Here is a 57,671-nt window from a genome sequence, read left to right as displayed (position 1 = left end):
CGTAGAAATCGAAGAAGGCGTTGAAGGTCTGGTACACGTTTCTGAAATGGATTGGACCAACAAAAACATCCACCCATCTAAAGTTGTAAACGTAGGTGATGTGGTTGAAGTCATGGTTCTGGACATTGACGAAGAGCGTCGTCGTATCTCCTTGGGTCTGAAGCAATGTAAATCTAACCCATGGCAGCACTTCGCAGAAACTCACAACAAAGGCGATCGCGTTGAAGGTAAAATCAAGTCAATCACTGACTTCGGTATCTTCATCGGTCTTGACGGCGGAATCGATGGTCTGGTTCACCTGTCTGACATTTCTTGGAACGCAACTGGCGAAGAAGCCGTTCGTGAATACAAGAAAGGCGACGAAATTGCTGCAGTAGTTCTGCAAGTTGATGCTGAGCGTGAGCGTATCTCTTTAGGCGTGAAACAACTGGCTGAAGATCCATTCAACAACTACGTTGCGCTGAACAAGAAAGGCGTTATCGTTAACGGTAAAGTGACTGCAGTCGACGCTAAAGGCGCAACTGTTGAACTGGCTGACGGTGTTGAAGGTTACTTACGTGCTTCAGAAGCTTCACGTGACCGCGTTGAAGATGCAACTCTGGTACTTAATGTTGGTGATGACGTTGAAGCGAAATTCACCGGTGTTGACCGTAAAAACCGTGTTGTAACCTTGTCTGTACGTGCTAAAGACGAAGCTGATGAGAAAGATGCTGTTGCTGCTGTGAATAACAAGCAACAAGATGAAAGCACCTTCTCTAACGCAATGGCTGAAGCATTTAAAGCAGCTAAAGGCGAGTAATTGCCAATAGAGGGATGGTGACATCCCTCCAACTAGCCAAGGGTGTCCGCACTCTTGGCTTTTTTTAAAACTGTCTTTCTTTACAGGATATTTCCGGAGGATTAATGACTAAATCTGAACTGATTGAACGCCTCGCAGCCCAGCAGACACAAATCCCTGCAAAAGCTGTTGAAGATGCTGTTAAAGAGATGCTGGAATATATGGCTTCCACCCTAGCGCAGGGAGACCGTATTGAAATACGTGGCTTTGGTAGCTTCTCTTTGCATTACCGTGCCCCACGTGTTGGTCGAAATCCTAAAACGGGTGAGAAAGTGGAGCTGGAAGGAAAATATGTGCCACATTTCAAACCGGGTAAAGAGCTTCGCGACAGAGCTAATCTTCCAAGCTAGAAAAGTGCAGTTTTAAAAAGACGGTATCGTAAGATATCGTTTTTGTTTTATCACTTCTCACAACTTTTTGTCCTCGTTTCTTTTCTGATTGATTACCTTCCCAAGACGCTCACAGTAAATTGTATAGCGAGTTCTCGCAAAATATCATTGGTGTAATCTGCCCACTTTTAGGCAGAGAGACTATGCAATTACTTGCTTATGCACGACTGCTAATACTGGCTTGTCAGCCATTGATATTTATGGCTCAGATCATTGAAGTTCCCTTAATGTTAGGGATAGTAATGATGGGATTACTATTCGGCCGAAGCCGGTCACGTTATTGGCACTACTTGGGAATTACCTTACTCTTTTTTGTCTATGGCCAATGGGTGGCACACTCGATGGTGACGAAAATTAATGCATGGGGTGAACAGCGACTCAGTGCAGAAGTGGTCATCTCTGAACACCATACTTTGACCGGCAGAACGAAAGTGAGCCTGAAAAAGGTCGCGGGGCAATTACAGTTTCCTGCGTATGACGTGTGGATCAACCAAACTGTGGCAAGTGACTATTGTGTCGGTCAACGTTGGCGAATGATCTTACGTATACGACCCGTGCATAGCTTGCTTAACGAAGGGGGGTACGATAGTCAGCGCAATGCACTGGCCAAAGATGCCCCGTTTACTGGAAAGATCATCGACCAACAGCTAATAGATGCTACGTGTTCCCTTCGGCATAAACTTGATACGGTCTTCATGCAACAGAGTGCTAGCTCCCCTTGGCAAGGTATCTCGCGTGCCTTAGTCTTTGGTTTGCGAGATCATATTCCTGCAGAGGCAAGTCGACTATTTCGTGAAACAGGAATCGGCCATTTAATGGCGATTTCAGGTATGCATATTGGTTTAATTTTTTTATTGACTCGCCGAAGCTTAACGCTTGTCTTAGCGGTGCTACCGTTACGGTTAATGCAGATAAGGGTGGCTGAAGCGGGAGGATGGCTAGCGAGCGGTTTCTACTGTTATCTTTCTGGCGCGCAACCCTCGGCAATGCGCGCGATGTTTGCGTTAACGTTTTGGCTCATTGCAAAAAGTTTTTCGATCAATCTTTCAAGCTTCCATATTCTTTCACTCTGTGTTGCCTGTTTATTAACGCTCAACCCAATTATGATTTTATCGGATAGCTTATGGCTGTCGGTATTAGCTGTTTTTGCCCTATTAATTTGGTATCAATGGTTTCCTTTACCGCCTACTTATCGTCAAGGTAAAAGATACGCTATTGTGCGCTTACTGCATTTACAGTTGGGCATTATGCTCTTATTACTTCCTGTACAGATATTTTTCTTTCATGGGGCAAGTTTTACCTCGTTGGGCGCAAACATCGTCGCCATCCCCCTTGTAAGTGTAGCAATATTACCGCTCTCCTTTTTGTTGACCATTCCTTGGCCAACATTTCTCATCATTGGATTACTGCTTATACATGACAGTCTGTATAGCATGTTATTCCGAGTGTTAAGGATGCAAGGAGAGGGGTGGCATTATCTTGCTGCTGCCCCCTTAATGGCGATTAGCGTGTGGGGAGGTCTTATCATATGGCGTATTAAAGGATGGCGATATTATCCACTGAGTATTAGTGCCTTAGCCCTAAGTGTAGCCAGTTGGCGTCTACACCCCTCAGAGATAGTGTGGCGAGTTGATATGCTGGATGTAGGGCATGGATTAGCGGTGATCGTTAGCCAACAAGGGGAAGGGATCATTTATGATACCGGTAATCGCTGGCAAACCGCAGATGCAGGGGAGCGGGTTATCGTCCCCTGGCTGATTGACCAGCAGATCACACCCATTGCGGCGATTATTAGCCACCGTCACAGCGATCATGTAGGAGGGTTAGACAGTATCAAAAAGGTATGGCCCAGCCTCTCGGTGAGAACCGCTTATCCTTATGCGGGTCGCTTAACGTGTAAGCGTGGCGAAAGTTGGCAGTGGCGGCGCTTGACAATCCGGGTGCTCTGGCCAGAAAACGACCAGACATCGGGTCAAAATAATGACTCTTGTGTCGTGTATATTAGCGATGGTCAACACCATCTGTTATTAACCGGAGATCTTGAGAAAAAAGCAGAGCAGCAGTTAGTCATCTTAGAGAGAGCAGGGTTAGCGGTTACCTGGTTGCAAGTCCCGCATCATGGGAGCCGTACCTCTTCAAGTTCGTTATTATTAAGAAAGTTCAAGCCTGATTTAGCAATGGCCGCAGTGGCGAGATACAACGCGTGGCGTTTACCCGCGAAAACCGTGGTAAAACGCTATCAAGATCAAGGGGTACAGTGGCTTGATACCGCGCAATCAGGACAACTCTCGTTACGTGTGAAAGCAGACACTTTTGAAATTTTACAATTTCGTGATCAAATTTCACCCCGATGGTACCATCAATGGTTTGGTGTAAAACCCGATTACCGGTAAACTACCCGTCAATGTTAAAAAACGTGAAGAAATAATGCACTTAGACAAAGATCTCTCAACGTGGCAGACGTTTCGTCGTCTCTGGCCAATGATAGCCCCCCATAAAGCAGGACTGTTTATTGCTGCTGTTGCCCTTATTCTTAATGCGGTAGGGGATACTTTGATGTTATGGCTACTTAAACCTCTGCTTGATGATGGGTTTGGTAAAGCGGATAAATCAGTCTTGCTTTGGATGCCATTAGCGGTCGTTGGCTTAATGTTAATGCGCGGTATCACCAGTTATGTTTCCAGTTACTGTATCTCTTGGGTATCAGGTAATGTGGTGATGCGCATGCGTCGCAGTTTATTCGGCCATATGATGAGTATGCCAGTCTCCTTTTTTGACCAGCAATCCACGGGAACCCTCCTCTCCAGAATAACCTATGATTCTGAGCAAGTGGCCTCTTCATCATCCAGTGCGCTCGTTACGGTGGTGAGAGAAGGTGCATCGATTATCGGTTTATTCGTTTTGATGTTCTATTATAGCTGGCAACTTTCACTCATATTGATTTTGCTCGCGCCGATTGTCTCCTTCACGATTCGCTTAGTCTCCAAGCGTTTTCGTAATATCAGTAAAACCATGCAAAACACCATGGGTGAAGTGACGACCAGTGCAGAGCAGATGCTCAAGGGCCATAAAGAAGTGCTGATTTTCGGCGGCCAAGAGATTGAAACGCAACGCTTCGCTGTGGTCAGTAATCGGATGCGTCAGCAAGGCATGAAATTAGTGAGTGCTTCATCGATCTCCGATCCTATTATTCAATTAATTGCATCGTTAGCGCTAGCGTTTATCCTGTATGCAGCCAGCTTCCCCGCAGTGATGGATACCTTAACCGCTGGAACCATTACCTTAGTCTTCACTTCGATGGTTTCGTTAATGCGCCCACTTAAATCATTAACTAACGTTAATGCTCAGTTCCAACGAGGCATGGCAGCGTGTCAGACGCTATTCAGTATCCTTGATGCTGAGCAGGAAGTGGATAATGGACAACGCACCACACAGCGTGCTCAGGGTGATATCGAATTCCGTAATGTAACCTTCACCTATCCGGACCGTGAAACACCAGCGCTCAAAAATATCAATCTGACATTGCCTGCGGGTAAAACTGTGGCATTGGTTGGGCGTTCAGGCTCAGGTAAATCGACCTTGGCCAGTTTATTAACGCGTTTTTATGACATTCAATCGGGACAAATTTTATTGGATGGCCATGAAATCACTGACTATAAGCTGCAGTCACTACGTAACCAGGTAGCGTTAGTTTCACAGCATGTACATCTCTTTAACGATACCATTGCTAACAACATTGCGTATGCACGATCTGACCAATACAGCCGTGAAGATATCGAAAACGTCGCAAAAATGGCACATGCCATGGACTTTATTTCTCGTATGGATAATGGATTAGATACCGTGATTGGTGAGAATGGGGTGCTGCTATCGGGTGGTCAGCGTCAGCGTATCGCGATTGCACGTGCACTGCTTCGCGATTGCCCAATCTTAATCTTGGACGAAGCGACCTCTGCCTTGGATACTGAATCTGAACGAGCGATCCAATCGGCCCTAGATGAATTACAACGTAATCGCACTTCATTGGTTATTGCGCACCGTTTATCAACCATTGAGAAGGCCGATATGATTGTGGTGGTAGAGGATGGTCAAATCATTGAGCGCGGCACGCACCAAGAACTTCTCGCACAGGCGGGTGCTTATGCGCAACTCCATCGTATCCAGTTCGGACAATGATTGCGCGCTTATGGAGTGGTGAATCGGCAGGGTGGAGACTCCTTTTACCACTCTCCTGGCTCTATGGCGCTATCACTGCTGGCATCCGTTTTGTCTATCGGTCTGGGCTAAAGAAAAGCTGGAAAGCACCCGTTCCGGTTGTGGTCGTGGGTAACCTCACTGTAGGGGGAAATGGTAAAACGCCTGTCGTGATCTGGTTAGTCGAACAGCTTCAACAACGCGGCTACACGCCTGCGGTAGTATCTCGGGGCTATGGCGGCAAAGCGCAGCATTATCCTTTACTCCTGAGCAAGGATACACCTGTCGCCCAAGCGGGTGATGAGCCGGTGCTCATTCATCAACGGACAGGTGCTCCGGTTGCCGTCGCGCCGAAACGTAGCGAGGCGATTCAAGCCCTGCTGCAGGCACATAAAGATATTTCGATCATTATCACCGATGATGGTTTACAGCATTATGCCTTACAGCGCGATATTGAGATCGTGGTGGTGGACGGTGAAAGACGTTTTGGTAATGGCTGGTGGCTTCCTGCGGGGCCGATGCGTGAACGGGCTTCACGCTTAGCAAGCGTCGATGCGGTCATCACAAATGGGGGCGAAGCGAAAGCGGGAGAGATCCCCATGCGTCTTGTCCCACGGCAGTGGATCAATTTGGCTACGGGGCGCGCGCAACCGCTAGCAGCTTTGGCAGATAAACCCTCAGTGGCCTTGGCGGGTATTGGCTATCCACCACGTTTTTTCTCAACCCTACGCGCGAAAGGTATTGTGCCCGAGAGAGAGCATGCTTTTAACGATCACTATGCTTACACCTTTGAAGACATCTCGGGATTAGCGGGCCCCGGCTACGCTCTGCTGATGACGGAGAAGGACGCGGTTAAATGCCGAGGTTTTGCTTTAGATAACTGGTGGTATTTGCCCGTTGAGGCACAATTTCCTCAACCTGACGCTGAGGTTTTACTCAATAAAATATTGGCACTGCTACCCACTGCTAACTGTGGAAATACCCGTTAGCAGCTTACTTCATTTATTCATTTGGAGGTTGTATGGATCATCGTTTAGCGGGCATCGTCGCATGCCCTGTGTGTCACGGTAAGCTTGACTACCATCCTCAAGAACAAGAGTTAATTTGTAAACCCGATAGGTTAGCCTTTTCGATCCATGAGGGAATACCGGTATTATTGGAAAATGAAGCCCGTAGCTTAACTGCGGATGAGAGCTAACAATGAGCTTTGTGGTAATCATTCCGGCACGTTATGCCTCATCGCGGTTACCGGGTAAACCTTTAGCCGACATTCACGGTCAACCGATGATTGTTCATGTGTTGAATCAAGCACGGGCTGCGGGTGCTGACCGAGTCATCGTCGCAACCGATCACGCTGACGTAGCGGCAGCGGTTGAAGCTGCAGGCGGTGAAGTCTGTATGACCCGTGTCGATCATCAATCGGGCACTGAACGTTTGGCAGAGGTGATTGAAAAATACAAATTTGATGATTCGACAATTATTGTCAATGTGCAAGGTGATGAGCCGTTGATACCGCCTGTTATCATCAAACAAGTGGCAACTAACTTAGCCAGTGCCGAATGTGGCATGGCAACGCTATCGGCACCGATTACTGACGCGCATGAGGCCTTTAATCCTAATGCGGTCAAAGTCGTTACCGATAAACAGGGCTACGCACTGTATTTTTCGAGAGCCACTATCCCATGGGATCGTGAGCGTTTTGCGCAGTCTCAGGCCACTATTGGTGATCAGTTCCAACGTCATCTCGGGATTTATGCTTACCGCGCAGGATTTATTCGACGATATATTACTTGGGAACCTTGCCCGCTCGAGCAGTGCGAATTACTTGAACAACTACGAGTATTGTGGAACGGTGAAAAAATCCACGTCGCACTAGCACAAGTGATACCCACTGTAGGGGTTGATACGGCTGAAGATCTTGAAAGAGTGCGAGAAGTCTTAGCGTAATGCCTTGGTTAGCCCTCAGGGGCTAACCTTGAGTCATCCACTGCCAAGCCCTTCCTAAACCCTCATACCAAGCCCGTTCACTATGGCTCAGCCAATAAGACGAAGGTATAACTCGCTCCCAACTATTTAGTGGTGAGTGAATGGCTAACTGATTGGCAGGTGCCGGAATGGGTGATAAATGTTGCTCAGCGAAAAATTGCAGGGCTCTTGGTAGATGATTGGCGGAGGTCACCAAAATAAAAGGTTTATCTCCGAGTAATTGTTTCACGGCAATCGCCTCTTGGCGAGTATCACGAGGGGCATCCAAGGTTACCATTTTATCTTTGGGGATCCCGAGTGTTTCCGCGACCTGTTCAGCCACGCTTGCATTGCTGCGTGGATTATCACCCGCGGCGGCCCCGGTAAAAATAAGTTTAGCCGAGGGGTTCATTCGCCATTGTCTGATCCCTTCTGTGATCCTTGGTAAACTGTTTCCTAATAAGTTGGAACTGGGCGCCCACTGTGGGTTATAAGTGTATCCGCCACCGAGTACGACAATTGCTGCAACGTCTGTGGGATGGTTTAGGGTTGGGTAGTGGTTCTCAATCGGTGTTAATAAGCGGTCGGCAACTGGCTGTAAACTTAATAATAGCAGCAGAAGCCAAGCAGTCGTAAGGCAGATTTTAGCAAGGCGTTGACGTTGACTACACCACAATAAAAACAGTCCAACACCAAGCATTACTAATAAAAATGGAAGCGGTAGCAATAAGCCACCTATTATTTTTTTTAGTGTAAACAGCATAGATAGCACCGAATTGAACGAAAAAACAGCACCCAACACAGGATTCTGCAGGCAATAGCTCCATTCATATTAGAGCTGTGACAAAATAGCATATTTCCTCTGTCGTTTATGCGGAGTATCACTATGATGGATCGGAATTTTGATGATTTGGCAGAACGTTTTGCCCAAAACATCTATGGCACCCTTAAGGGGCGTATACGACAGATTATACTCTGGGAAGAGTTAGATCAGATTTTGGCGACTTTTCCCAATGCTGCTTTATCGATTCTTGATGCGGGAGGGGGGATAGGTCAAATCTCTGCCGGCTTAGCGCAGCGTGGTCATCACATTACGTTATGTGACGTCTCTGAGCAGATGTTGATCCGTGCGAAACAGCACGCAAAAGAGCAGGGTGTTGATTCGCAGATGACGTTCATCCAAACCAGTGCTCAACAAATCGGTGAGCAGCTGGAAAATCCTGTCGACATCGTCTTATTCCATGCGGTGCTTGAGTGGATCGCCGAGCCTGAAAAAACACTCGCTGCTTTATTCGACACCTTATCACCGGGTGGCGTGTTATCATTGATGTTTTATAACGTTCATGGCTTAACGCTGCAGAATTTAACCTTAGGCAATTTCGGTTATCTTAACGCTCATATGAAGAAGCGAAAGAAAAAGACACTTTCGCCTGATCATCCAAGAGATCCGGCGGATGTAGAGCAATGGTTACAAAACGTTGGTTTTGACATTGAAAGCAAAGCAGGAATTCGAGTGTTCAGTGACTTCATCCGCGATCTGCCTCCTTCAGCAAACGGTGAAGAGGGGATTATAGAAATGGAACGGCGTTACAGTCGTCAGGAACCTTTTATGAGTTTAGGGCGTTATATCCACGTCACGGCACGTAAGCCCGCAATAAAGGACGAGCTATGAGTGATTTTACCCAGACCATACCTGAGCTAGTGTCGTGGGCCCGTAAAAGTGATTTTGCTATCTCTCTTCCCGTTGAGCGATTAGCCTTTCTACTCGCCATCGCAACGCTTAATGGCGAACGTATTGAGGGCGAGTTAACGGAAACTGAATTATTAGATGCTTTTAAGCATGTCAGTAATGTCTTCGAACAGAGTCCAGAAACGGTTGAGCTTCGCGGTAACAATGCAATTAACGATATGGTTAAGCAGCGCATTCTTAACCGATTCACCTCCGAGCAAGCCGAAGGCTATGCAATTTATCGCTTAACACCTTTGGCGATCGGCATAACAGACTATTATGTGCGGCAAAAAGAGTTCTCAACCTTACGCTTGTCGATGCAGTTATCCATAGTAGGTCAGGAACTGAAACGCGCTGCGGATGACGCTCATCAGGATGGTGATCAATTCCACTGGCACCGCAACGTGTTTGCACCGCTTAAGTATTCGGTCGCAGAAATCTTTGACAGCATTGATTTAACTCAGCGTCAAATGGACGAGCAACAACAGCAAATCAAGCAAGAGATTGCAGACTTATTAAATAAAGATTGGCGAGCCGCTATCTCCAGCTGTGAAATCTTGCTTTCGGAAACGTCGGGAACCTTGCGTGAACTGCAAGATACCTTAGAAGCGGCGGGCGATAAACTCCAAACCCATCTCTTGGTTATTCAAGAGTCGATCTATGGCATCCCTGACCTGTCCTATATCGATAAATTAATTTTCGAATTGCAAAATAAATTAGACAGAATTATCAGTTGGGGCCAACAAGCCATCGATTTATGGATTGGTTATGATCGCCATGTGCACAAGTTTATTCGGACAGCGATCGACTTAGATAAAAACCGTGTCTTCGCACAGCGGTTAAGGCAATCAGTACAGGGCTATCTCGATGCGCCTTGGGCATTAACCTACAGCAGCGCTGAACGGTTATATGATACGCGTGACGACGAAATGACGTTACGCAACGATGATGTGATGGGGGAACTTCCGCCAGAACTAGAATTTGAAGAATTTAATGAAATTCGCGAGCAACTGGCGGCGATGATCGAACAAGCGCTTCAGGTCTATCGACGTGAAGGCAAACCGCTAAATCTTGCAGAGGTAATGAAGCTTTATCTCGCACAATACCCTCGAGCCCGACATTTTGACCTAGCACGCATTGTGGTTGACCAAGCGGTGCAGTTGGGGGTTTCTGAAGCCGATTTAGCAGGATTGCCTGCTGAATGGCACACTATTAATGAATATGGCGCTAAGGTGCAGGCACATGTCATCGACAAATATTGAACAAGTAATGCCAGTTAAATTGGCACAAGCTCTTGCTAACCCCTTATTTCCAGCCTTAGACAGTCAACTGCGTGCGGGTCGCCATATTAGTCTGGAAGATCTTGACCAACATGCTTTGTTGATGGACTTCGAGCACGAACTTGCTGAGTTTTATACGCGCTACCATGTGGAATTAGTTCGTGCACCAGAAGGATTCTTCTATCTCCGTCCACGTTCGACAACCTTGATTGCGCGTTCGGTGCTGTCGGAATTAGATATGATGGTCGGTAAAATTTTATGCTACCTCTATCTCAGTCCTGAACGATTAGCGAATGAGGGGATCTTTACCTTTCAAGAGCTATATGACGAACTGTTAAGTTTGGCGGATGAGAGTAAGTTACTACGTTTTGTCAATCAACGTTCCACCGGGTCTGATGTAGACAGAGCAAAACTACTGGATAAGGTACGTTCCTCCTTAAACCGCTTACGACGCTTAGGAATGGTGTGGTTTATGGCGAACGATAGCAGTAAATTTAGAATCAAAGAGTCAGTCTTTCGTTTTGGTGCGGAAGTCCGTAGCGGCGATGACCCACGAGAAGCGCAATTACGCTTAATCCGTGAAGGCGAAGCGGTAGAAATAGAAACCGGTTCAGGCCTGACTGATGAAGAAAAGGAGAGTGCCGATGATGATGTGGCCGAGGGGCAACAAGAAGGTGATGACGCATGATTGAACGTGGAAAGTTTCGTTCGCTTACCCTAATAAACTGGAATGGCTTTTTTGCCCGTACCTTTGATCTCGATGAATTGGTCACGACCTTATCAGGCGGTAACGGAGCGGGTAAATCAACGACAATGGCGGCTTTTATCACCGCGTTGATCCCTGACTTAACCCTTTTGCACTTCCGTAATACTACTGAAGCCGGTGCAACAACGGGTTCACGGGATAAAGGATTACACGGTAAACTTCGACCAGGTGTCTGTTATGCTGCGTTAGACGTTGTTAACTCCCGTGGACAGCGCTCATTAGTTGGTGTGAGGCTACAACAAGTGGCCGGTCGTGACAAAAAAGTTGATATCAAACCCTTCAGTATTCACGATGTCCCAGAAGACACGTTACCGACTGATTTATTGACAGAAGTATTGAATAGCCGTCAGGCTAAGGTGCGACCACTAAGTGAAGTCAAAGAACGGATTGATGCGCAACAGGTCATGGCCTTTAAAGCGTACGGTTCGGTCACCGATTATCACAGCATGATGTTTGATCACGGTATCGTTCCTCGCCGTTTACGCAGCCAAAGTGATCGCAGTAAATTTTATCGATTAATTGAAGCCTCACTCTACGGTGGGATTTCGAGTACCATCACCCGTTCACTCCGCGATTATTTGTTACCTGAGAACGGTGGGGTGCGTAAGGCTTTCCAAGATATGGAAGGGGCATTACGTGAAAACAGAATGACACTCGAAGCTATTCGTGTCACCCAAGCGGATCGGAGTCTATTCAAACACCTCATTACTGAAGCGACCCAGTACGTTGCTTCTGACTATATGCGCCATGCCAATGATCGCCGTATCAATTTGGATGGGGCGATTGCACTGCGTCAAGAGTTACTGACGGGTCGCCATCAACTTAACACCGAACAGTTCCGTCATGTAGAAATGGCCCGCGAGCTATCCGAACATGTTGGGGCTGAAGGGGACTTGGAAAGCGAATATCAAGCGGCCAGTGATCACCTTACTGTAGTGCAGAATGCGGTACGCCAACAAGAAAAAATCGAGCGTTATGAAAACGAGATCGAAGAGCTCTCTTATCGTCTAGAAGAGCAACAAGAGGTGGTGGCTGAAGCACAAGAGATCAACGAAGAGCATCAAGCGAACGTTGAGGCCTCTGAGATTGAAGTGGATGAACTTAAAAGTCAGCTAGCTAACTTTCAACAAGCGCTTGATGTACAGCAAACGCGTGCAATTCAATATCAGCAGGCGATAAATGCGCTTCAGCGCGCAAAAGACCTGTGTCACCTTGATGATTTATCGTCTGACAATGCGGCAGAATGGCAGGCACGTTTTCAGGCACGTGAAGAGGATGCGACGCACTTACTGCTCAACTTAGAACAAAAGCTCAGTGTCGCTCAAGCTGCACACAGCCAATTTAATCAAGCGCTAGAACTGGTTCAACAAATTAGGGGTCCCATCAATCGTGGCGAGGCGTGGCAAGTAGGGCGTGAAGTGCTGCGTGAGGCGCAACAACAGCGCCATCTTGCTGACCAATTACCTTCATTACGCCTACGCCTCTCTGAATTGGAACAACGGCTCCGCGAACAGCATGATGCGGAACGTCTGTTGGTTGAGTTCTGTAAACGCCAAGGGCAGCAGTTTGAAGCTGATGCACTAGAGGACTTACATCGCGAATATGAAGCACGTATTGAACAGCTTGGTGCGGGCGTAGACGAAGCCAGTGAGCAACGTTTACTCCATCGCCAATCCTTGGATCAAATCCGTGAAAAAATCAGTACTCTGACCAATCGAGCGCCTCATTGGTTAGCGGCACAAGAAATCCTGACACAATTGAGCGAACAGACCGGTCAAGTCTTTACGCAAAGCAGTCAGGTGACCGAATATATGCAGTATCTGCTGGAACGCGAGCGTGAAACCACCGTCGAACGTGATGAAGTGGCAAGCCGTCGACGTCAAGTTGAACAGCAAATCGAACGCCTAAGTCAACCAGGCGGAGCGGAAGATAGTCGCTTAAACCATCTGGCTGAGAAGTTTGGTGGTGTGTTGTTATCGGAAATTTATGATGACGTTACCCTTGAGGATGCGCCTTACTTCTCGGCATTATACGGTCCTTCTCGTCATGCGATCGTTGTTCCAGAATTGGCGCCAGTACAGGCACTATTAGCCGATCTTGAAGATTGTCCTGAAGATCTCTACTTGATTGAAGGGGATCCACAATCCTTTGACGACAGCGTCTTTAGTGTTGAAGAGTTGAACCAAGCGGTAGTGGTTAAAACCGCTGATCGTCAGTGGCGCTATTCACGTTTCCCGAAAGTGCCTCTGTTTGGTCGCGCAGCACGTGAAAACCAATTGGAACTTCTCTCTCAAGAGCGTGATGTGTTAAGCGAAAAATATGCCACACTCTCTTTCGATGTCCAGAAGTCACAGCGCCTACACCAATCATTCAGTCGCTTTATTGGCAGCCATTTGGCCATTGCTTTTGAACAAGATCCTGAAGCGCAAATCCGCCAGCTCACAACGCGTCGTACCGATATTGAACGGGCGATGGCGCAACATGAAGCGAATACGCAGCAGCAACGTCAGCAATTTGAGAGTGCCCGTGAAGGCGTTGCACACCTCAACCGTCTCCTTCCACGCGTTAATTTACTGTTAGACGAGACGTTAGCGGATCGATATGAAGAGCTACGTGAACAGGTTGAAGAGGCGCAAGACGCTGCGCGCTTCTTACATCAATTTGGGCAGAAATTAGCCAAATTGGAACCGATGATTGGCGTACTACAAAGCGATCCGGAACAACATCAACAGTTACAGGACGATTACCACACTGCACAGCAGCAGCAGCGTGCTTACCGTCAGCAAGCCTTTGCCCTGACGGAGGTGGTCCAACGTCGTGCGCACTTTAACTATTTTGAAGCAGAAGGAATGGTTGATGGCAATAGCGATTTAACGCAAAAATTACGTCAGCAGTTGGAACACGCCGAGAGCGAGCGTGCCGAGCTTCGTGATCGCCTACGCCAGCATCAGCAACAATTAGCCCAAAGCAGCCAGTTGCTTGCCTCGTTAAAAAGCTCTTACGACGCGAAGCGTGATATGCTCTCTGAGCTGCAACAAGAGATGCAAGCACTGGGAGCAAAAGCTGATCCGAATGCAGAGCGACAAGCAAAAGAATTGCGAGATTCACTCTACCATCAGTTAAGCCATAACCGCGCTCGTCGTCATCAATTGGAAAAACAATTGACCTTCTGTGAAGCGGAAATGGAGTCCTTACAAAAACGCTTACGTAAGGTTGAACGGGATTATAGCCAGAGTCGTAATCAGGTCGTCAGCGCTAAAGCAGGTTGGTGTACGGTCCTGCGTTTAGTTAAAGAGAACGGGTTGGAGAGACGCTTACATCGTCGTGAACTTGCCTATCTCGGCGGCGATGAACTGCGCTCAATGTCGGATAAAGCGCTGGGGGCATTGCGCTTAGCAGTGGCCGATAATGAACATTTGCGCGATGTATTACGACTCTCAGAAGAGCCACGTTTTCCAGAGCGCAAAATTCGCTTCTTTATCGCGGTTTATCAGCACCTGCGTGAACGTATTCGTCAAGATATCATCCGTACCGATGACCCTATCGAAGCTATCGAACAGATGGAAATCGAGCTTAACCGATTAACGGAAGAGTTAACGTCGCGCGAGCAAACGCTGGCGATCAGTTCACGCAGTGCCGCGAATATTATCCGTAAAACGATTCAACGCGAGCAAACACGTATCCGCCAATTGAACCAAGGTCTACAAGCGGTGAAATTCGGGCAGGTCAATAGCGTACGCTTAAATGTCAATGTCCGTGAAGCACACTCAATGCTCTTGGAGACGCTGGCTCAAGATCATGAGCAGCATCAGGACCTGTTCAATAGTCAACGCTTGACCTTCTCTGAAGCCTTAGCGAAACTTTATCAACGTCTTAATCCCCATATCGATCTAGGGAGCCGCACTCCACAAGTCATCGGTGAAGAATTACTGGATTACCGTAATTACTTGGAGATGGAAGTAGAAGTGAATCGCGGCTCTGACGGATGGTTACGTGCCGAGAGCGGGGCGCTTTCGACGGGTGAAGCGATCGGTACCGGGATGTCTATTTTGGTCATGGTGGTACAAAGTTGGGAAGATGAATCTCGTCGTTTGAGAGGGAAAGATATTTCTCCGTGTCGCTTACTGTTCTTAGATGAAGCGGCCCGTCTTGATGCACGCTCAATTGCCACACTCTTTGAATTATGTGAACGGCTTGAGATGCAATTAGTGATCGCGGCACCAGAAAATATTAGCCCGGAAAAAGGCACGACGTATAAATTAATACGTAAAGTCGTTAATGAGATTGAGCATGTTCATGTGGTTGGATTAAAAGGATTTTCCCCTGAGGTCTCCCCAGCACAGGTCCCCTCGGAATCGTTGAATGAACTAAATTAGATAAAGCAGAATTATCAATTTTTCCCGATTAAACGACATTTGATTATAACAAATGTCGTTTTTTCGTTTACACTTCAAAGGAAGAAAATAATAAAAAACATTGAACTTTTTGGTGCGTGTCTAAACAAGGTAAGGAGTCAGGGATGTTTCTAAAGTGTTTTCAACTCAAACCGGTATTGCTATTCGGCGGTATGTCACTAGCGATCGGCAGTTCAATGGCAGCGCAAGCAGCCCCTGAACAGGCGAGCTCACCTATCAATCATACTAATACTTCTAGCCCGCGTATTTCTTCGGTCTACCAAGCCTTACCCTCCGGTGTTTCGCCCTACTATGGAAGTTTGTTGACCTCGATCTATCGTCAATATCATCAGCAACCGTTATGGACGGATGAAGCCGCCATTCACAGTTTTGAGCAGCAGCTTTCTGAGGTGGCATTATCTGGCGTGCAGCCGCAATTTGCTCGGTGGCTATCGGTCTTAACCCGTAGTGACTTATCCAGCGATGCACGCGATGTAGTGCTTTCCGACGCGTTGTTAGGTTATTTGCAATTTGTGAATGCTGCACCCGCACAAGGGGAAAGTTGGTTTTATGGTCCGAACGGTTTTCGCCTCACTGCACCAAGTTCATCATTAGTAGGACGCTGGATACAAGCCGTAAATCATGGTACCACTCAGCATTTTATCGATGGATTGATGCCACAGCATCCACAATATCGTCCGATGCAAAAAGCGCTGGTGGTATTACTGGCTGATAATAAACCTTGGCCAAAGCTGGAGTTGAATAGAACATTACGTCCTGGCGATAGTGACCCTTCGGTACCGCAGCTTAGACAGCTCTTAGTGCGTGCAGGTTGGCTAAGTGAGGCGCAAGCCCAAGCCTCAATTCCTGCGGCCTCTGAACCTGCTCAGTCTCCGTCACCTGAACCTCAACCGGTCAGTGCAGCGAGTCAGCAAAGAATGTTATCCCCATCACCGGCATCGTCAACGTCAATGCCGGTAAGCAGTGGCCCTGCCGAGAGTATTTATTCCGATGCGATGGTTTCGGCAGTCAAACGATTCCAACATTGGCAGGGGTTAACCGACGACGGTATTATCGGTTTCAAAACCCGTGAGTGGTTGAATATTACTCCGCACCAGCGTGCAACGCTGCTTGCATTGAATATGCAACGTTTACGTTTATTACCTGATGATATGCATAATGGCATCATGGTTAACATTGCCAACTATTCACTGAATTATTATGTAGAAGGCAAGACCATCCTCTCCTCACGCGTTATTGTTGGCCGTCCGGAAAGGAAAACACCGTTAATGCGTAGCGCATTGAACAGTGTTGTCCTCAATCCACCCTGGACGGTGCCGAATACCTTAATTCGAGAAGACTTAGTACCGAAATTACGCAGGGATCCCAGTTATTTAGCGAAGCATAACTTCACCCTCTACTCTGGATGGGGAGCCGATGCAACACCGGTTAATCCAGCAAGCGTTAACTGGCAAACTGTCTCAGCTTCAGCGTTCCCTTATCGCGTACAGCAATCACCGGGACCGCAGAATTCCCTTGGACGCTATAAATTTAATATGCCGAGTTCTGATGCTATCTATTTACACGACACGCCAAATCATGGGCTATTTCAGCAGGATATACGAGCAATCAGCTCAGGCTGTGTACGTGTCAATAAAGCGGCACAGTTGGCCGGTTTGTTACTAAAAGATGTAGGGTGGGATCAGAGTCGTATTTCATCGACCTTGGATAGCCGCACTACTCGACCTATTTCGATTCGTCACCGTATCCCCGTTAATCTTTATTACCTAACGGCTTGGGTCAGCGACGATGGTCAGGCGCAATTCCGTACTGATATCTATAATTATGACCAATTGGCACGATCGGGATGGAGCTCAATCAGTAACGCCGAGAAGTTTTTACTCTAGTTTTCCCTCAGCTGGCGACTAAGCCAGCTGAATTTTTTACTAAGTGTAATTAAGTTGATCGTTCTCATGTCTGAGTCTTGACGAAGGGCAACACTCTGAGTATGGTTCCTCTGTTGTTTTTTTGTCCTCTTGTCTCGCGGATGTTATGCCCATGGAAAAAATTGATTCACATCGCCGTAAATTGCTCTTACTTGGCTCAGCTGCAGCGGGCTTATCTTGCTTACCACACTTCGCACAAGCCTCTTTATCGACCTCGCGACCAAAAATTCTGACGTTGAATAACATCAATACCGGTGAGAGTTTACAAGCAGAATTTTTTAACGGTAAAACTTACAACCCAAGTGAGCTTGCAAGACTTAATCATTTCTTCCGTGATTATCGAGCAGATAAAATTCATGCGATTGACCCACACCTTTTTGAACATATCTACCGTTTACAAGTGATGCTGGAAACTCGTAAACCTATTCAACTGGTTTCTGGTTTTCGCAGCATTGCCACGAACAATCATTTACGGGGTAGAAGTGCTCACAGCGGAGTTGCTAAGCACAGCTATCACACGTTAGGCCAAGCAATGGATTTTCATATTGAAGGCATTGCGCTGAGTAATGTGCGCAAAGCCGCACTTAAAATGAGTGCAGGTGGAGTGGGGTATTACCCTAAGAGTAATTTTGTCCATATCGATACTGGTCCAGTTCGGCATTGGTCCTAACGTGAAGAATTCAATGAGTACTCTTACCTATCAACTGATTCCGGTAACCGCCTTTTCGCAAAATTGTAGCCTGGTGGTCTGTACTAAAACCGCCAAAGCTGCGCTGATCGACCCGGGTGGTGAGGCCGACAAAATTATCGCTCTGCTGCGCCAACATCCCATCAAGTTAGAGAAAATTTTACTGACACATGGTCATTTAGACCATGTCGGCGCGGCAAAGGTATTGGCGCAAGCGTTTCAAGTGCCATTGATAGGCCCCCATCGCGATGACCATTTTCTATTTGAGAGTCTACCTCAGCAAAGTGCAATGTTTGGTTTTCCGCATTGTCCGGTGTTTTATCCAGACCAATGGTTAAATGAAGGGGAGTGTGTAGAACTTGGGGCGGTTAAGTTAAGTGTGTTACATTGCCCCGGCCATACGCCTGGCCATATCGTCTTTTATCAGGCGGAACAACGATTACTGTTTTCTGGCGACGTGCTCTTTAAAGGGGGCGTTGGGCGGAGTGATTTTCCTCGTGGTAACGCGCAACAACTGATCGCGTCTATTGAAAAAAAATTATTACCACTCGGGGATGATGTCACTTTTATCCCCGGTCACGGCCCCGGTTCAACCCTCGGTCATGAACGATTAACTAATCCCTTTCTTCGTTGATTTTTGCCCGGCGGTTGCCGGGCAAGAGTACTTATCGCGTGACATTAATAATTGATTCACAGAGACGGGACATATTTTCTGGGGTCATCCCTGCAATATTGATCCGTCCTGATGCCACAGCATAGATTGCAAACTCTTCACGTAACCGCGTAACTTGTTCTTTGGTTAAACCGCTGTAGGAGAACATCCCATTTTGTTTATTAATAAATGAGAAATCCTGTATGGCGCCTTTTTCTTGTAAAGTCTGTACAAATAACTGACGCATGCGCTGAATACGCTGGCGAACTTCTAATAGCTCTTGCTCCCATATCGCTCTTAGGGTGTCATCATGGAGAATTGTTGTAACGATTGATGCACCATGTGAAGGAGGGTTCGAGTAATTCGCACGGATAACGGCTTTGACTTGACTGAACGCAGCGCTGCCTGCTTGTGGTGTGGTGGTTTTTAGCGTAAAGGCACCCGCACGCTCATTATATAAACCAAAATTTTTGGAGTAGGAGCTACAAACGATAAATTCTTGATGCGATTGCGCAAATAAACGTAGACCCTGTGCATCGTCATCTAAACCTTGACCAAGGCCTTGGTAGGCAAAGTCGAACAGAGGGAGTAACGATTTACGCAGCATGAGCTCAGAAAGCTGCTGCCACTGTTCTAAAGTGGGGTCGATACCTGTTGGATTATGGCAGCAGCCGTGGAGTAGCACGACATCGCCCGCTTCAGCAGACTCTAAAGCGTTAAGCATCGCTGTAAAGTCCAGAGTATGTGTCTCTGGCTGATAATAGGTATAGGTAGCAACGTCTAAGCCACTTGCTGTAAAAATATTGTGATGATTCGGCCAACTGGGGTTACTGACCCAAATGCGTTTGGCTGTCGTATGTTGCGCAAGAAAATCCGCTGCGACACGTAATGCGCCCGTTCCACCAGGGGTCTGCGCGGTATTGAGGCATTGAGTCTCAAGAATAGGATTACCCGCGCCAAAAAGTAAGCGTTGGCTAGCCTGCGCATAGGCGGTATAGCCCTCAATACTGAGATAATTTTTGCTTGTTTCGGTTTCTAATAACTGCTGTTCAGCCTTTTTAACACTGACCATAACAGGGGTATGGCCGGTTTCGTTCTTATAAACCCCTATGCCTAAATTAATCTTATTGGGGCGAAGATCGCTCTTATATAAATCAGCTAACCCCAGAATAGGATCAGCGGGCGCAGCAGGAATTGATTCAAACATAATTACATCCGAATTGAGGTGTCGTGAACTTAGGGTAGCGGTATGCTGAAGTGCGTACAACTCTTACTGATAAATTTTCTGAGAATGATGCAGAGATAAGAGGCTACTGAGCAAAGTAGCCCCTTCCAAGACTTAGAATTGGTAGACAAGACCCGTCGCAACGATATTATCGTTGTTAATACCGAGTTTATTGTTATTACCTAACTGATTAATGCGGTAATCAACGTAGGTCGACATGTTTTTGTTGAAGTAGTAACTCGCGCCAACATCAATATATTTCACTAGGTCAACATCACCAATTCCTTCAACGTCCTTAGCTTTAGATTGAATGAAGGCTAGGGATGGACGTAGACCGAAATCGAATTGGTACTGGGCTATTGCCTCAAAGTTTTGTGTTTTATTGGCAAAACCGGCTTTTGAAACACCGTTAATATCACTGCTTATACGCGTCGCGTTCTGCCCTTCAGCATAAGTGACGGCCACATAAACCGGTGCGCTATCATACTTTAGACCGACGGCCCAGACGCTTGCGGTATCGCCGCTGCCGTAGTCCATATTATGTTGTTTGGTGGTACGGTTTTGCTGTTGGTAAGCTCCCGTGATACCAAAACCATATGGTAGAGCGTAACTGGAGGAAAGACCCCAGCCATCACCATTCGAAAGCTGCGCATTATCGCGTTCGTTTTTACCTTGGTACTGCAGGGCAACGTTTAATCCTTCGATTAACCCGAAGAAATCAGTGTTACGGTAGGTGGCAACACCGGTAGTACGACCTGTCATGGAGTCAGAGTAACTGAAGTTACCGCCAAACTCTGGCAGCATATCGGTATAGCTCAGCGCATCATAAGCGATGGCGTAGTTACGGCCATAATCGATTGAGCCATACTGATTAAAGCGAAGACCGGCAAGTCCTAGGCGGGTTTTATTCCCATCTTGTGCATCGCCGCCTTCAGTATTGTTAGCTTGGATGTTGTATTCCCATTGACCGTAGCCGGTCATATTCTCATTGATTTGCGTTTCACCTTTAAAACCGAAACGAATGTAAGAGAAATCGCCATTATTACTGTTGTCACCCGAAAAATAATGTAAACCAACAGCCTTGCCGTATAAATCTAGTTTATTACCGTCTTTATTGTAAATTTCTGCAGCTTGCGCTGAAGAGAGTGCTAAAAGACTTGGAACCAGTAGTGAAAGAACTTTGCGCTTCATCATTAATACCCTCATTGGCATTATTATTAATTTTTTTTATGTTTTAGATTTAGAAAGCCCATCGCGGGCTCGTATTGAATAGCATTATTAGCACTATTTACAAGTGTGTTGAAACGAAATAAAGATGCACATCACATTTATAGTCGTATCAATAAGTAACATAATGTGACTTTATTTTTGTTGCAATGATCTTTATCAATGGGCAAAAAAAAATCCGCCGAAGCGGATTCTTATCAGAGAGGCTAATGTTAGAAATTTGCGCTGCGAGGGGTACGAGGGAAAGCAATCACATCCCGCACATTTTGTACGCCAGTAACATAGGACACAAGACGTTCGAAGCCCAATCCAAAGCCTGAATGCGGAACAGTACCGTAGCGACGTAAATCACGGTACCACCAGTAATCTTCTTTATTTAATCCCATCTCAGCCAAACGTTGGTCTAATACGTCTAAACGCTCTTCACGCTCAGAGCCACCAATAATTTCACCGATACCTGGCGCTAAGACATCCATTGCCGCAACAGTCTTACCATCATCATTTAAACGCATATAAAAGGCTTTGATGTCTTTCGGATAGTTTTTAACGACGACAGGCGCAGCAAAATGTTTTTCAGCTAAGTAGCGTTCATGTTCTGAAGACAGGTCTATTCCCCATTCGACTGGGTTTTCGAAAGACTGTCCAGAGTTTATAAGAATATCAATCGCATCGGTGTAATCAATCTGGGCAAAATCGCTGCTGACAAATTTCTCTAAACGACTGATGGCTTCTTTATCTACGCGCTCGGCAAAGAAGGCGAGATCATCGGCGCGTTCTTTTAATACTGCGTTAAAGCAATATTTTAACATCGCTTCCGCCAAGGCAGCTGCATCGTCTAAATGGGCGAACGCGACTTCAGGTTCGACCATCCAGAATTCAGCTAAGTGACGACTGGTATTAGAGTTTTCTGCACGGAACGTTGGGCCAAAGGTATAGATTTTAGACAATGCGCTCGCATAGGTCTCACCGTTTAACTGACCTGATACAGTCAGGAACGCCTCTTTACCAAAGAAATCTTGGCTGTAGTCGACTTTACCTTGATCGTTACGTGGCAGATTTTCCATATCCAGTGTCGAGACGCGGAATAGCTCGCCAGCACCTTCGGTATCCGATGCAGTGATCAGCGGGGTTGAGACCCAAAAATACCCTTCTTCATTAAAGAAGCGGTGAATAGCTTGAGCTAAGGTATTACGTACGCGCGCTACAGCGCCAATTAAATTGGTTCGCGGGCGTAAATGGGCGACTTCACGAAGATATTCGATGCTGTGGCGTTTTGCCGCCATTGGGTAGCTATCCGGATCTTCTACCCACCCTACGACCTTGACTGCAGTCGCTTGAATCTCGAAAGATTGACCTTGTCCTGGAGAAGCCACGACAGTTCCCGTCACTTCAACCGAACAGCCTGTAGTGAGGTGCAGAACTTCATCTTGATAATTAGTAAGCGAATTATTTACAACCGCCTGAACAGGATTAAAGCAGGAGCCATCATAAATGGCAATAAAGGAAATACCAGCTTTGGAATCTCTACGGGTACGTACCCAGCCACGCACTGTAACTTCAGACTCTACAGCTACACGACCGTCTAGCACGTCCACGACAGGCACTATGCTCATAATTATCTCTCTGTTAGATGGAATCACTATTGAATTACGTAGGATATGTTACTCAGGCAGGGTAAGTAAACAAGCAAAATAGATAGAAAAAAAGGATTAGGCCAGATTATCTCTGGCCTTAGGTTAGCTTGTACAATTAATCTTCGGTAAGTCGAACGCTTTTTCCAACGCTTTGACGAAAGAAATGTCTTGGCAGATGGTTTTTCCTGGGCTATCAGATAATTTCGCCACGGGTTTTCCATCACAACTGGTCAACTTAATCACAATATTCAATGGGCTAACACCAGGAAGATCGCAAGTGAGACGCGTACCCACACCAAAAATAATATTGATTCGTGGATCGAAGTGGCGGTAGAGCTCCAGTGCTTTATCCAACGTTAAACTGTCAGAAAAAACTAAGGTTTTTTCGCGAGGATCAATCCCAAGAGAGCGGTAATGGTTAATAATTTTCTCGCCCCAGGCAACGGGATCACCGGAATCATGGCGAACACCTTGGTAACGATTGGCAAAATTGAAACCGAAATCGCGCAAAAAAGCATCAGTCGCGATACAGTCAGTCAAGGCGATTCCAAGCAGATCGTTATACTCTTCCAGCCAAGCTTGTAAGGCCGCACGTTGACTGTGCGCTAACTGCGAACTGATCTGCTGATGGGCTTGAAACCATTCGTGGGCTTGCGTCCCGACAGGTGCCAATTGATGGCGACGAGCAATATCGTAATTACTGGTACCCACCAGCCAAGGCACTTCCCTTACCAACTCTGCGACCACGGATTCTTGAACGGATTGGGAGAAGCGTCTGCGTGTACCAAAATCCATTAATTTGAAGCGTGACATGTCGAGACCAGCCGAGTCCGCTTTAAACTTAGCTAATTTAGTATTGAGTAAAGCCAATGCGTCGGCATCTGTGACAGTAGGGGAACGATCACGATGAACGATTTCAGAGATTAGCGCTAATAAAGGCACTTCCCACAGAATAACTTCAATCCAAGGCCCAGTGATAGTCAAGACTAAGTGGCCTTGTTGATTACTCACCTGAACTTGTTGCGGAGTAAACCGGAAAGTCTTAAGCCAATTAAGATAATCAATAGTGAAGAAGGGCAGTGAGGCTAAATAACGATATTCCTCATCCGTTAATGCCAGTTGCTGCATCAGATTAATTTGCGTAGTGATTTCTTCGGCATAACATCCGAGTTGTTCATCACCCCGGCACCGGAACTCTGCGGTGACGGATAAATGTCGATAACGATGAAACACCGCTTGCTGCATATGCAATTTATAAGCATCTGTATCAAGAAGCGTGGTCAGTATCGGAGAAGCAAGTGGTTTCATAGTGCTTATCGGCATCCTTTGGACATTGTCGCTCTGCAGCCCGGCAGAAAAAGTCGTTATATCAGGCAACAGTATAACTTGTCGCACTAAAAAGTGAATTGGATCACATCATAGATTATTAGCGAAATCGAGAATAAATTGTGCTAAATGTTAAATTTATGTTCTTAGAAGAGGCGACTTGCCGTCGAGGACTGGAATCTGGTATAGAGAGCGCCTAGACTTTGACTTAACACTCTATCATTGACATGGACATGGCATGACACAGCAACCTCACGTTAAATATCGCAAAGATTACACCGCGCCTGAATTTACCATCACCGACATCGATTTAACTTTTCACTTGGATGAAAAAAAGACCAAGGTGTTGGCGGTAAGCCAAGTTAAGCGTTGCGACGCGTCTGCGAAAGACCTACTTTTACAGGGAGAAGGACTAGTTCTCGTCAGTGTAAAAATAAATGGCAACGCGTGGCAGGATTATTCAGTCGAGGCGGGTAACTTACTACTGCGTAATGTTCCTGAACATTTCACACTCGAGATTGAGAATGAAATCCATCCTGATCAAAATAGCGCGCTTGAAGGCCTCTATAAATCAGGCGATGCTCTGTGTACTCAATGTGAAGCAGAAGGGTTTCATCATATTACGTGGTACTTAGATCGTCCCGATGTCTTAGCACGTTTTAGTACAACGATTTATGCCGATAAGCAGCGCTATCCTTATCTCCTTTCCAATGGCAACCGTATTGATGGTGGCGAATTAGAGAATGGTCAACACTGGATCACATGGCAAGATCCCTTCCCAAAACCTTGTTACCTCTTTGCATTAGTTGCGGGAGAATTCGAGGTCTTACGTGATTCGTTCACTACCAAATCCGGACGTGAGGTCGCTTTAGAGATCTTTGTCGATCAAGGGAATCTTGATCGCGCTGGCTGGGCGATGACGTCGCTAAAGCAGAGCATGAAGTGGGATGAACAACGTTTCAATTTAGAATATGACCTAGATATTTTTATGATCGTTGCCGTCGATTTCTTCAATATGGGGGCGATGGAAAATAAAGGCTTGAATATTTTCAACTCTAAATACGTTCTTGCTAAACCGGAAACGGCTACCGATAAAGATTATCTTGGTATCGAAGCGGTGATCGGTCATGAATACTTCCATAACTGGAGCGGTAACCGTGTGACATGCCGTGATTGGTTTCAGTTAAGTTTAAAAGAGGGACTTACTGTTTTCCGCGACCAGGAATTTAGTTCTGATTTAGGTTCACGGGCGGTGAACCGTATCGATAATGTCCGCGTTATGCGTGGTGCGCAGTTTGCTGAAGATGCTAGCCCAATGGCGCATCCAATCCGTCCTGAGCAAGTGATGGAGATGAACAACTTCTATACCCTGACAGTGTACGAGAAAGGTTCGGAAGTCATTAGGATGATCCATACCTTGCTAGGAGAAGAGAAATTCCAAGCCGGAATTGCCCTCTATTTCCAACGCCATGATGGCAGTGCTGCGACCTGCGAAGATTTCGTCAAAGCGATGGAAGAGGCTTCCGGTATCGACTTAACCCAGTTCCGTCAATGGTATCGTCAATCGGGTACGCCAGTGCTAACGGTTGAGGACGATTACGATCCCAATAGCGAGACCTATACGCTGACGGTAAGCCAAGAGACCCCCGCCACCGCGGATCAGGCTGAGAAAAAACCGCTTCATATTCCGTTAGCGATAGAATTGTACGATAACGAAGGGCAGGTGATTCCACTGCAGTATAAGGGTGAGGCCATCGATCCGGTGCTTAACGTCACTGAGTCTACGCAAATTTTTGTCTTTGATAAGGTTTGGTTCCAGCCAACACCTGCGTTATTGTGCGAATTCTCTGCGCCAGTAAAACTGCATTATCAATGGAGTGATGCGCAACTCACCTTCTTGATGCAACATGCGCGTAACGCCTTTACACGTTGGGATGCGGCGCAAAGCCTATTAGCCATCTACCTTAAACTGAATATATCTCGATTCGCACAGCAGCAGTCGCTATCCGTACCCCGTCATGTGGTGGATGCATTCCGTGCAGTATTGGTTGACGAGTCAATTGATCCTGCCTTGAAAGCACAGATCTTCACCCTACCTTCGGAAAACGAAATTGCTGAATGGTTTGACGTCATCAATCCTACGGCGATCGCAGCGGTAAGATCCTCGCTGTTACAACTGCTTGCTAGCGCCTTAGTGAAAGAACTCAAGGCCGCTTATGAAGGTAATCAATGCGCAGAGTACCGAGTTGAAGAACAAGACATTGGTAAACGCGCCCTGAAAAACATCGCCTTATCCTACCTCGTCTTCTCAGACGTAGCGCTTGGTGAACAATTAGCCGTTACGCAGTACCAAACGGCGAACAATATGACCGATGCTTTAGCGGCGATCAGCAGTGCAGTGTCCGCACAACTCCCTGCGGCAGAGCAACTACTTGCCCAGTGGGATGACCGTTGGTATCAGGATGGCTTAGTGATGGATAAGTGGTTTATTTTGCAAGCCACACGTCCCGGTGAGCAGATTGTCGACCACGTCCGTCAGTTATTAACTCATCGCTCGTTTACGATGAAGAACCCTAACCGCGTACGATCCTTAATTGGGGCGTTCTGTTCATCGAATCCAGCCGCTTTCCATGCTGAAGACGGTTCAGGTTATCAATTCCTGGTTGAAATGCTAACGGATCTCAATCACCGCAATCCACAAATCGCGGCAAGGATGATTGAGCCCTTAATTCGCTTAAAACGTTACGATGAAGGCCGTCAAAAGCTGATGCGTGCAGCCCTTGAGCAACTGTTGAAACTGGATAATCTTTCTCGGGATCTTTACGAGAAGATCACCAAAGCGTTAGCCGCTTAACGCTCACCCCTTAAAGCTCTAGGTTAATTGCCTAGAGCTTATTTTTTGCTACCACGCAAGTTAAATTTACTTTTTGCATAAAAATGCTACCATCCCACCCTGACTGAAGCCTGTTGCTATCACTATTGTCAGCCTTTTGGAGGGGAAATGTTGTATCCATTAATTCGTTCTGCGCTATTCCAGTTTGATGCCGAGAAAATCCATGAACAAACTCTTCATGCGTTAAAAAAAGTTAGCGGAACGCCCTTCGAAACATTGATCACACAACGCTTAGCCAATAAGCCGGTCGAATGTATGGGTATCACTTTTCCAAACCCTCTCGGATTGGCTGCTGGGTTGGATAAAAATGGTGAATGTATTGATGCGTTTGCCGCCATGGGCTTCGGATTTATTGAAATTGGTACTGTTACCCCGCGCGCACAAGCTGGCAATGATAAGCCTCGGCTGTTCCGTCTTGAACAAGCGGAGGGGATCATTAACCGTATGGGATTCAATAATCAGGGCGTCGACCAACTGGTTGAGAACGTAAAGTCATCTCGCTATCGTGGCATTTTGGGCATTAATATTGGCAAAAATAAAGATACGCCTGTTGAACAGGGGAGCGATGATTATTTATTTTGCATGGAAAAAGTCTATGCTCATGCCAGCTATATCACCGTCAATATTTCTTCACCTAATACCCCTGGATTACGATCGCTGCAATACGGTGAAGCACTGGATGAATTATTGGCGGCCATTAAAAATAAGCAACAGGTTCTTCAACAGCGGCATTTGAAATATGTCCCTGTTGTCGTGAAGATCGCGCCGGATCTTTCGGTCGAGGAATTAATTCAAGTGGCAGACAGTTTGGTCCGACATAATATAGATGGTGTGATCGCGACTAACACAACCTTGGACCGTTCGTTAGTAACAGGCTTACCTTACGCTAACGAAGCGGGTGGTTTAAGTGGTCGTCCAGTACAGTTAAAGTCGACCGAAATCATTAAACAATTACACAGTGAATTAAACGGCGCATTGCCCATTATCGGTGTAGGTGGCATAGATTCACTGATGGCAGCGAAAGAAAAACGCGCGGCAGGCGCGACGTTATTACAAGTTTATTCTGGTTTTATTTATCACGGACCAAAATTAATTAAAAATATTGTGATGGGTATTTAACCACTATTATTCGACTCGCACAGATAAAATGGTGTATTTTTTGTGCGATGTCGTTTATATTTTATTCCGATTTTCTAATGAATAACTTTTTTACTAATAATTTATTATTAAAGCTCAATACTATTTAGGGGTAATTGATGAATTTAAAACCCGATGATTGCTGGCAGTGGCACTATGATACGGATCAAGGTTCCGTTATGTTAGATTTTAACGATGGTTCGAGCTTCATTTCTCAGTTCTCATCTAAAATGCTTATTCCAGACGCTTTTTCTTCTCATCCCTTCTGCGTAGATGATGCGACACTTTTCTCTCAATTCGCGGAAAGCTGCCGTGATACGGCATTGGACGAGACACAATCCAAGCACCTGATTATTCATGGCCTAATTGCGTATCGGTTCCTGAAACCGCAGATGCCGAAAAGCTGGCACTTCACTCCTCGTCATCAAGCCATACAGCCATCGGTGGGTGAAATGGTACTCGCTACACTCACCAGTAATAATGAACAAGCACTACTGATGGTTGTGGAGACCAATCAACAGGCGTCTTTATGTATCGTCGCGCAACCTGAACTCTTGTTGAACAGTGGTAAGTCGCTCTACCTCGGCGACGCAATCAAAATTATGAATGATCGCTTAGTCGCCTGGCAGCCTGAACACTCGCTATTTTTAGAAAAAGTCGGTTAATTCAATTCGAGTTTTAACGGACCTTCATCAGGTATACAGCAACAGCTTAAAACGGTTGATTCGGACAGGGCACGGGTATTTAAGGCCTTAACGGCCCCCGATAGTTTAGTGAGACGACAGCTGCCACAGCTCCCCATTCGGCATGAATAGGGAATGGAGTGACCTTGTAGTTCCAGTTGTTCAAGTAAGATCTGCTGGTTATTGCCCATAAACCGCTTCCCTGCAAATTCAATCTCTACCGCTTTCTCTGTTGGCGCTGGGCGGATCACCGCATGGGTATTCTGCTGCGCAGGGTTATCTCTATACAGCCGCGGTGGTTTTGTCTGTAAAATTGAAACGCTATCACCGACCCGAATAATGCCACTATTACGGGCAATCAAATTTAATCCGAAATCGATATCCCCACTGCCATCGGCGGCTTCACGAAACTGCGATAGGGTTCGCATTGGCTCACCATTAGGATGTTTACGTGCATTCCGACTGTTGACCGTGGTGAGAATACAGCGGCTGCAGGGTTTCGCCACATCAAAAATAATCTCTCCTATACGAACCACCGCCCAATGATCTTCCTGCCACGGCTCGGCGCCCGTCACCACGAGGTTTGCTCGGAATTGTTCAATCGCGACACCGGCTGGGCAACGATTTTGTAGATCGTGTAATGAACGCTCATTAACCAATAAAAAAGGGTAACCATCCGCGAAGGAGAGGGGATGCTCAGGCCGTTTTTTAATTTTCCGTTGTGGGACTTTACCAATCCAACGTAACTGAACAGGATGCGGGAAATACTGACTTAACCATTGATTGATAGCATCAGGCGCAATTTTCGCCGTAAAGTGATTACCCCAAACCTCGGTCGGGAAGTTCATCTCTAAAAAATCGTTGATATTGACCAAAGCAATTTGTTGATCCGGCGCTTGTAGGTAGAGGCCTTCGCGTGTGAGTGTCGGGGTGAATAGGAGCATTTCAGGATATTTGCGTGCCGTAACAAAGGTACCGTCTTCTAACGTCAACATAAAATGACGATCCCATGTCAAACCGGTGGCCTCTGTTAAAGCGTGTGAAAGCTGAGTACCTTGCATGGACTTTATGGGATACGTGAACAGTTTAGTGAGGGTAATCATTAAAAGGTGTTCCTTTCGCGCGTAACAATTGCAGTAACTTTATGACATAGCGTTGTGATTCGCTATACTAGGCGCAAATTTTCCGAATTAAAGATATTTATTATGAATTCTCTTTTTGCCAGCACCGGTCGTGGACTGGAAGAACTTTTAAAAACAGAACTTGAGGGCTTCGGTGCTCAAGACTTACGACTGGTACCGGGAGGTGTTCACTACAGTGGTAGCGATGAAGTGATGTACCGGAGTTTACTCTGGAGCCGGATCGCATCGCGGATCATGTTACCGCTGGGAGAATTCAATGTTTTCAGTGACCTTGATCTCTATGTTGGTGCGCAATCAATTGTTTGGGATGAGATCTTCGAGCCAGAATCCTCATTCGTGATTAATTTCCAAGGGACTAACGACGAAATTCGTAACAGTCAATTTGGGGCACTGCGGATCAAGGATGCCATCGTTGACAGCTTTACCCGTAAAAATCTACCTCGTCCTAATGTCGACCGAGATTACCCGCATATCCGCATTAATGCGTGGCTACATCGCGACAAAGTCAGTATCTCGTTAGATCTAAGCGGCGATGCCTTGCATCAACGTAATTACCGTCACGCTACCGGTCAAGCGCCTCTTAAAGAGACGTTAGCTGCCGCGATTATTATGCGTTCTGGCTGGAAAGCGGGGACACCTATGGTCGATCCGATGTGTGGTTCTGGCACTCTATTGATTGAGGCGGCAATGATGGCGGCAGATCGCGCACCTGGACTATTGCGTGATCACTGGGGCTTCTATGCGTGGAAAAAGTTCAACCAAACCGAGTGGGATAAGGTTGTGGCTGACGCACAACAGCGCGCGAACTTGGGTATGCAAAGCAAGCAAATCCGTTTCTTTGGTTACGATAAAGACGGGCAAGTAATAGAGCGTGCGCAAACCAATGCACGGCGCGCAGGGGTGGCGCCGTTTATTAGCTTCAAACGTCAAGATGCGCTACAGCTGAAAAATCCTCAACCTGAGGCTGACGTTGGCACGGTCATTAGCAACCCACCATATGGTGAACGTCTGGAGAACGAACCTGCTCTTATTGCGTTACACAGTCAACTAGGTCGAATTTTAAAAGCAGAATTTGGTGGTTGGAATCTCTCACTCTTCAGTGGGTCGCCAGAGCTTCTCGACTGCTTACAATTACGTGCAGATCGCCAATTTAAAGCGAAAAATGGTCCGATAGATTGCCTACAGAAAAATTACAAACTTCGTGCGCCGGTTGACGGGCAAGTTGTGGGAGAGCTCGCTCCAGACTTTGCTAACCGTCTGCGTAAAAATATTAAGAAATTAGATAAATGGGCGAAGCAGGAAGGCATTGAGTGTTATCGTATTTATGACGCTGATCTGCCTGACTATAATATTGCGATAGACCGCTATGCTGATTGCGTGGTGGTTCAAGAGTACGCACCGCCTAAAACCGTCGAACCCCATAAAGCACGACAACGTCTGTTCGATGTGATCAGCGTCACTTTACAGGTGCTCGCGTTACCGGCCAATAAATTAGTACTGAAAACGCGTGAGCGCCAAAAAGGGACTCAGCAATATCAGAAACTGGCAACGAAAAATGACTTCTTCGAGGTCAGCGAGTTCAATGCGCATTTCTGGGTAAATTTAACGGACTATCTCGATACGGGTCTATTTATTGACCACCGTCTGGCGCGGAAAATGCTAGGGGAAATGAGCCAAAACAAAGATTTCCTTAACCTCTTTGCTTACACCGGTACGGCAAGTGTTCACGCAGCGTTGGGCGGGGCAAAGTCTACGACGACGGTTGATATGTCTCGGACCTATTTAGAGTGGGCAGAGCGCAATTTCCAATTAAACGATATTTCAGGACAATCGCATCGCTTGATCCAAGCAGATTGTTTGAGCTGGATTAGAGAGTCGCGGGAAACCTTCGACGTGATCTTTATCGATCCGCCAACCTTCTCCAACTCCAAACGGATGGAAGAGAGCTTTGACGTACAGCGTGATCATCTGTCGCTGCTGACTGATCTCCAGTATCTGTTACGGACTGGTGGCACCATCATGTTTTCGAATAATAAACGTGGATTCCGTATGGACCACGAGGGCCTTGCCGCTATCGGTTTACAAGCGCGGGATATTACCGCTAAAACACAATCTCAAGATTTCTCTCGCAATAAACATATCCACAATTGCTGGTTAGTTTCGCGTGTAGGTCAGGAATAATAACTATGTCATTAATTAGTATTCATGGGGCTTGGCTGTCCTATAGCGACGCACCGTTACTGGATAACGCTGAATTACATATCGAAGAAAATGAGCGAGTCTGTCTCGTTGGCCGTAATGGCGCGGGAAAATCGACCCTGATGAAAATTATTAATCAGGAAGTGCCCCTCGATGATGGCCGTATCGTCTACGAACAAGATTTAGTCATCGCCCGCTTACAGCAGGATCCTCCGCGGAATATTGCCGGTTCGGTCTATGATTTCGTTGCCGAAGGGGTAGCGGAGCAAGCACAGCACTTAAAAGCTTACCACGCAATTTCTCATACCGTGATGCTGGACCCTAGCGAGAAAAACCTTAATGAGATGGCTCGTTTGCAAGCCGTGCTTGACCATCAGAATCTCTGGCAACTCGAAAGCCGTATCAATGATGTATTATTAAAAATTGGACTTGATGCAGACACTGAACTCTCTTCATTGTCTGGAGGGTGGCTGCGTAAAGCGGCATTAGGTCGTGCGCTGGTATCAAACCCCAAGGTATTGATGCTTGATGAACCGACTAACCACTTAGATATTGAAACCATTCACTGGTTAGAAAACTTCCTTAAAACCTTTAACGGCAGCATCATTTTTATCTCGCATGACCGTTCCTTTATCCGCAATATGGCAACGCGGATTGTGGACCTCGATCGCGGAAAGTTAGTGTCATGGCCGGGCGACTACGACCAATATCTTCTGGGCAAAGAGGAAGCGTTACGGGTAGAAGACTTACAAAATGCTGAGTTTGACCGTAAGTTAGCGCAAGAAGAGGTGTGGATCCGTCAAGGGATCAAAGCGCGGAGAACCCGTAACGAAGGTCGGGTGAGGGCGCTTAAAGCACTGCGTCGTGAGCGTTCTGAGCGTCGTGAAGTGATGGGCAAAGCCAATATGCAGGTCGGTGAAGCAAGCCGTTCGGGTAAAATTGTCTTCGAGCTGGAAGATGTGGTCTATCACGCTGGTGGTAAAACGCTGGTGGATCAATTCTCCGTGCAGGTTCAGCGTGGCGATAAAATTGCCCTAATCGGTTCCAACGGCTGTGGAAAAACCACATTACTGCGTTTAATGTTGGGCCAACTCAAGGCTGAACAAGGTCGTGTTCACATCGGAACTAAATTAGAAGTCGCTTACTTTGACCAACACCGCGCTGAATTAGACCCAGATCGGACAGTGATGGATAACTTGGCAGAAGGTAAGCAAGAGGTGTTGGTTAATGGCAAGCCACGCCATGTACTCGGCTATTTACAGGACTTTCTCTTCCATCCCAAGCGTGCGATGACCCCGGTAAGAGCGTTATCAGGGGGAGAAAGAAACCGTTTATTACTGGCTAAACTATTCCTGAAACCCAGTAACTTATTAATCCTTGATGAACCAACCAATGACTTGGATGTGGAAACCCTAGAGTTACTTGAAGAGTTAATCGACGGGTACCAAGGGTCGGTGTTATTGGTCAGCCATGATCGTCAATTCGTGGATAATACCGTAACGGAATGCTGGATCTTCGAAGGCGAAGGTGAAATTGGCCGCTATGTAGGCGGATACCATGATGCACAGCATCAGCGCAGTACCTCGCGAGGTACTCAGCGCAAGTCTCGTCCTGCGGCAGTTGCCGAAGCACCAGTATCCGAGCACAACAAATCACCAGTCGCTAAGAAAGCACCCGCTAAACTAAGCTATAATCTGACCCGTGAGCTTGAACAACTGCCACAGAAGATGGAAAGTTTAGAAACGGAGATCGCCCAACTGCAAAGTACCATGGCAGATGCAACCTTTTTTAGTCGACCTCATGCCGAGACTCAGCCAATCATTGAAAAATTGGCGGCGCTAGAGGAAGAATTCAATATCGCCTTTGAACGCTGGGAATACTTGGAAAATCTTAAGAATGGTGAATAATATATTGGTGCACTATGAGTGAGCACTGCCATCAGGATCATACCCATCGCTGGGTACTGTGCCCACACTGTGATATGACCACCAAACTGCCCGGCCTTGCGCCGGGTACGCGTGCAACCTGTATGCGCTGCGAAAGCACTTTGGCCACTGCTTGGCATGAACCTTTACGTCGGCCAATGGTGTATGCTTTTTCAGCCTTAGTGATGCTGATTTTGGCTAATCTTTTCCCCTTTATTAGTATCAGCGTAATGGGAATGACTAACCAAATTAGTCTGCTGCAAATTCCGCAAGCCATGGTCGACGATAAATATCGTTTTTTAGCGACGATATTCCTGTTGTTTGTACAGATTATTCCTGCGACCTGCCTTGTCAGTATCTTAATCCTTACCCTTAACCGACGTCTCCCTCAAAGCTTGACTATCCCTCTCGCCAAAGGCCTGTTCTATATGAAGAACTGGGGAATGGCTGAGATCTTCATGGCCGGAGTCCTCGTTAGTTTTGTTAAGCTTATGGCCTATGGAAAAATTGGGCTGGAAATGGGATTTTGGCCTTGGTGCCTATTTTGTCTAGGTCAATTGCGGGCATTCCAATGCTTAGAGCGTCACGTCATTTGGCAGCGCATTAGCCCAGCACCCCCTCTGCGTGTTGAACCCATTGCAGGGATCAGCGGATTGACCCAAAATTTACGCAGTTGCCCTTGTTGTACGGCGATTGTTTCAGCCGATGAACCCTATTGTCCTCGTTGTCATCAACGGGGACATGCACGTAAACCGCAAAGTTTACAGTGGACACTGTCGCTATTAGTCACCTCAATTATTTTGTATATCCCTGCTAACATTATGCCGATTATGGTGACTGATGCTTTAGGCAGTGCCTCTGGGTCCAATATTATGGCTGGCGTGATATTTCTTTGGAATGAAGGGTCGTGGCCGATCGCAATGATTATTTTCGTTGCCAGTATTTTGGTACCAAGTATGAAGATCTTGGCGATAGGTTGGTTGAGTTGGAATGCGGGAGGCTATGGCGCTCGTGATAACCACCGTATGCAAATTATTTATGAAATTGTAGAAGTTGTTGGGCGTTGGTCGATGGTCGACGTCTTTGTGATTGCCGTATTATCAGCATTAGTCCGCATGGGCGGATTAATGAATGTCTATCCCGCGGATGGCGCATTACTATTCTGTTTAGTCGTTATTTTAACGATGTTCTCAGCACAAGCCTTCGACCCACGCTTATTATGGGATCGAGAAAGTATTAAAAAGCATGAGGAAGAGTCCATTGAGTAATAATCATTTTGGTGAAGCAAAGATTAAACAAATCAAACGCTGGTCACCGGTGTGGATCGTACCCATTATCACCATCCTGATAGGTTCATGGATTATTTATTATCATTTTTCTCATCAAGGGCCTGAAGTCGTGCTCACGACCGCTAATGCCGATGGCATCGTCCCGGGTAAAACAGCGATTAAAAGTCGCAGTGTTGATATCGGTATGGTGGAAAGTGCTAAGTTAAGTGATGACTTACAGCATGTCGAAATTCGTGCTCGGTTAAATACCGGCATGGAAAAGATGCTCCATCAAGACAGTGTCTTTTGGACAGTCAAGCCGCAAATTGGTCGTGAAGGTGTAACTGGGTTAGGGACCTTGTTATCGGGCTCTTACATAGAATTACAAGCGGGACATATAGGGGAAGAATCATCACAGTACAAGCTACTTGACTCACCGCCCCTTGCCGCGCCGGATGCAAAAGGGATTCATATTAGCCTCAATAGCGACCAAGCAGGGCAGCTTAATGCAGGCGATCCTGTCCTATTTAGGGGATTTCGTGTCGGGTCGGTTGAAATGAGCCGCTTTGATGCTGACCAGCGTCAAATGGAGTATCAGCTCTTTATTCAGGCCCCCTATGATCGTCTTGTCACCAGTAATGTTCGTTTTTGGAAAGACAGCGGCATTGCGGTTGATATGTCTGCCTCAGGAATGCGTGTCGAAATGGGGTCGTTAGCGACACTATTTAGCGGTGGGGTGAGCTTTGACGTCCCTGAAGGCTGGGACTTAGGTGTGCCTGCGGAAAATAAAACACACTACCACTTGTTTAATGACCAACGTAGCATTACCGATTCACTTTACACGCAACATACTAATTACCTCTTATTCTTTAACGAGTCAATTCGTGGCTTACAAGAGGGGGCTCCAGTCGAATTCCGGGGGATACGTCTGGGCACTGTCGCGCAGGTACCGTTTATTATCCCAAGTATGTTGAAGAAATTGAACGGCGATTACCGCATACCGGTATTAATCAAAATAGAGCCTGAACGTTTCTCCAAGAAATTAGGTGCCGATTTTAATCTTCAGCAACGTCTTGCCGATGGCCTCCAGCATGGGCTACGAGCGAGTTTAAAAACAGCCAACCTGATCACGGGCGCGCTGTATGTTGACTTAGATTTTAATAACGACGCGGGTGCCTATAAAGGGCCTACTCAAATTGGTCAATACAATATCATTCCAACAATGAATGGTGGCTTGACGCAAATGCAGCAAAAGGTGATGTCAATTCTCGATAAGTTTGAGAAATTACCGTTAAACCCGTTATTGACCGAAGCAACTGGCTCACTGAAAGAGAGTCAAAAAACCCTACAACAACTGCAAATCACCTTGGATCATGTGAATCAAATTACCAACAGTCCGGCGATGAAAACCCTGCCGCAAGATATGCAGCAAACCTTGCGTGAGTTGAACCAAAGTATGAAAGGCTTACAGCCAGGCTCTCCAGCCTATACTAAAATGGTGGGGAATCTTCAACGGTTGGATCAAGTCCTCGCAGAGTTACAGCCGGTACTGCGTACCTTGAATACTAAGAGTAATGCCTTAGTTTTTGAGGCATCGCCGGGTAAAGATCCCCAACCTAAAAAGGCTAAATAGTGAAAAAACTTTTAATTGCACTGTTCGCTGTCTGCTTGACAGCTTGTAGTAGTAGCGAATCGACGAAGTATTATCAACTCACTACACCGCAAGGTGCGGCATTAGCGGCGGACTCGACTTCTGCTTTTGGTCAACAGCCAAAACATTTGTGGGTCCAGTCTATTAACTTGCCTGACGCACTAGCCAGTACGGGGATTGCTTTCCAAACGTCTGATGTGGAGTATCGGCTGGCGGAACAAAACCTTTGGGCGAGTCCACTTGACCAGCAACTGCAACAAACGCTGGTCACGAACTTGAGTAATTTGATGCCGACTTGGTTGGTGACAAATACGTCTTTAAAGGGTGATACCGATTCGTTGACGGTCACGGTAACCGCTTTCCAAGGCCGTTGGGATGGGCATGCGGTGGTGAAAGGCTATTGGCTCTATCAGCACCAAGATGAAGCCGTGCGACGTCCTTTTGAGCGCATTGTTCCACTTAAGGACGATGGCTACCCAGCATTAGTCCAAGCGCTCTCGCAAGCATGGTATCAGGAAGCTCAACAGCTGGCGTTACAGATTCGACCTTAACCGCTGCCATTTACGTGAATAAGTGACTTAGCTCAAAACTCGCATAGCTGTTCGAAAAATAGCCATTGATCTCGCAAGTGAAGAAGGGTAAAAAGGAGAAGGTGATGAATTTATCACCACTTCTTTTAACCAACTATCTTTATGAGGGTAAACGGATATGAAGAGACAAAAACGCGATCGTTTGGAAAGAGCTTACTCACTGGGGTACAAGACAGGAAAAAGCGGGCGATCGAAAGAACTCTGTCCCTATCAAACGTTAGACTCAAGGTCACATTGGTTAGGAGGTTGGCGTAAGGCGATTGAAGAGCGCTCAGCCTTCGCATAAGACGAGAAATAAAAAAAGCAGATTTAAAAAATCTGCTTTTTTTGTGCGGTCTATTCTAGAAAGACTCTGTATCTTTGAAGAGGCCCACTTTAAGGTCCGAGGCGGTATAAATCAGTTTACCGTCAACAAATACCTCACCATCGGCAACGCCCATCACTAATTTACGGTTGATGACGCGTTTGAAGTGAATCTTATAAGTGACTTTTTTAGCTGTTGGCAGGACTTGTCCAGTGAATTTAACTTCACCCACACCGAGTGCGCGGCCTTTACCTTCTGCGCCTAACCAGCCCAAATAAAACCCTACTAACTGCCACATGGCGTCTAAGCCGAGGCATCCTGGCATGACAGGATCATTGACGAAGTGACACTTGAAAAACCACAGTTCTGGGTTTATATCGAGTTCAGCTTCGACGAAGCCTTTATCAAAGTGACCACCGCTTTCAGACATGAGAACAACTCTATCCATCATTAACATATTGTCTGCAGGAAGCGGAGGTCCGTTCTCACCAAACAATTTTCCCTGTCCTGACGCGATAAGGTCATCTTTGCTGTAGGATTCGCGTTTATCTACCATAGTTACATTTAGCCCTTTTCAATTGAAGCCCGAAGAATAGCGTACACTTGTACGCTGAGCAAGAGTTGTTAATCACGCTTCAGCCAGTTTAGCCATCGCGAAGGAGAAAAAAATCCTCCCCGAGCTTTTACAGGCTGTTGGGCTTCATCAATACGTTGTTGGATGATACCCAGGAGAGACTCGTCATCATTCTCAGCCACCCACGGTAACGACATCAGCAGCTGAAGTGCCTGATCTACCGAACTGACTGGCCATAAGTGAAACTGCTGTTGTTTGACTGCCTCAATGACCTCATCTGACAACGATAAATGACAACAATTCCGTTCAGGTAAAATCACGCCTTGTTTTCCAGTAAGACCTTGTTGTAAACAAAGGTGGTAAAACCCCTCAATTTTTTCATTCAAGCCTCCGACAGGCTGGACATTACCGAATTGGTCAACGGAGCCAGTTACTGCAATCGATTGTTGGAGAGGTCTAAGGGAGAGTGCGCTGATCAATACCGCTAGCTCAGCCAGAGAAGCACTGTCGCCATCAACCTCTGCGTAGGATTGCTCGAATACCATCGATGCGGAAAAAGGAAGCTGTTGCTCAAGCTCAAGTTCAGCGATCAGCCACGCCTCAATGATCATCATCCCTTTAGCGTGGATATTGCCTGAAAGCTCGGCTTTACGTTCGACATCGTTTATTTCCCCGTCGCCATAGTGCACTAAGCAACTAATCCGTGCAGGTTCTCCCCACGGTAGAGGGTGCCCAGGAAGGTCTAAGACGGATAACCCGTTGATTTGTCCAATTCTTTCACCCTCTGTCTCTAATAAGCTATGGGGGGCAGCTAAATCACGCTGTAGGGTTTCTGGTAAGTAACTTTCGCGCCATTTTTGTTGTGCCAGAGCTTGGCTTAAGCTGCTTTCTGTCAGTTCTTGCCCCGCAGCATAAGCCGCGCCGAGCTGCTTGTGTAACCATGTCGGGTTAATAGGTAGACGATGCTGCTCATTAGTATACCGCGAGGCTTCGCGTGTCAGCCGTAATAAAAAGCCGACATCGGGTGCGGGAAGCGCTAAAGCTTGCGCCTGTGAGGCCACCCAGGCAGCCCAGACGACCACTTGATGATCAGTAATGACTTCAGCGGTCTCTTCTATTTCTGTATAAACAGCATTCGCATGGAACTCCGGCTCGCTATCACTAAATTCCGCTAAACTCTCTCGACCGCCGACTAAAATTAGGTTAATGGAAAGAGGGAAGTCCGGAATCTGGACTGGGATAGGGCGGCGAGGGTCCGGAGAATACCAAGAAAAAGAGTGGCCACTGATGAATTTTTTCAGTCGCAACCACATCAGTGGCTGTGATAAAAGGCAGTGAAGGGATAGGATCAACGTTCCGCCATTCGCCTTATGTAACAGACCGAGTTCGGGAGTCCAAATACCCTGCTGTTCAGAGAGATAACCAAATAATTGATCTGATTCAATCCAATCAGCATAATAAACCGTAGATTCATTATGTTGAGCCACCACTTTCTGTAATTGAAATTGATTAGCAACGGGTGAATGGTACACCCACTGGTCAACACGTTTTGATGGCAATCTTTGCTCGACAATTTGAGCAAGCGCTTTCACATTAGTGGGATGCTCTTCAATCTTAATCAACAGTAAGGGTTGCACTGGATTATGATTAAGCTGATCAATAGCGTTGAGTAACCGAGGTTGCAAGGATTCTAAGCCAGACGCACTGGATGATAAGCCCTGTGAAAAAAGCGGAGCTAAACGCTTCGCATCGGGTATAAGTTCTTGCCATGAAAGTGTTGAGCTAGTCAAAGTAATCTTATTTTGCCTTGGACGTAAAAGGGTAATTATACCGTAGTTCGTAACTCGACACCATGTAACAGATGTATGACGACCACTGCTTTAAATTTGGCTGCAGAAAAACCTAAAGCTGGTATTCTAGTATTAAGTGATTAATTTTAAGGAACCTGATGAAATATTTACAGTTAGAGAATCTCGAGTCAGGCTGGAAATGGAAATATTTACTAAAAAAACACCGGGAAGGTGAATTGATCACGCGCCATATCGAGCAATCTGCCGCAGACGAAGCCGTGAAGCAGCTTATTACGTATGAGCACCAACCTGAACTCATCTTACGGTGGATTACCGAACATATGAATCCCCAGCTCTCTATTCGGATGAGCCAGACCATTCGAGCAAGACGTAAACGTCATTTTAATGCCGAGCAACAACACACTCGTAAGAAATCCATCGATTTAGAATATTTGGTGTGGCAGCGTTTAGCAGGGTTGGCACAGCGCAGAAGTAGTACGCTTTCAGAAACGATAGTGCAATTAATTGAAGATGCTGAGCGTAAAGAAAAATACGCTTCACAGATGAGTTCCTTGAAAGAAGATCTAGCATCAATTTTAGGGTCAAAAAAAGGATAAAAAAAACCCCGCTTAAGCGGGGTTTTTTCAATGTTATCTTAGCCTTGTGGCTGAGAAACAACATCTTTAACGCCTTTAACTTCGATTTCTACGCGACGATCTGGACCTAAGCAGTCGATCAGAGCAGCACGTTTCTTAACGTTGTCACAGGTGTTGCCAGTAACTGGGTTAGATTCGCCCATACCGCGTGCAGAGATCTTGTTAGACGGGATGCCTTTAGATACTAAGTAATCCACAACTGATTGAGCACGTTTTTCAGACAGGTTTTGGTTGTAGCTGTCAGAACCGATACGGTCTGTGAAGCCCAGAACAACAACTGAACCGTCTTTAGGATCTAAGTTGCTTAACTGAGAGTACAGTTGATCAAGAGCTGATTGACCAGAAGTTTTCAGCGTAGCTTTGTTGAAGTTGAACAGCACGTCTGATTTCAGAGTAAAGTGCTTAGTTTCAACAACTGGCGCTGGCGCTGGGGTTGGAGCTGGTGCAGGAGCAGCATCGTCTTGACCGAAACGGTAAGATAAGCCAAGGCTCAGCATGCCGTTGTCTGGACGTGCACCAGTGGTGTTACGGTCACCGATGTTGTTAACCCATTGGTACTCTAAACGAGCAGCCCAGTTCTTGTCCAGAGCGTACTCTAAACCAGCTGCAGCTAATGGAGAAACACCAGTGTCGATGTTGTGATGACCTTGGTAGTCTTTAGCATCTACACGCCATAACATACCACCTAAACGAGAGTACACGTCTAAGTCATCAGTGATTGGGTAGCTGAGTTTAGCAGCAAGTTGAACACCTTGACCGATGAATGCGCCGTGGTTTTGACCAGTATATTTCATACGGCCTAACCAGTCATAACCCATTTCGAAACCTAAGTATGGGTTTGCTTGATAACCAACGAATGCACCAGCACCCAATTGGTTGTCACGCGCTTCATTAGTCACTTGGTAGTGGTTACCAGAGAAACCAGTGTCGTGGTATTGAGACCAACCTAATTTACCACCAACGTACCAAGTGTCGTCTTTTGGTGCAGCTTGAGCAACGGTAGTTGCTAAACCTGCTAGTGCCACTGCAATTGCGATAGCTGTTTTTTTCATTTTGCGCCTCGTTATCATCCAAAATTGGCAATGAGCATAAAATTTGCTCTGGGTTGCAATGCTTCGCTGGGTCTTTTTCGCTCATTTTATACTCAGCTAAAACTGGAGGTTATTGAGCACCCTAGCGAGCTAAAGTCTACAACGTGTTTAAAAACTTACAAGTAAGATATAACGATGTATAGTAAAAAACAGCATTTTATACACATTCAGTTACATTTAAAACTGAACTTCATGCACGATAAAAAACTGAATAACCCTTGGAAACGTTGTCCTGCCTGAAAGTGGTAAAAAATTAGGCACAAATAAATTTTATAAAAATATTCTTCAGATAAATCTCAATAAACTTAAAGAAATGCGAAAGTGGGAATTTTTTGGTGACTGACTTGTCTGGCTGAACGATAGTTTGTTGAATTTTTGCGCAAAATAAAGACTACTGTATCAGACTCTTTAGCTAAATAATCGAGAGTATTTTGTTGTTCTACTGTTAGAGTGCTGTTTAACCATACAGTGATTACGCTATAATTCCCAGATTTGATCGCCTGAATCATAGAATCCATCTTCTGTTCGTTATTGAGCATAGGGACCTGAACTGATTTATTCAGGGAAATGCCTGAGTTCTCCAACCAAGCGCGGTCCAATTTATTCTCTGGAGTTAACCACAACATCCATTTTGCTTGCTGCCCAAGCTGCTTAATTGCAGGTAATAGCAGTAAATTGAGTAGGGTAGGGGATGCGTTGTCATAGCAAATTTGATTAATGCCGCCCAATGAGTGGGTTACCTCAGGTATAGCCAGTGTTTGCTTAGGGGTCTCATTAACAGAATGGGGTATGATCATGGTTAGCTCCTATGTACTGTATGGATATACAGTAATTATACTTCGACCAAAGATCAATCATTTCTTGCACACTTAGATAGATTTGGAATGCATCACGCGCAATTTATATTTATTAATTGAACAACTACTTCAAATTATTTAAGGTGAATATATCGATAAGGATATTTATATCAATGAGTTAGGTTGTTCTTGATCAGGAGGATCGAAATGAATAGTTCTCAACAGCGTATCGCTCAGTATAAGAAAAAAGTTGGCTACCTCGGGAGCATTGAGTCAAAGACCCAGTTTGGTGGGTATTCACTGTCGATTGACGATGTAGTGTTTGCCTTAGTCAAACAAGGCGGGATCTATTTACGGGGGAGTGAGGTTATGTCGCAATATCTTACAAACCACTCGCTCGCACCCTTTATATTTTGTAAAAGGGGCAGTGCCATCTCTCTAAATTATTTTAACGTTGATGATGAGTTATGGCAGGACGATGTCAATCTTCTGAAATTATCTCGTGCCGCATTATTGGATGCTCAACATTGTCGGACCTATAAACAATCTCATCGACGATTAAAGGATCTACCCAATTTAGGGATACGCTTTGAGACATTACTTAGGGAAGTTGGTATCCATACGGAGGAGCAATTCCGTCAAACTGGCGTTCAACAATGCTGGACGTTAATGCATGAACGTAATAAACACCTAGGGCTTCCCACACTTTTTTATTTACAAGGAGCCATCATGGGGTTACATCATGCCGTATTACCCCCTCACATCCGAGAAGGATTAATTGCTTGGCATCAAGAGTTTATTACTACCTGTAATAAAAATGCGGTCAAAAAACTTAGGGCATTAAGAGTGGCGCTTTAATTTTATTCATTTCACCTAAGTTATGGATAATCAATGAAACCTGTTGAATGATGAGCGCTTTTTGAGGTTCATCATCAATTTCAATTGAATCAGCCAGTGCTGTTAACTGCTTTAGTGCTTGCATGACCTCATCGCTTTGTAAATTCTGATAGTCCTCCACGTAAGCGGTAAGCGCATAGAGTAAATTTAGCAATTGCGGGTTATGAATACGTTGACGATGAGCCCCAAGCGCAGCGATATAACTCAATAGACTATGATTGGTACAGAGGATTGAAAAAGAAGCCTCTTTAGCATCAAGTGAAGACCACGCCTTATTCTCAGCTAAAGCGATCACTGAGGCTAGCTCTGCATCAGCATTGTGAGCATCTCTCCGAGCAATACGGTAGGAGACGCGATTGTCTTTGCCATCTTGATATTGTTGGGTGACGGCCTTCAAGTAGCGTAAGTTAGCCGTATAGGCTTTACTGATGACCTTAGAGAATTGCCGATAATGCCAATCGGGGAAGATATAGCTTACGGCGAGCCAAGCTAATCCACAGCCGACCAACGTATCGATAATACGCGGTAAGGCGACGTTAAAGCCTTCTCCAAGTAGATTGAAACAAAACAGTACCATTAGCGTAATGAATAGCGTGGCTTGTGCATACTGAACTTGTCTAAATAAAAAGAATAGAACGCCAAACAGAACGATAGCGACTAACTGCCCAGGTAAAGAGGGGATTAGCCAGAGTAGGGGAAGCCCAATCAAAATTCCTGCCAGCGTACCTATAACCCTCAACGCTAAGCGCCGTTTGGTGGCAGAATAATTGGGTTGGCAAACGAATAGCGACGTTAGCAGTATCCAATAGCCTCGTTCTAAGCTTATGGATTGAATAAATAGGTATCCTAAGCAGAGTACAACACTCACGCGTACGGCATGTCTAAATAAAGGTGATTTAGGAGTGAGATGGCTTTTAAAACGTGATCTAATATCTTGCCAGCCTTGCAAACCTTCAAACGAGAGCTCAGTGTCTATATTTTGCCAATCAATTGTAGACAGTTGTTCTGAAGCGACAGAGGCGAGTTGTTGATCAACCGCTCGTAAATTTTTAAGTAACCAACGCAATCGTTCACAGGTCTCTTTTTCTGCAAAAAGAGACACCCGCTCTAATGCGATCTCTGCATGAGTTAATGCGCGTTCGAAATGACGACTATGTTGGTAATCCTGTTTTGTTTGGAGACTTTCAGCGATTTCTCGGCAAGCCATTGCTTGGTGTCGAAGTAACCGCTCGAACCGGAACATTAATTCGTTGAAGTGCCAACTATCTTGTAAGCGAGGATGGTCGATATGTGATGAGTTAGCCCGTTCGTGGATCTCTTGCGCCACAAAATAGTAGAGTAATGCCCGTCGGCTGGTACTGCTGGCTCTATCACCGCGCAAGCGACTCTGAATTGCGGTCTTAACAATATTAAGCTGCTGAACTAACTGGCTATTGGCCATTGAGACCTTATAAAGGGGGCGCTCGCTGTGTGTCACGCCATCCGGATCGAACAGCGTCGCTTTGGCCTCTAAATATTTCGCTAACGAACTATAAGTATTGATTAATTGGGCTTCAACTGGACGGACAGGGAAGAGCAGATGGTTAATGAGAGTGAAAAGATAATACACTCCAGCACCCGCTAAGAGGAACAGGGGTTGACTATACCATTTCGGGAATAAGCCTATTCCCAACATCGTATAGATCGCAATTAAAATCGCCCCGAATGCAATCGTTGCATAGCGCTGACCGAGGGCACCCAGCATAATAAATGCCCAACTGGATAGCCCTAATCCGCCGATAAACAGCAGAGGGTGTGGGAAGAGAAGCTCAACGCTGACGGTAGCTATTGCAAAGCAGACGAGCGTGATGACAATATTTTTAAGCCGACCGGTTAAGCGATCGTCAATATCGGTTAACGCCGCGGCGACAATCCCAAGAATCAAGGGGATTGTCCAAATTACCGTATGATGGCGCCAAGCAAAAAGCGCGACGCAGCTCATTGCGACAAAAATTCGAACAGGTTCTTGCCACAACCGATTCAGAATATAATGTTGCCAGTGTTTATGTAGCACGCTGCGACCGGCCATCATTAGTTACCGTACTGTAGACGCGCAGCATTTTCACGCGCAATCTGGGCTTCCTCAACGCTGACAACCCTGCGTCCTACCGGCCATAATGCGATGACTGCAATCTTGAAATGCGCTATCCCCGTAGGAATACCAATAAGCGTTAAACATTGTGCTATACCGAGAGAGAGGTGTGAGAGGCAGAGCCACCAACCGAATAGCACAAACCAAACGATATTTAACAGAGTGCCACCTGAATTCATCAGCTTACTTTTATTTTCTGGTCTGAGGAGATCGACATGAATAGCCTCGTTACCGAAGGGTACGAAGGAAAGCTTAGTGATCTCCCAGCATGAACGGGTGAGGGGTAGAGTAAAAATAAAGACGACAGTCAGTAACGTGACAACTAACCAACAAAGGCTAGTAATGAAACCGCCGAGGAAAAAATTTAAAATATTAAGCACACTTCGCATGCAATGTTTATCCCTATTAAAGATTATGTCGAGGTAGATTTATCTGGAGGCTCAGCCTGTTGGCAGTTAAAATCGAAAACAGAGATAGTGTAAAACAATGGCCAGGTGCATGGAACTAAAAGCAACGTCAATCGGAAAGAAGCTCGCACAGCATCCCTATCATCGGGTTCGAATGCTTGCTGCTGGGGTCGAAGTCTCTGGTGATCATCACGAATATATCATCCCATTCAATCAATTGATCGGGGTTCGCTGTAAACGCGGTGTAGTATGGGGTGAGCTGGAATTCCAATTAGCGGATGAGAAAGTCGTGCGATTACACGGCACTGAATGGTCCGAAACGCAGCGATTTTGGCAATACTTGATGAAATCATGGCAATCCTGGACACAACAGATGGTCGTGATCAGTGACCAAGTGCTTACTGACCTACAGCAATTTATTCTCGATGTGGTTCAAAAAGATCGTTGGCTCACCCAAGAGGCCTTAAAGGGGTTGCAGACCCATATTCAGGAGGCTTTATCCGCACTCCCGCTGCCTAGTGAACGTCTCAAGGAGTTTCCTGACGGCTACCAACGCTGGCTATTTTGTGATGCATGGTTAACAGCCCCTGAATCGCAACGCCAATTACGCAATCGTCAGTGGATGACGCAGCTTGAAAAAACCTATGCAGAGTTTTTCGCAACCGTAGAGAGCTCCCCGCTGAATGCTTCTCAACGCCAAGCGGTGATGAATGACGAAAAGTCGGTACTGGTTTTGGCCGGTGCGGGTAGCGGGAAAACGTCTGTTTTGGTCGCGAAAACCGCTTGGTTAATGATGCGTAAGCAGGCACAAGCGGATCAAATCGTCATCCTGGCGTTTGGGCGTAAAGCGGCTGAAGAGCTTAATCAGAGAATTACCTTGCGAACTGGCTCGACGCAGGTCACGGCGAAAACTTTTCATGGTCTAGCCTTGGCGATTATTCAGCAGGTCACAAATAAAACGCCGAAAATTACCGAGTTAGAGAACAATACTGCTGAGCGGCATCAGTTATTACTTGAGCAGTGGGTGGAGCAGTGTAGTCAGAAAAAAGCCGCCGCTAATCAGTGGCGGCAATGTCTTGAAGACGATTTGGGCTGGACCTTGACGGAAACCGCTTATTGGCAACAACCAGATATCCAGAAAAAAATACCGCTGTTACTCGATAAGTGGTTGGGATTAGTCAGAATGCATGGCGGCACCCAAGCACAAATGATTGAATATGCCAAGGAAGATGAGCGGCCACTGTTTGCTAAACGTATTAAATTGATGACGCCTATTGTCAAAGCCTGGAAAGCCGCCTTAAAAGCTGAGGGCGCTGTGGACTTTGCAAGTTTACTGGAGCAAGCCTGTGGCCTAATTGAAAAAGGGCGCTTTATCAGTCCTTGGAAGTATTTATTAATTGATGAATTTCAGGATATTTCGCCACAACGGGCAAGATTAATCGCATTATTACGTCAGCAAAATAAGCATAGCCACTTATATGCCGTCGGCGATGACTGGCAAGCCATTTATCGTTTTGCCGGCGCACAACTCGATTTAACGACGAAATTTTCGCAATACTTTGGTGAGGCAGCACTGTGCCAATTGGACACAACCTATCGTTTCGATCAGCGGCAAAGCGATATTGCCTCACAGTTTATCCAGCAGAATCCTGCACAAATCAGCAAAATAATTACCAGCACCCGCCAAGGGAATAAGAAGTCGGTGACGCTCCTTCAAGAAACTCAGTTAGAGGCATTATTTGATAAGCTCAGTGGGTTTGTTACACAGCAAGAGACCATTTTGGTGTTAGGACGTTATCATTATCTTAGACCGAAAATCATCGATAAAGCAGCCACCCGCTGGCCAAACCTCACTATCGACTTTATGACGATCCATGCCAGTAAAGGGCGAGAGGCCGACTATGTGATCTTGTGTGGACTTAATGCCGGGAAGGAGGGGTTCCCTGCCGAGGCACAAGAAACAATTATCGAACGTGGATTGTTAATTGAGCAAGAAGCCTATCCTTATGCGGAAGAGCGTCGATTGGCCTATGTCGCCATGACCAGGGCAAAGCAGAGGTTGTGGTTATTGTATGACCCCAAAAACCCCTCTCCTTTTGTAAGCGAGCTTAAGCACTATGGCGTTCCCATTGCGAAAAAAGCGTAAGCCCCTTTAGGGGCTTAATGACGAAGAAGGGGAGAGGTGATTTTAGAACGCACACGTTCAGCAATATCATCTAATTCTGGGTTATCGAGATGCTCGTTGAGGATCTCACCCGTTAATTGTGATTCAGCGACATAAGTTTGTACCGTTTCGCCGCCTTCATCTTCCATGACGACATAATACCAAGGCAGAACCAGTAATCCTTCATGGATAATTAGGCTTTGAGGTGTCGGCGTTTGTAACGCATAAGCGGGATCCATATCGACAATAACCCCCAAAGCTCCCGTCAATTGGTGACGGACTTGTTGACCAATTCCAAATTTGCACTTGATCATAATAGTCTCCAACAGTGTATTGAAAGGAGATCTGGGGGCGGTTAGGTATTTTTCAAGTCAGTAGACTTGGCAAACAAAGCCTTTTAGATACAATCCTTCAGGATAAGCACTGCTTACTGGGTGATCAGCCGCTTGACGGAACTGTTCAATAAATTGCGCTGTTTTGCCGGCATCGACAGCGGCATCCGCAACAATCTTTTGAAAAAGGTCGGTGGTCATGAGTCCTGAACATGAGAAAGTCAGCAAGAAACCGCCTGGACGTAATAACTGCATGGCCAGCATATTAATATCTTTGTAACCGCGGCAGGCACCCATCAGTTGGTTTTTATTTTCCACAAATTTAGGTGGGTCCATCACGATAACATCGAAGCTTTGGCCTTCATCGCGGTAGCGACGTAACAACTTGAAGACATCATCACGCAGGAATTCGGCTTTTGATAAATCGAGTTGGTTCAGCGTTATATTCTGGCGTGCAATATCCAATGCTTCTTGCGAGGTATCTACGCTCGTGACTTTCTTACATCCGCCCATCAACGCAGAAACAGCAAATCCCCCCGTGTAGGAGAAGCAGTTCAATACTTCGGCATCTTGAGCATAACGACGTAGGCCGAAACGGCTATCACGTTGGTCAAGGTAGTAACCCGTTTTATGGCCATGTTGGATATCGACCAACAGCTTCATACCATGTTCAGTTATCGGTAATAGGGCGGGTGGGGTATCGCCAGAAATAACGCCTTGTACTGGCTCAAGACCTTCTTTCTTCCTTACGGCAACGTCAGAGCGGTCGTATAAATGACAATCCGGGAAAAGTTGCTGTAACGCCGTGATGAGGGCTGGGCGTTGGTATTCAGCGCCCGCTGACAGCAATTGTAAAACCAGAAACTGGCCGAATTTATCAATAGTAATGCCAGGCAAACCATCGGACTCCCCAGCAATCAAACGATAACTATCTAAATTATCTTTTTCGGCGAGCCAGGTACGTAATTTGAGCGCTTGTTCTACCTTACGAGTGAAAAAATCGATATCGATATTTTCCGTCGGGTCAAAACTCCACACTCGCGCACGAATTTGTGAGGAAGGAGAGAACGCGGCTTTAGCTAACCAACGACCGGTTGAGTCACAGATATCAACCGTTTCACCAGCCGTTGCTTTGCCTTCCATTTTGTTGATGGCCCCGGAAAAAATCCAAGGGTGTTTGCGAAGAAGTGATTTTTCGCGTCCTTTTGCAAGGATAATTCGTGCAGTCATAATATTCTTTACGTTAGGGGTGATATAAAGGAGTGCAGTCGATCAGCACGTTCAGTCATCAGGGGAGGTTTATTCCGCTATAAGCATTTAGCAGGCTTAGGCAATCCTGCGATTTTTGTAGCCTGCTTAGCAGGGCCTTCGGGAAAAAGGCGGAATAAATAGCGGCTATTGCCTTTCTCCTCACCATACTTTTTTGCCATCGCTTTCACTAGCATTCTGATTGCCGGTGAAGTATTAAACTCGCTGTAAAAATCTCTCACGAACAGGATAACTTGCCAATGTTCTGGGGTGAGGGTGATCTGTTCTTGCGTGGCAATAGCTTCGGCCAACGCTTCACTCCAATCACTGCTCTTTTTTAGATATCCTTCGCTATCTGTATCTATTTCTTTGTTGTCGAAAATCATCGTTAAAAATCTCATCAATCAATCGTTGGGATGGTATCAAGGTTTTTACCCAAAAAAATAGCCTTTATTTCTAAAGGCTAAACTCTTATTGATGATCACCAGAGTTAGTCGTTGCGCGAGGCAAAGCCCAACAGGCTGAGTAAGCTAACAAAGATATTATAAATCGAGACGTATAAGCTGACCGTGGCACGAATATAATTTGTCTCGCCACCCTGAATAATATTACTGGTTTCCCACAGGATAGCGGCGGAAGAAAACAGAATAAACAGGACGCTAATCGTCATCTGCAGAGCAGGGAGTTGCAGAAAAATATTGGCGATAACCGCGACGAGAAGTACGACGAAACCCGTTATCAATACGCCATTTAAGAAAGACATATCACGTCGTGTGGTGAGCACATAAGCTGAACAGCAGAAAAAGACCAGGGCAGTCCCGGCTAAGGCAAAAGCAATTGTCTCACCCATCCCCGTGCTTAAGTAACGACTAAGAATAGGGCCTAGGCAATAGCCAAGGAACCCGGTGAAAGCAAACGCAGCAAGGATACCGATTGGTCGATCAGCCAAGCGGTGTGTCAGATACATTAAGCCATAAAAGCCGACTAACGTCAGGATAAAACCTGGTGCCGGTAAGTTGAGAAGGATACTGGCAGCCGCTGTCATCGCAGAGAAAGCGAGTGTCAACCCAAGTAAGAAGTAGGTGTTGCGTAAAACGTGGTGCGAAGCTGAAGGATGGCTTTGACTGCGAGAAGTGATAATTTTTTCCATGATGAGTCCTTTATTATTTTTACTTGCACAAAGTAATCATAACCCAGTCAGGATTGAAGGGGTTTTACCCATCTTTACCTCACACCTATGCGGTTAAAAGATACTTTTTGCCGGTTTTATCATCACAAAGATCTTTTTTGCTTATTTTTCAAGCGAACGGTACATTTCGCTATTTACAATTTTTGGGGGAGTGTTTATAGTGCGCCTCATTGCGGAGGGGTGGCCGAGCGGCTGAAGGCAGCGGTCTTGAAAACCGCCGATGGGCAACCATCCGAGAGTTCGAATCTCTCCTCCTCCGCCACTCTTTAAGAAACCAGCCTAAGGCTGGTTTTTTGCATTTCTGCTGTCACCTACATCATTACCTATCGCTATTTTGTCCGTTATTACCCGACCTTGATTCACCAAGTGGGATCCACGTCAGACTATTTCTCAGTTAACCTATTCTAAAACTTTGTATTTGCTGAGTGAAAAGGAGAGTCAGTGAAATCGCCCGTTACATGTAAAGTCTCCCGGCAAGAAGCCACCTTGATCCTCATTACCCTGTTATGGGGCGCGACGTTTTTAATTGTTCACCATGCAATGCAAACCGCTAGCCCTTTCTTTTTTGTGGGGGTCCGTTTTGCTGTCGCTGCGTTACTGTTAGCCGCGGTATTTTGGCAAAGCCTGGCCGGAATGACGGCGAAAGATGTACAGGCCGGGATATTGATTGGGTTTTGTATCGCTATAGGTTATAGCTTTCAAACTTGGGGGATGCAGACCATCTCCAGTAGCCAATCGGCCTTTATGACAGCGATGTATGTCCCTTTAGTCCCGTTACTCCAATGGATTTTTCTTAAACGCCCACCGCGTCTGATGTCTTGGTGTGGCGTTGTCTTAGCCTTTGTTGGGCTACTCCTGCTGTCAGGGAATTCGGGAGAAACCTCACACGGCATGGGGATCGGTGAGTATGTTACGTTACTCAGTACCTTAGCGATTGCCGGGGAAATTATTCTCATTAGTGGTTATGCAGGGCAGGTGGATACCAAACGTGTCACCATCATTCAACTCGCTGCTGCCTCATTATTCTCGTTTTTGTTTATGGTGCCTGCAGGTGAAACCGTGAGTCATTTCTCGCCAACGGTTATCCTCAGCGCGGCGGGATTAGGGTTGATGAGTGCGATTATTCAATTGACCATGAACTGGGCACAACAGAGTATCTCACCCACACGTGCGACCGTGATTTATGCCGGTGAACCGGTTTGGGCGGGAATTTTTGGACGTATTGCTGGGGAAGTATTACCGAGCTTAGCGCTAGTTGGCGGGGCGTTAATCGTGGCTGGAGTCTTAGTCAGTGAATTAAAAATTAAACGTCGGCCTAAACAGCAGTAGTGTGAGAATAGACGGGCGATAAAGCCCGTCTTTTTTATTGATTATGACTGAATCGATTTACGTTTAAAAAACCAGCCAATGGCTAGAAGAATAAACCATATTGGCGTAACACAAAGCGCTTGGCGTGTGTCGGGTTGTAAGGTTAATAGCACAATAATAAAGGCAAAGAAGGCTAATACCACCCAGCACATCACTACTCCACCCGGCATCTTGAACGATGAACGTAGGTGCTTCTCTGGGAATTTTTTGCGATAAGCAAGATAAGAGCAGAGGATTATTGACCAGACAAACATGAACAGTATCGCGGAAACCGTGGTGACTAAGGTGAAAACGGTCATGACGTTCGGAATTAAATAGATTAATGCGACGCCCAAAAACAGACATAAGCACGAAAAAAGTAAGCCATTAACCGGAACAGAACGTTTAGATAATTTCCCGAATAATCGTGAAGCGACGCCCTGTTCTGACAGGCCAAATAACATACGACTGGTTGAGAAGATCCCACTGTTGGCTGATGACGCTGCAGAGGTCAAGACAACAAAGTTCACAATCCCCGCTGCTGCCGGAAGGCCAATCAACACGAACATGGCAACGAAAGGACTGCGAGCGGGATCAATTTCGTTCCAAGGCGTCACCGCCATAATCACACATAGCGCTAAGACGTAAAACATGATGATGCGAAGCGGAATGGAGTTAATGGCTTTAGGTAACACCTTTTGCGGATTATGTGTTTCTGCTGCAGCGGTACCGACCAGCTCAATCCCCACAAAAGCAAATACTGCAATTTGGAAACCCGCAAAAAAGCCCGAGATCCCTTTAGGAAACATACCACCATGAGACCAGATATTATTAAGGGAGGCGTAAGTGCCGTTAGGTAACGCATAGTGCGACGTGACCAACACAATTCCAACGATAATCAAACTGACGATAGCAATGATTTTGATGATCGCGAACCAGAACTCCATTTCACCGAACAATTTTACGGTGGCAATGTTAAGGATAAGGAAGGTCGCGACACAGAGGATGGCACTTAACCAGACCGAGAAATCAGGGAACCAAAATTGGAAATAGGCGCTGATCGCCACAATATCGGCGACGCCAGTGACTACCCAACAGAACCAATAGGTCCACCCCGTAAAGTAGCCGGCCCAAGGACCGAGTAAATCAGCAGCAAAATCACTAAAAGATTTATAGTCCAAATTAGCGAGCAATAATTCGCCCATTGCGCGCATCACAAAAAAGAGCATAAAGCCGATGAGCATATAGACAAATATGATCGAAGGACCGGCAAGGCTAATCGTTTTACCTGAACCCATAAACAAGCCGGTACCAATGGCTCCGCCAATCGCAATTAATTGAATATGTCGGTTATGCAAACTGCGTTTCAGTGAACCCGTACCCTTCTCAGGGTGCTGGGGATCGGTGAGATTCGTCATGACAAAATTTCCTGTGATGATAGTCAATCGTTATTGTTATTTTTAGAACGTACTATGGGTTTGTAACATACTCTGCTTCATTTTGAGAATAGGCGGTGAGGGATTGGCTGTCATATATGGCTAAAAAAGTGAAGAGAGGTGAAAATACCTCCTGAAACAGGAGGTAAATATTCATTAGGCAAGATAGGCGGCTTTGATTTGTTGCAGGGTTGCTGAGAATTGGGCTTTATCTTCGCCTTCTTCCAAGGTTGAAAGTTGGCGCTCCATACGCAGGATCGCTTTGCCTGCATCGACTTGCCCCATAGACTTCAGCATGCAGGCTAATAACATCTTCATACAGGTCACTTCTTTCGACAAACTTTCAACATCTTGAGCAGTCGTGATTGCTTGGCTCATTATGTTTTCTCCAATAGATGAAATAAATTTGGCTGATTATATCACAATAACTTTATTGCAATATAGCCGCGCACCTAGCTGATAGCGGTTATCTGAGCCATAATAGGTGAGGCAACGTTAAGCCATATCAGACAAATAGTAGACTTAGGACGGCGGCGTGACTGAACGATTTGATGCAAAAGAATTTCTAAAACATGTAACTCACCAACCTGGCGTATATCGTATGTATGATGCCAAACAACAGGTGATTTATGTCGGTAAAGCCAAAGACCTCAGAAAACGGCTGAGTAGCTACTTTCGTCAAAATGTTGGCAGTCGAAAAACGGAAGCCTTAGTGGCGAATATCGCTCAGATCGATGTCACCGTTACCCATACCGAAACCGAAGCGCTACTGCTTGAGCATAATTACATCAAGCTTTATCAACCCCGCTACAATGTATTGTTACGCGATGATAAATCGTATCCCTTTATTTTTCTCAGTGGCGATAAACACCCTCGTTTAGCGATGCATCGTGGGGCTAAACAGGCTAAAGGCGACTATTACGGCCCTTTCCCCAATGGTTACGCCGTTAAAGAAACCTTAATACTCCTTCAGAAAATTTTTCCTATACGCCAATGTGAAAACAGTGTTTACCGCAACCGTACTCGGCCCTGTTTACAATACCAAATTGGTCGTTGCTTAGGCCCTTGTGTTGAAGGCCTGGTCAGCGAGGAAGAGTACACACTGCAGACCGACTACGTTCGTCTATTCCTCTCTGGGAAAGATGATCAAGTTCTGCGTCAGTTAGTCTCAAGAATGGAACAGGCGAGTCAGGCCTTAAAATTCGAAGAAGCGGGAAGACTTAGGGATCAAATTCAAGCGGTACGTCGCGTGACCGAGAAACAGTTCGTCTCCAACCAAGGCGATGATCTCGATGCCATCAGTGTGGCCTACGATGCAGGATTAGCCTGTGTCCACGTGTTATTTATCCGCCAAGGCAAAGTATTGGGTAGCCGGAGTTATTTCCCGAAAGTCCCTGCTGACACCGAGTTGACCGAGGTGGTGCAAACCTTTGTCGGACAATTTTATTTACAGGGCAGTGAGTCTCGCTCGCTACCTACCCAAATTCTTCTTGATTTCCCTTTGCCTGAAAAAGAGGTGCTGAGCGAATCCTTATCGGCGTTAGCGGGGCGGAAAATTCAGCTGCAAACGCAACCGCGTGGCGAGAGAGCACGCTATTTGAAACTGGCTAGGACCAATGCGACTTCTGCGTTAGTCGCAAAGCGTTCACAATATTCTACATTATCGCAACGCTTTAAAGCGCTTACCGAATATCTTCAGCTTTCAACACTGCAACGAATGGAGTGTTTTGATATCAGCCACACAATGGGTGAGCAGACTATCGCCTCGTGTGTCGTGTTTGACCCTCAGGGGCCCGTTCGTGCCGAGTACAGACGATTTAATATCGAAGGTATCACTCCAGGCGATGATTACGCGGCGATGCGACAAGTATTACAACGCCGTTATGGTAAGCCTTTGGAGCCGGAAAAGATCCCGGATCTCATTATTATCGATGGGGGAAAAGGGCAGTTAGCACAGGCTATCGAGGTATTCGCTGAACTGGATGTTCCTTGGGACAAAACCAAACCTTTATTGTTAGGGGTCGCAAAAGGAACTGATCGTAAAGCCGGTCTCGAAACACTGTTTAAACTTCCGGTAGGGGAAGGGATGTCACTGCCTGCGGATGACCCTGCATTACATCTTATCCAACATATCCGTGATGAGTCCCATAATCATGCTATTGCGGGTCACCGTAAAAAACGGGCAAAGGTAAAATCAACCAGTGCTTTAGAAGATATAGAAGGGATTGGGCCGAAACGTCGTCAGCAGCTGTTGAAATATATGGGCGGATTACAGCCGCTGAAAAATGCCTCAATTGAAGAAATAGCCAGTGTTCCAGGTATTTCTTCTAGTTTGGCAGAAAAAATATTCTATTCACTCAAACACTAGCATTGAAACAGGGTGCACAATGTAGGAACATAAGGCTTCGCTCTCACTGCTAGGCCTTTGTTGCATATGCAATTTACAATACCGACGTATCTCACGTTTTTTCGCGTGATTTTGATCCCATTCTTCGTCCTTGCTTTTTATCTGCCTTTCAGTTGGGGGCCCACCGTAACGGCGCTACTCTTTGTCATTGCTGCAGTGACGGATTGGTTTGATGGCTTTCTTGCTCGCCGCTTAAAACAAACCACGGCTTTTGGGGCTTTCTTAGACCCGGTTGCTGATAAGGTATTGGTGGCGATTGCACTGGTATTAGTGACTGAACATTTTCATAGTTGGTGGATCACATTACCGGCTGCCACCATGATTGCCCGAGAGATCATTATCTCAGCATTACGTGAATGGATGGCCGAAATTGGTAAACGGAGTAGTGTAGCGGTTTCGTGGATTGGCAAATTCAAGACCAGTGCACAAATGTTTGCGCTGTTGGCACTTCTTTGGCGCCCAAGCGAAGCCTTCACTATTGTTGGGATTATCGCATTATATGTGGCTGCCATCTTAACGTTCTGGTCGATGTTTCAATATTTGAAGACGTCGAGTAACGATTTAATGAATTCTTAAGCAGTTTTTGTCTATCAATACGGCATTATGATGTTTTTTCAGACGGTCGAGACTGAAATGCCAAAAAAAGTGGTTGTGGCTATTGCCAACCCTAAGAAGACAGTCCATAATAGCCACCATTCCGAACAGGGATATGAATTAACACTTTGAAAAACAAGAAGTTAGTTCTAGCTGAAGAAGTTTACTTGTTTTAGGCAAGTATAAGAATTAAGGCGCGTTGGCAGAGTGGCTATGCAGCGGATTGCAAATCCGTGTACCTCGGTTCGACTCCGGGACGCGCCTCCAAATTCTGCCCAGGTGGTGAAATCGGTAGACACAAGGGATTTAAAATCCCTCGGCTGTAAGGCTGTGCGGGTTCAAGTCCCGCCCTGGGCACCATCGATATTAATACTAAGCACTGTGTGCAATGTCGAATTACCGCTAGCGCGGATATCAGTTTACAGTTAACCATTATTGGGTAACGCAGAAGTAAATCATTATCCCGTTTTGATAATGATAAAAAGAATTTGCCCAGGTGGTGAAATCGGTAGACACAAGGGATTTAAAATCCCTCGGCTGTAAGGCTGTGCGGGTTCAAGTCCCGC

47 protein-coding genes and 3 tRNA genes (1 of these 50 running past the window's edge) are annotated in these 57,671 nt (G+C 46.1%); 32 read left to right on the top strand and 18 right to left on the bottom strand.

What is annotated here, in order from left to right:
• The 7 genes from rpsA to kdsB all read left to right on the top strand — a co-directional run.
• Nucleotides 1–799, top strand: partial view of a 30S ribosomal protein S1 gene (rpsA, locus tag HH682_RS08195; RefSeq protein WP_214237095.1) — the 3' end only. 878 nt of this gene lie to the left of the window's left edge; the window shows 799 of its 1,677 coding nt (coding positions 879–1,677); its start codon lies beyond the left edge, outside the window; it ends in the stop codon at nt 797–799.
• Nucleotides 800–903: 104 nt separating this feature from the next.
• The gene (ihfB, locus tag HH682_RS08190) at nt 904–1,188 is read left to right on the top strand and encodes an integration host factor subunit beta (protein WP_048911891.1); all 285 of its coding nucleotides are present in this window, start codon (nt 904–906) and stop codon (nt 1,186–1,188) included.
• Nucleotides 1,189–1,370: 182 nt separating this feature from the next.
• Nucleotides 1,371–3,620 carry a DNA internalization-related competence protein ComEC/Rec2 gene (locus HH682_RS08185; RefSeq protein WP_214237094.1) on the top strand — a complete coding sequence of 750 codons (2,250 nt, stop codon included), beginning with the start codon at nt 1,371–1,373 and terminating at the stop codon, nt 3,618–3,620.
• A gap of 34 nt (nt 3,621–3,654) precedes the next feature.
• Nucleotides 3,655–5,403 (top strand): lipid A ABC transporter ATP-binding protein/permease MsbA, encoded by a 1,749-nt coding sequence (msbA, locus tag HH682_RS08180; RefSeq protein ID WP_214237093.1) that lies wholly within the window; start codon nt 3,655–3,657, stop codon nt 5,401–5,403.
• Nucleotides 5,400–6,410, top strand: coding sequence for a tetraacyldisaccharide 4'-kinase (gene lpxK / locus HH682_RS08175; RefSeq protein ID WP_214237092.1), 1,011 nt, complete (start codon nt 5,400–5,402; stop codon nt 6,408–6,410). Before msbA ends, lpxK begins: the two co-directional genes overlap by 4 nt.
• A 32-nt stretch (nt 6,411–6,442) precedes the next feature.
• Nucleotides 6,443–6,619, top strand: a complete 177-nt coding sequence (locus HH682_RS08170; protein WP_214237091.1) for a Trm112 family protein — start codon at nt 6,443–6,445, stop codon at nt 6,617–6,619.
• Nucleotides 6,620–6,621: 2 nt separating this feature from the next.
• Complete coding sequence (gene kdsB / locus HH682_RS08165) at nt 6,622–7,368, top strand: 3-deoxy-manno-octulosonate cytidylyltransferase (protein WP_214237090.1); 747 nt, start codon at nt 6,622–6,624, stop codon at nt 7,366–7,368.
• A gap of 22 nt (nt 7,369–7,390) precedes the next feature.
• Here the strand turns inward: kdsB and elyC are convergent, their stop codons facing one another.
• A complete protein-coding gene (gene elyC / locus HH682_RS08160) occupies nt 7,391–8,149 on the bottom strand; it encodes an envelope biogenesis factor ElyC (RefSeq protein WP_214237089.1) in 759 nt (252 codons plus the stop codon).
• A 123-nt stretch (nt 8,150–8,272) separates the two neighbouring features.
• Here elyC and cmoM point away from each other — a divergent pair, with 123 nt between their 5' ends.
• The 7 genes from cmoM to HH682_RS08125 all read left to right on the top strand — a co-directional run bounded on the left by cmoM (nt 8,273) and on the right by HH682_RS08125 (nt 18,823).
• Entirely contained in the window at nt 8,273–9,058 is a 786-nt protein-coding gene (cmoM, locus tag HH682_RS08155) for a tRNA uridine 5-oxyacetic acid(34) methyltransferase CmoM (RefSeq protein WP_214237088.1), read from the top strand.
• Nucleotides 9,055–10,377 carry a chromosome partition protein MukF gene (mukF, locus tag HH682_RS08150; protein WP_214237087.1) on the top strand — a complete coding sequence of 441 codons (1,323 nt, stop codon included), beginning with the start codon at nt 9,055–9,057 and terminating at the stop codon, nt 10,375–10,377. The genes cmoM and mukF overlap by 4 nt, the downstream gene beginning before the upstream one ends.
• Nucleotides 10,358–11,083, top strand: coding sequence for a chromosome partition protein MukE (gene mukE / locus HH682_RS08145; RefSeq protein ID WP_214237086.1), 726 nt, complete (start codon nt 10,358–10,360; stop codon nt 11,081–11,083). The genes mukF and mukE overlap by 20 nt, the downstream gene beginning before the upstream one ends.
• Nucleotides 11,080–15,537 (top strand): chromosome partition protein MukB, encoded by a 4,458-nt coding sequence (mukB, locus tag HH682_RS08140; RefSeq protein WP_214237085.1) that lies wholly within the window; start codon nt 11,080–11,082, stop codon nt 15,535–15,537. Before mukE ends, mukB begins: the two co-directional genes overlap by 4 nt.
• A 143-nt stretch (nt 15,538–15,680) precedes the next feature.
• Complete coding sequence (ldtD, locus tag HH682_RS08135) at nt 15,681–17,462, top strand: L,D-transpeptidase (RefSeq protein ID WP_250318621.1); 1,782 nt, start codon at nt 15,681–15,683, stop codon at nt 17,460–17,462.
• Between the two features lie 151 nt (nt 17,463–17,613).
• On the top strand, nt 17,614–18,171 hold the full coding sequence (mepK, locus tag HH682_RS08130; RefSeq protein ID WP_214237084.1) for a peptidoglycan L,D-endopeptidase MepK: 558 nt from the start codon (nt 17,614–17,616) through the stop codon (nt 18,169–18,171).
• Nucleotides 18,172–18,184: 13 nt separating this feature from the next.
• The gene (locus tag HH682_RS08125) at nt 18,185–18,823 is read left to right on the top strand and encodes an MBL fold metallo-hydrolase (RefSeq protein WP_214237083.1); all 639 of its coding nucleotides are present in this window, start codon (nt 18,185–18,187) and stop codon (nt 18,821–18,823) included.
• 31 nt (nt 18,824–18,854) lie between these two features.
• Here HH682_RS08125 and HH682_RS08120 read toward each other — a convergent pair whose 3' ends face one another.
• The 4 genes from HH682_RS08120 to pncB form a co-directional block, all read right to left on the bottom strand.
• Nucleotides 18,855–20,048 carry an amino acid aminotransferase gene (locus HH682_RS08120; protein WP_214237082.1) on the bottom strand — a complete coding sequence of 398 codons (1,194 nt, stop codon included), beginning with the start codon at nt 20,046–20,048 and terminating at the stop codon, nt 18,855–18,857.
• Between the two features lie 132 nt (nt 20,049–20,180).
• Entirely contained in the window at nt 20,181–21,260 is a 1,080-nt protein-coding gene (locus HH682_RS08115) for a porin (protein WP_275957708.1), read from the bottom strand.
• Nucleotides 21,261–21,505: 245 nt separating this feature from the next.
• Nucleotides 21,506–22,906 (bottom strand): asparagine--tRNA ligase, encoded by a 1,401-nt coding sequence (gene asnS / locus HH682_RS08110; protein ID WP_214237081.1) that lies wholly within the window; start codon nt 22,904–22,906, stop codon nt 21,506–21,508.
• Between the two features lie 123 nt (nt 22,907–23,029).
• Nucleotides 23,030–24,235, bottom strand: a complete 1,206-nt coding sequence (gene pncB, locus HH682_RS08105; RefSeq protein ID WP_214237080.1) for a nicotinate phosphoribosyltransferase — start codon at nt 24,233–24,235, stop codon at nt 23,030–23,032.
• A 256-nt stretch (nt 24,236–24,491) separates the two neighbouring features.
• On the opposite strand from pncB, the gene pepN reads away from it, so the two are divergent.
• From pepN to HH682_RS08090, 3 genes are all read left to right on the top strand, one after another.
• Complete coding sequence (gene pepN, locus HH682_RS08100) at nt 24,492–27,107, top strand: aminopeptidase N (protein ID WP_214237079.1); 2,616 nt, start codon at nt 24,492–24,494, stop codon at nt 27,105–27,107.
• Between the two features lie 147 nt (nt 27,108–27,254).
• A complete protein-coding gene (pyrD, locus tag HH682_RS08095) occupies nt 27,255–28,265 on the top strand; it encodes a quinone-dependent dihydroorotate dehydrogenase (RefSeq protein WP_214237078.1) in 1,011 nt (336 codons plus the stop codon).
• Between the two features lie 137 nt (nt 28,266–28,402).
• Nucleotides 28,403–28,948: a cell division protein ZapC gene (locus HH682_RS08090; RefSeq protein ID WP_214237077.1), complete on the top strand. Its 546-nt coding sequence runs from the start codon at nt 28,403–28,405 to the stop codon at nt 28,946–28,948.
• On the opposite strand, the gene HH682_RS08085 is transcribed toward HH682_RS08090, so the two are convergent.
• Nucleotides 28,945–30,069 (bottom strand): YcbX family protein, encoded by a 1,125-nt coding sequence (locus HH682_RS08085; protein WP_214237076.1) that lies wholly within the window; start codon nt 30,067–30,069, stop codon nt 28,945–28,947. The two genes, HH682_RS08090 and HH682_RS08085, sit on opposite strands and share 4 nt — an antisense overlap.
• 102 nt (nt 30,070–30,171) lie before the next feature.
• Here HH682_RS08085 and rlmKL point away from each other — a divergent pair, with 102 nt between their 5' ends.
• From rlmKL to rmf, 6 genes are all read left to right on the top strand, one after another.
• Entirely contained in the window at nt 30,172–32,289 is a 2,118-nt protein-coding gene (gene rlmKL / locus HH682_RS08080; RefSeq protein WP_214237075.1) for a bifunctional 23S rRNA (guanine(2069)-N(7))-methyltransferase RlmK/23S rRNA (guanine(2445)-N(2))-methyltransferase RlmL, read from the top strand.
• A gap of 5 nt (nt 32,290–32,294) precedes the next feature.
• Nucleotides 32,295–34,214: an ABC transporter ATP-binding protein gene (locus HH682_RS08075; protein WP_214237074.1), complete on the top strand. Its 1,920-nt coding sequence runs from the start codon at nt 32,295–32,297 to the stop codon at nt 34,212–34,214.
• 14 nt (nt 34,215–34,228) lie between these two features.
• The gene (pqiA, locus tag HH682_RS08070; protein WP_214237073.1) at nt 34,229–35,500 is read left to right on the top strand and encodes a membrane integrity-associated transporter subunit PqiA; all 1,272 of its coding nucleotides are present in this window, start codon (nt 34,229–34,231) and stop codon (nt 35,498–35,500) included.
• Nucleotides 35,478–37,133, top strand: a complete 1,656-nt coding sequence (gene pqiB, locus HH682_RS08065; protein WP_420826194.1) for an intermembrane transport protein PqiB — start codon at nt 35,478–35,480, stop codon at nt 37,131–37,133. Before pqiA ends, pqiB begins: the two co-directional genes overlap by 23 nt.
• Entirely contained in the window at nt 37,133–37,702 is a 570-nt protein-coding gene (gene pqiC, locus HH682_RS08060) for a membrane integrity-associated transporter subunit PqiC (protein WP_214237071.1), read from the top strand. The genes pqiB and pqiC overlap by 1 nt, the downstream gene beginning before the upstream one ends.
• A 157-nt stretch (nt 37,703–37,859) precedes the next feature.
• The gene (gene rmf / locus HH682_RS08055; RefSeq protein ID WP_092674719.1) at nt 37,860–38,027 is read left to right on the top strand and encodes a ribosome modulation factor; all 168 of its coding nucleotides are present in this window, start codon (nt 37,860–37,862) and stop codon (nt 38,025–38,027) included.
• 55 nt (nt 38,028–38,082) lie between these two features.
• On the opposite strand, the gene fabA is transcribed toward rmf, so the two are convergent.
• Both fabA and HH682_RS08045 read right to left on the bottom strand, forming a co-directional pair.
• Entirely contained in the window at nt 38,083–38,601 is a 519-nt protein-coding gene (fabA, locus tag HH682_RS08050) for a bifunctional 3-hydroxydecanoyl-ACP dehydratase/trans-2-decenoyl-ACP isomerase (protein ID WP_214237070.1), read from the bottom strand.
• 68 nt (nt 38,602–38,669) lie between these two features.
• A complete protein-coding gene (locus HH682_RS08045) occupies nt 38,670–40,409 on the bottom strand; it encodes an AAA family ATPase (RefSeq protein WP_214237069.1) in 1,740 nt (579 codons plus the stop codon).
• A 158-nt stretch (nt 40,410–40,567) separates the two neighbouring features.
• Here HH682_RS08045 and matP point away from each other — a divergent pair, with 158 nt between their 5' ends.
• Complete coding sequence (gene matP / locus HH682_RS08040; protein ID WP_214237068.1) at nt 40,568–41,026, top strand: macrodomain Ter protein MatP; 459 nt, start codon at nt 40,568–40,570, stop codon at nt 41,024–41,026.
• A gap of 38 nt (nt 41,027–41,064) precedes the next feature.
• Here the strand turns inward: matP and ompA are convergent, their stop codons facing one another.
• Nucleotides 41,065–42,117, bottom strand: coding sequence for a porin OmpA (gene ompA, locus HH682_RS08035; protein WP_214237067.1), 1,053 nt, complete (start codon nt 42,115–42,117; stop codon nt 41,065–41,067).
• A gap of 344 nt (nt 42,118–42,461) precedes the next feature.
• Nucleotides 42,462–42,953, bottom strand: a complete 492-nt coding sequence (locus HH682_RS08030; RefSeq protein ID WP_214237066.1) for a SulA-like leucine-rich domain-containing protein — start codon at nt 42,951–42,953, stop codon at nt 42,462–42,464.
• A gap of 207 nt (nt 42,954–43,160) precedes the next feature.
• Between HH682_RS08030 and HH682_RS08025 the strand changes: the two genes are divergently transcribed.
• Complete coding sequence (locus HH682_RS08025; protein ID WP_214237065.1) at nt 43,161–43,811, top strand: TfoX/Sxy family DNA transformation protein; 651 nt, start codon at nt 43,161–43,163, stop codon at nt 43,809–43,811.
• Here the strand turns inward: HH682_RS08025 and yccS are convergent.
• Nucleotides 43,786–45,921, bottom strand: coding sequence for a YccS family putative transporter (yccS, locus tag HH682_RS08020; protein WP_214237064.1), 2,136 nt, complete (start codon nt 45,919–45,921; stop codon nt 43,786–43,788). The two genes, HH682_RS08025 and yccS, sit on opposite strands and share 26 nt — an antisense overlap.
• Nucleotides 45,921–46,370 (bottom strand): YccF domain-containing protein, encoded by a 450-nt coding sequence (locus HH682_RS08015; protein WP_214237063.1) that lies wholly within the window; start codon nt 46,368–46,370, stop codon nt 45,921–45,923. The genes yccS and HH682_RS08015 overlap by 1 nt, the downstream gene beginning before the upstream one ends.
• Before the next feature lie 109 nt (nt 46,371–46,479).
• Between HH682_RS08015 and helD the strand changes: the two genes are divergently transcribed.
• On the top strand, nt 46,480–48,534 hold the full coding sequence (gene helD / locus HH682_RS08010; protein ID WP_214237062.1) for a DNA helicase IV: 2,055 nt from the start codon (nt 46,480–46,482) through the stop codon (nt 48,532–48,534).
• 14 nt (nt 48,535–48,548) lie between these two features.
• Here the strand turns inward: helD and hspQ are convergent, their stop codons facing one another.
• The 4 genes from hspQ to yccA form a co-directional block, all read right to left on the bottom strand.
• A complete protein-coding gene (hspQ, locus tag HH682_RS08005) occupies nt 48,549–48,866 on the bottom strand; it encodes a heat shock protein HspQ (RefSeq protein WP_214237061.1) in 318 nt (105 codons plus the stop codon).
• 57 nt (nt 48,867–48,923) lie between these two features.
• A complete protein-coding gene (rlmI, locus tag HH682_RS08000) occupies nt 48,924–50,114 on the bottom strand; it encodes a 23S rRNA (cytosine(1962)-C(5))-methyltransferase RlmI (RefSeq protein WP_214237060.1) in 1,191 nt (396 codons plus the stop codon).
• Nucleotides 50,115–50,191: 77 nt separating this feature from the next.
• The gene (tusE, locus tag HH682_RS07995) at nt 50,192–50,518 is read right to left on the bottom strand and encodes a sulfurtransferase TusE (RefSeq protein WP_214237158.1); all 327 of its coding nucleotides are present in this window, start codon (nt 50,516–50,518) and stop codon (nt 50,192–50,194) included.
• Nucleotides 50,519–50,622: 104 nt separating this feature from the next.
• Complete coding sequence (gene yccA / locus HH682_RS07990; RefSeq protein ID WP_214237059.1) at nt 50,623–51,282, bottom strand: FtsH protease modulator YccA; 660 nt, start codon at nt 51,280–51,282, stop codon at nt 50,623–50,625.
• 213 nt (nt 51,283–51,495) lie between these two features.
• On the opposite strand from yccA, the gene HH682_RS07985 reads away from it, so the two are divergent.
• Together HH682_RS07985 and HH682_RS07980 are read left to right on the top strand one after the other, a co-directional pair.
• Nucleotides 51,496–51,583, top strand: a tRNA-Ser gene (locus HH682_RS07985).
• A 179-nt stretch (nt 51,584–51,762) separates the two neighbouring features.
• Nucleotides 51,763–52,650: a DMT family transporter gene (locus HH682_RS07980; RefSeq protein WP_214237058.1), complete on the top strand. Its 888-nt coding sequence runs from the start codon at nt 51,763–51,765 to the stop codon at nt 52,648–52,650.
• A gap of 41 nt (nt 52,651–52,691) precedes the next feature.
• Here the strand turns inward: HH682_RS07980 and cycA are convergent, their stop codons facing one another.
• Together cycA and HH682_RS07970 are read right to left on the bottom strand one after the other, a co-directional pair.
• Nucleotides 52,692–54,086, bottom strand: coding sequence for a D-serine/D-alanine/glycine transporter (gene cycA / locus HH682_RS07975; protein WP_214237057.1), 1,395 nt, complete (start codon nt 54,084–54,086; stop codon nt 52,692–52,694).
• Nucleotides 54,087–54,260: 174 nt separating this feature from the next.
• Nucleotides 54,261–54,482 carry a DUF2594 family protein gene (locus tag HH682_RS07970; RefSeq protein WP_214237056.1) on the bottom strand — a complete coding sequence of 74 codons (222 nt, stop codon included), beginning with the start codon at nt 54,480–54,482 and terminating at the stop codon, nt 54,261–54,263.
• 157 nt (nt 54,483–54,639) lie between these two features.
• On the opposite strand from HH682_RS07970, the gene uvrC reads away from it, so the two are divergent.
• The 4 genes from uvrC to HH682_RS07950 all read left to right on the top strand — a co-directional run bounded on the left by uvrC (nt 54,640) and on the right by HH682_RS07950 (nt 57,465).
• The gene (gene uvrC / locus HH682_RS07965; RefSeq protein WP_214237055.1) at nt 54,640–56,472 is read left to right on the top strand and encodes an excinuclease ABC subunit UvrC; all 1,833 of its coding nucleotides are present in this window, start codon (nt 54,640–54,642) and stop codon (nt 56,470–56,472) included.
• 66 nt (nt 56,473–56,538) lie between these two features.
• Nucleotides 56,539–57,087, top strand: coding sequence for a CDP-diacylglycerol--glycerol-3-phosphate 3-phosphatidyltransferase (gene pgsA, locus HH682_RS07960; protein WP_214237054.1), 549 nt, complete (start codon nt 56,539–56,541; stop codon nt 57,085–57,087).
• 211 nt (nt 57,088–57,298) lie between these two features.
• Nucleotides 57,299–57,372, top strand: a tRNA-Cys gene (locus tag HH682_RS07955).
• A 6-nt stretch (nt 57,373–57,378) separates the two neighbouring features.
• Nucleotides 57,379–57,465: transfer RNA gene (locus tag HH682_RS07950), tRNA-Leu, on the top strand.
• Nucleotides 57,466–57,671 lie beyond the last annotated feature (206 nt).

Source organism: Rosenbergiella gaditana (assembly GCF_018494065.1).
GTDB lineage: Bacteria > Pseudomonadota > Gammaproteobacteria > Enterobacterales > Enterobacteriaceae > Rosenbergiella > Rosenbergiella gaditana.
This window is presented reverse-complemented; position numbering and strand designations above follow the sequence as displayed.

What these genes read in the sequence shown, in the direction of transcription:
- ihfB (WP_048911891.1), top strand. Translation starts at nt 904, where the DNA reads ATGACTAAATCTGAACTGATTGAACGCCTCGCAGCCCAGCAGACACAA.
- HH682_RS08185 (WP_214237094.1), top strand. Translation starts at nt 1,371, where the DNA reads ATGCAATTACTTGCTTATGCACGACTGCTAATACTGGCTTGTCAGCCA.
- msbA (WP_214237093.1), top strand. Translation starts at nt 3,655, where the DNA reads ATGCACTTAGACAAAGATCTCTCAACGTGGCAGACGTTTCGTCGTCTC.
- lpxK (WP_214237092.1), top strand. Translation starts at nt 5,400, where the DNA reads ATGATTGCGCGCTTATGGAGTGGTGAATCGGCAGGGTGGAGACTCCTT.
- HH682_RS08170 (WP_214237091.1), top strand. Translation starts at nt 6,443, where the DNA reads ATGGATCATCGTTTAGCGGGCATCGTCGCATGCCCTGTGTGTCACGGT.
- kdsB (WP_214237090.1), top strand. Translation starts at nt 6,622, where the DNA reads ATGAGCTTTGTGGTAATCATTCCGGCACGTTATGCCTCATCGCGGTTA.
- elyC (WP_214237089.1), bottom strand. Translation starts at nt 8,149, where the DNA reads ATGCTGTTTACACTAAAAAAAATAATAGGTGGCTTATTGCTACCGCTT.
- cmoM (WP_214237088.1), top strand. Translation starts at nt 8,273, where the DNA reads ATGATGGATCGGAATTTTGATGATTTGGCAGAACGTTTTGCCCAAAAC.
- mukF (WP_214237087.1), top strand. Translation starts at nt 9,055, where the DNA reads ATGAGTGATTTTACCCAGACCATACCTGAGCTAGTGTCGTGGGCCCGT.
- mukE (WP_214237086.1), top strand. Translation starts at nt 10,358, where the DNA reads ATGTCATCGACAAATATTGAACAAGTAATGCCAGTTAAATTGGCACAA.
- mukB (WP_214237085.1), top strand. Translation starts at nt 11,080, where the DNA reads ATGATTGAACGTGGAAAGTTTCGTTCGCTTACCCTAATAAACTGGAAT.
- ldtD (WP_250318621.1), top strand. Translation starts at nt 15,681, where the DNA reads ATGTTTCTAAAGTGTTTTCAACTCAAACCGGTATTGCTATTCGGCGGT.
- mepK (WP_214237084.1), top strand. Translation starts at nt 17,614, where the DNA reads ATGGAAAAAATTGATTCACATCGCCGTAAATTGCTCTTACTTGGCTCA.
- HH682_RS08125 (WP_214237083.1), top strand. Translation starts at nt 18,185, where the DNA reads ATGAGTACTCTTACCTATCAACTGATTCCGGTAACCGCCTTTTCGCAA.
- HH682_RS08120 (WP_214237082.1), bottom strand. Translation starts at nt 20,048, where the DNA reads ATGTTTGAATCAATTCCTGCTGCGCCCGCTGATCCTATTCTGGGGTTA.
- HH682_RS08115 (WP_275957708.1), bottom strand. Translation starts at nt 21,260, where the DNA reads ATGATGAAGCGCAAAGTTCTTTCACTACTGGTTCCAAGTCTTTTAGCA.
- asnS (WP_214237081.1), bottom strand. Translation starts at nt 22,906, where the DNA reads ATGAGCATAGTGCCTGTCGTGGACGTGCTAGACGGTCGTGTAGCTGTA.
- pncB (WP_214237080.1), bottom strand. Translation starts at nt 24,235, where the DNA reads ATGAAACCACTTGCTTCTCCGATACTGACCACGCTTCTTGATACAGAT.
- pepN (WP_214237079.1), top strand. Translation starts at nt 24,492, where the DNA reads ATGACACAGCAACCTCACGTTAAATATCGCAAAGATTACACCGCGCCT.
- pyrD (WP_214237078.1), top strand. Translation starts at nt 27,255, where the DNA reads ATGTTGTATCCATTAATTCGTTCTGCGCTATTCCAGTTTGATGCCGAG.
- HH682_RS08090 (WP_214237077.1), top strand. Translation starts at nt 28,403, where the DNA reads ATGAATTTAAAACCCGATGATTGCTGGCAGTGGCACTATGATACGGAT.
- HH682_RS08085 (WP_214237076.1), bottom strand. Translation starts at nt 30,069, where the DNA reads ATGATTACCCTCACTAAACTGTTCACGTATCCCATAAAGTCCATGCAA.
- rlmKL (WP_214237075.1), top strand. Translation starts at nt 30,172, where the DNA reads ATGAATTCTCTTTTTGCCAGCACCGGTCGTGGACTGGAAGAACTTTTA.
- HH682_RS08075 (WP_214237074.1), top strand. Translation starts at nt 32,295, where the DNA reads ATGTCATTAATTAGTATTCATGGGGCTTGGCTGTCCTATAGCGACGCA.
- pqiA (WP_214237073.1), top strand. Translation starts at nt 34,229, where the DNA reads ATGAGTGAGCACTGCCATCAGGATCATACCCATCGCTGGGTACTGTGC.
- pqiB (WP_420826194.1), top strand. Translation starts at nt 35,478, where the DNA reads ATGAGGAAGAGTCCATTGAGTAATAATCATTTTGGTGAAGCAAAGATT.
- rmf (WP_092674719.1), top strand. Translation starts at nt 37,860, where the DNA reads ATGAAGAGACAAAAACGCGATCGTTTGGAAAGAGCTTACTCACTGGGG.
- fabA (WP_214237070.1), bottom strand. Translation starts at nt 38,601, where the DNA reads ATGGTAGATAAACGCGAATCCTACAGCAAAGATGACCTTATCGCGTCA.
- matP (WP_214237068.1), top strand. Translation starts at nt 40,568, where the DNA reads ATGAAATATTTACAGTTAGAGAATCTCGAGTCAGGCTGGAAATGGAAA.
- ompA (WP_214237067.1), bottom strand. Translation starts at nt 42,117, where the DNA reads ATGAAAAAAACAGCTATCGCAATTGCAGTGGCACTAGCAGGTTTAGCA.
- HH682_RS08030 (WP_214237066.1), bottom strand. Translation starts at nt 42,953, where the DNA reads ATGATCATACCCCATTCTGTTAATGAGACCCCTAAGCAAACACTGGCT.
- HH682_RS08025 (WP_214237065.1), top strand. Translation starts at nt 43,161, where the DNA reads ATGAATAGTTCTCAACAGCGTATCGCTCAGTATAAGAAAAAAGTTGGC.
- yccS (WP_214237064.1), bottom strand. Translation starts at nt 45,921, where the DNA reads ATGATGGCCGGTCGCAGCGTGCTACATAAACACTGGCAACATTATATT.
- HH682_RS08015 (WP_214237063.1), bottom strand. Translation starts at nt 46,370, where the DNA reads ATGCGAAGTGTGCTTAATATTTTAAATTTTTTCCTCGGCGGTTTCATT.
- helD (WP_214237062.1), top strand. Translation starts at nt 46,480, where the DNA reads ATGGAACTAAAAGCAACGTCAATCGGAAAGAAGCTCGCACAGCATCCC.
- hspQ (WP_214237061.1), bottom strand. Translation starts at nt 48,866, where the DNA reads ATGATCAAGTGCAAATTTGGAATTGGTCAACAAGTCCGTCACCAATTG.
- rlmI (WP_214237060.1), bottom strand. Translation starts at nt 50,114, where the DNA reads ATGACTGCACGAATTATCCTTGCAAAAGGACGCGAAAAATCACTTCTT.
- tusE (WP_214237158.1), bottom strand. Translation starts at nt 50,518, where the DNA reads ATGATTTTCGACAACAAAGAAATAGATACAGATAGCGAAGGATATCTA.
- yccA (WP_214237059.1), bottom strand. Translation starts at nt 51,282, where the DNA reads ATGGAAAAAATTATCACTTCTCGCAGTCAAAGCCATCCTTCAGCTTCG.
- cycA (WP_214237057.1), bottom strand. Translation starts at nt 54,086, where the DNA reads ATGACGAATCTCACCGATCCCCAGCACCCTGAGAAGGGTACGGGTTCA.
- HH682_RS07970 (WP_214237056.1), bottom strand. Translation starts at nt 54,482, where the DNA reads ATGAGCCAAGCAATCACGACTGCTCAAGATGTTGAAAGTTTGTCGAAA.
- pgsA (WP_214237054.1), top strand. Translation starts at nt 56,539, where the DNA reads ATGCAATTTACAATACCGACGTATCTCACGTTTTTTCGCGTGATTTTG.